This is a genomic window from Actinoplanes sp. URMC 104, from assembly GCF_051386375.1.
GTDB lineage: Bacteria > Actinomycetota > Actinomycetes > Mycobacteriales > Micromonosporaceae > Actinoplanes.
The window spans coordinates 1-52,828 of record NZ_JBPQTO010000010.1; the positions used below are offsets into that span (position 1 = coordinate 1).

Sequence of the window (52,828 nt, forward strand, 5' to 3'; positions counted from 1 at the left end):
GCTTGTGGTGGCCGTGAGTATTCACGCCCGGGCTGAGTGCCTCTTCGGTGTGTTGAAGTCGGCGCCTGCTCGGGGCGCGCCGAGTGTCGCACCAGGTGCCGATGATCGGGGCTGCGACGTCAACGACGATGGGCCTGCCTTGGTCGAAGAGGTTGCCGGGGATTGACCGACGGCCATCGTTGCCAATGGTCATCTCGACCAGGTGGAGGCCGGACACACGAACGCCTCTGCCTAAGCGTCTCGGGTTCCTGCGAAAGTCGGGGAGCGGTTGAGTGGAATGCGCGATGACGAGTCTTCGGCGGGGGACCGACATCCGATAGGAGACCCAGACGGCGGCGGTGCCGACGACGATGCTGACAAGCAGAGCGATGATCGACACCCAGAAACTGCCGATGTCCCACCAGTCGGCGGACGCATCCTGTGGCATATGCCCTCCTGGCCGACGGGTGGAATCAGTCCATCGGACCACGTGAATCTAGCCTGAGTCGCCACAGCCCGCGCGTGTCGTCCCCGATGCGCAGAGAGGCGGCTGGAGTCTGTGCTGACGTCTATGAGGTTGCCGCAGGGAGGCTCGGGCAGGTCCGCGCGTGGCGATGTGTCGAGGCCTATAACTGACGCGAACTTGATTCGCGTCGAGCGGGTCTTCGCGGCGTTGACGGTGGCGGCAAGACTGAAGTTATGGGCACAGCATCGTCGGACAGTTACGGACTGCATGCATCGCCGGCCGACTGGCGGACCCGGTGGAGCGGGACGGTGCTGACCGCCGTAGCGGGCGGTCTGGTGATCAACGTGTTGTCGAACGATTACCAGTGGACAGTCGTGGGTGCGGCGGCGATCGCTGGTTCTGTCGGTCGGCTAGCGGCGTGGCTACATCGGCTTCCGGAGGAGGCTCCGATTGTTCAGCCAGCTATGTTGACGATGATGACGGCGTCGTTGTCCGTGGCCCCCGGCGCTCTGGTCCTGACCGACCCGTTAAGCACGTGGGCCGCCTACGTGTCTGCCGTGCTGCTTGCTGGAGCTCTTCTCATACCTAAGGACACGCATTTTGCAGCGCGGATCCTCGCCGGCGTCATGCTGGTCGGCGCCGGTGTCGTTCTGCTTGTCATCGGGTGGGCCGTCACGTCCGACGACCCGCCCGTAGGGATCTGCATGTTCGGCGCCGGTGCGGCGATGGTGGCGACGTCCACAGGGGCGGTGACCAGCAGGCCGGTCTTCATGACAGCCGCGTGTGCGACGCTGTCGGGAGCGTGCCTGGTCTACCTCTGTTCGGTGCTGCTGGGTAGCGGCTGGGCGGTGCTGATTGGCGGCGCGGCGGTGTATGCCGTGCTGTGCGTGGCTGCAGCGCTTGGGATCCGCAGCCGCTCGAACGTGACATCAACGGTGGTGGTCATAGCAGCTGCTGCGTCAATCGGCGTTGTTCCGTTGCTGTTCGACGCCGTGTTCGAACCTGCTGCCGGAATTTTGGTGGCTGCCTTCGTTGTGATTTCTCTGACCGCCGAGATCACGTTGGCCGAACCGGGCCTGCTAGGCAGCTCCGCGTTGGCCGTCATCGGGCTCGCGTTGATCGCTGCCGCGGTCGTGCTTGCTATCCAGGCGCACGTGGTGATCTCGTTCGATGTGCCGTTGGCAGTGTTCGGTGTTGTCTGTTTGCTCTACGCCGTAGCCACCTTCGCGGGCACGCCCGCACACCGTGCCGCCGCGTCGTGGTGGATGCGGATGACGAGTGCTTCACCCGCCGTTGGGCGCGCGCGCTGACCCATGGCGCGACCCGTTCCTGCATCTGCCCGATACCCGGCTGAAGCCTCTTGATCGCGGGAAGCTTGGCGCGGGCGGACTATCTTCGCCAGCGAGGCGTTCTCCGCCGAATCCAATGATCTGCAGCGACATATGCAGACGGCAATTCTGCGCCGCCCGACGACATCCACGGAAGCTGAAAGTGCGCTGCTCAAGGCCATGATGTTCGCCGCATCTGAGGAGTTTGCGTGGGCCGCACTCGGCGCCAAGCACGGCTAACGGGCGTCGGAGTTGACCGACCAGAACGTCCACGCAGAAGTCGTCGCCCAGATTAATCTTGATTGGTCACCGAAGTGACCATGGCGTCATCCAAGCCCAACGCCGTGCATATAAGCCCATGGCCCAGGCGAGCGTGCCCGGCACGCCCGGTTCGCCGCTGGCCGGCTCAGCCGTGACTAGGAGTGGTTTCGGTCCAGCCCGGTCCTTCTCGCTTCATGCAGCAGGCGTTGAATTCCGAAGGGTGAAGCGCTGGGGGACTGACCTCTGACCCAGCCCCGGGGAGCGATACGCCATTGTCGTCCCCGGTTGAGGTTAAGAGAGCTGTGCTGCGGGTGCCTCACCGTGTCTGGGCCATGCTTGGCCTGAATCGTTCGTCGTCGACGGTGCCGGTCACGTATCCAGTCGCCAGCTAGCTCGCTAGCCGGGGAAGCCCGGGCGCATTCGAAACGGTGACGCTGTGGTTCGTGTATCCAGTCGCTCCGCCGGTCGTGGCTGTGACGCGCCGGTTCAGCGCGCGAACGTTCCGTTAATCGCCCAGATGGTTGACTGCTGCCGCTGGAAATCGCCGCCGAGTTTAAGGTTGGCCTTCGACACCTCTACGGCTACTTCGCTGGTCACCGAGAAGTCGTCCTGGTAGGTCACGTGCAGCTCGAACGACCGGAGCCCATGCTCGATGCGCTGCCGGGCGATCTCCTGCCAGGCGTCCTCATGCGGGTACCAGACCAGGTCTGGCGGGACGACCGGCTCTGTGGTCCCATCAAGCTCCGCGGAGTACAAAAACTCACGATTACCGGATTCATCCGAGCTCACTTTGGCGCCGACGCCTCCCGTAGTCGGCAGATCCACCCGCAGGCCGGCCGAGAACTCCTGGCCCCAGCCCTGCACTGCGGAAACCTTGATGGTTGTCGCGCCGAGGCCGGTCACCAGCCGTAAGGCCTCACTGAACTTGTGCTCGAAGGCACGCCGGTGGAAGTCGGCGAGCGGATAGTACGCGGCCGGTCGGGCCGGATGCCCGACGTAAACCGTGTCGAACAGTGGATGCCCCAGCGGCAGTTGGAGACCGGTCATCTCCGCGTTGCGGAGCCGAAGGAGACGATCTGCAGCTGACCCAGCCGACGACGATTGTTTCCACACCACCGCTGCGCCGGTAGCCACCGCTACGCCAACAGCGGCCAAAGGCACCACCGGAAGTGCAAGGAGGAGAGGGGAGAGCTTGGCGGCCTTCTTCAAACCGTTGCCGACGGTCGAGGCGAGACTTTGATCCGCGGCGGAAGTGGCGTCGCGCCGGCGACGGTGCACCGAGATCTCCTCGTCGCGCTGCACGACGATCAACTGCCGCTCGGCGTACTCGAGCGCAAGTACATCCATGACTTCCTCAGCCACCGGGTCACCCATCTCTGACGGTTGCCGCCACTATCCTGGGCCGCAGCCACTCCCAACATCACCTGAATGATCAGAATCAACGACACCTTCCACCTGCGAACCAACGGGTCAAGCGATCACTACCGGTTGACCGGGGCCGGCGAGAAGTGGCTGTCCGAGAAGGCAGGAGTGGAGTGAAGGGAATGAAGGCCGCTGACCTTCCCAAGGGCAGCGTGGTTGCGATCGACACCCGCGTCCTCGTCAAGCAGTCGATGACGCACGGCTGGGACCGAGACAACTGGGTGAGCGCGGGACAGCCCACCCCGTACCGGGATGTGGAAGTCGACGACCTGCTGGACGACGGTGCTGTGGTGCTGCGGCATGGCTACGGCGTTGAGCAGCCGGCGCCGCGCGACGCGATCGACGACGAGGAGTTCGCCGCGTTCAATGCGGTGCTCCGCTCGGCGCGGGACGTACCCTGACGATCATGACCGTCGGATCTGTCCTGGACGCCATCGAAACACTCATCCGCGCAGCCCAGCACCCGGACATCGCCGACGTGTACCGGTACACGTTCGCCGGCGAACAGGCCGTCGGCATCGTCTACCAATCCGGGGCGAAAGCGTTCATCTGGCCCGTCAAAGAACGCACCGCGGCGCAACCGGCCGACCTGCCCGACGCCCTCGGCGACTACAAGCCCCGAGTTCGGTACGTGCTGCGGATGCTCACCGACCTGCTTGAGCTCACTAAGCCGGAGGGCTGGCAGTGGCGGGTCGTCGCCATCGAGGGCGTCGGGTCGGGGCCGTGCGCCCTCGAGCTGCGCGTGGCTGGGCAGACCGTGTTGCTGCGGGTCACCTCCGGTGGGGCGCCGGCCGCGGACTCGGACCCGGCCGATTGGGCGGGCTGGACCTACCCGGACGGTGTCGCCGCCGCCTTGGGCTGACCGAATAGCCGGCCCGGGACGTGATAGCTCGGGTGCCTGCCGGGGGGTGAGGCATCTGCGACCGGCTACGGCGCCGAACCGGGCATCTCTTGGCGAGTAGACGTGACCGCGTCAGCGCACCGTCCAGTAGTAGACCGAGCCGTCGTTCATCTCGAGCGGGTTGTCGTCGTCGGCGAACGCATCCACGACGTATGACGCCTCTTTCGGTTTCTGCTTCCTCGGCGTGACGAACACGATCGATCCCTTAACGCAACGGCCGGCCGCCAGCGAGTGGTCACCCAATGGGAACTCGGGCTTCGGGAACGAGTCGTAGGTGTGGCTCGCTGACTCGATTTCTGTGTCGTCGGCGTACACCAGGCGAAACGGTGTCGTGTTGACGGTCTGGGTGTGGTCATCGGCATTGCAGACCTTGACCATCAGCGACCCGTACTCGTAGCCGTTCTGCTCAGGTCGTGGGGCGCTCGTCGCGACGGGCTGGCGGTAGCCGAGCACGGTGACCCGTAGGTCGCCGTCCCAGTCCGTCAGCGGCTGCTCGGTGCTGAGTTTCATGTCGACGCCGGCAGCTGTCGTCTCGGCGGGCGCGCTGCTGGGCGGCGGCGCGGCGCTTGACGGCAGAAAGGGCGCGGCGGGCGGGGTCGTTGCGGCGGCTGTGGTGGCCGCGGCCGTGTCGGCGCCGTTGTCAGGTTGCTCCTCGCCGCATCCGGCAAGGAGAAGCGTGCTGAATAGGGCCGCGGCGGTCAATGTGGTACGCAGGCGACCCATCGTGCCGTTTCCGACAGCGCAATGAGGGCAGCAACGCGGCTGGTGCTGGTTGGCCGATCGGTCAGGCCGCGCCCGGCCCGGCGAGCGGCTGCCACGGTTCGGTCAGTTCGAGCTCGGCCATGTCGACGCCGGCGTGCCGCAGGATGTGTTCGACGGTGCCGATCGCCATGTACTCGTGCTCGAGTTCACCGTCGCGCAGCAGCCGGTAGCCGACTTTCGCGCCGCGCTGCACGACTTCGACCCGCCAACTGCCGTCGGGGTTTTGCATCGCGCCGAGGATCTTCACGGGTTCGACGGTACGGCGGAATGCTCAGGCTGTTCACCGGTCGCCGGAGATGCACCCGTGTCACTTACAGCGCGCTTTGGGAGCTGCTTTGAGGCCGCCGACAGGGTGGTGCCCGGCCCGAAGCGCCGCTTCCGGTGCCGCGGCAGCGCGGTCTCGAGGCCGGTCCAGGCGTCTGTCGGCGGGTCGTTGGGGGTGATGTGCTGCCACAGCGGCGACTTCAGCCCGCCCGGGCGGTTGGGGTAGAGGCCGGGCGGTGGGGGAGGAATCCGCAACGGCGCGAGTTCGCCGAAGGTGACGGTGGCGGTGCGGGGCCGGGCCGCCTTGCCTCGACCGCCGGCGGTGAGCTGGACGGTGAGCTGTTTGAGCCGACCCCGGCCGGCCCCGAGGCCGGCCCAGCGGCGCCGGGTGGCGGTGATGACCACATCACTGCCGGGCCACGGGTGGGTGAGGATCAGGACGCTGCCGCGCTGCCGGGCGCGGGCCTGCAGCAACCGCACCGTCTTCTCCGCCGCCTCCGGCATCGCCACCACGACCAGGCCGACGCCGTCGATGAGCGCGGCAACGGCGGTAAACCAGTCCGGGCCCGGGTCAGCGACCAGCGCGAGCCGGTCGACAGGCACGCCGAGCTCGTACGCGGCCAAAGCGTTGAAGGCGGGCATCCCGACGACCGCCGCCCACGCCCCGTCCTTCATGCCCGCGGCGAGCGTACGCATCAGCGTCGAGGTGGTGCCGGTGACGGCGATCGTGGCGCCGCGCCGCAGGCCGGGCCAGGGCAGCAGCGACGCCAGGTCGGGCGGGGCCGGCAGCAGCCGGGACGCGTCCGGGGCGAGCTCGACCTCTTCCGCCGGCTGGACGGCGTGGGCGAGCGCGGTGGTGTTGGCCTTCTCGAGACCTTCGGCGTTGACGTCGGCGAGGATGCGGCGCACGTCGGCGGGGGACCGGATGGCGCCGGCCCAGGCGCGGCGTGCGGCCATGGTCTTCCTCCCCACGGTGCGCGGCCACGGGGGAAGGGCGCGGCGGTGCCTGCAGGCGAGCGTCTTCGCGGGAACGCCAGCTGTTCGAACGCATGTTCTCATTCCGACGATAGCGGCAGATCGGTTGAGGTGCACGAAGGGCGGCAGCTCTTGTTGGAGCGCTTGCGAACCGACGAGCGAGGGTTGCCGGTCAGGGCCGCGCAGCCGTTACCACTTGACGGCCTCGGACGCACCGCCTACGGTTCGCTTTTATGCGAACTAGCGAAGGGGCGGCGGGGGCTGTGCCGGCGTTGAAGGCGCTCGCCAGTCCGATCCGGCTGCAGGTGCTGGCGTGGCTGAAGGACCCGGTCGCGCATTTTCCCGCCCAGGTCGACGGTGATCTCGTCGAGGACGGTGTGTGCGCCGACTTCCTACGCGACAAGCTCGACCTGGCGGCGTCAACGACGTCCCGGCACCTCAGCGTCCTGGCCGACGCGGGATTCCTGGTGGCGACCCGCAAGAAGGGGTGGACCTTCTACCGGCGCGACGAGGCCCGGATCGCCGCGTTCGTCGAGGATCTGCGGGGCGTGCTGTGACGCTGCTGGACTACACCCACGTGGATGTCTTCGCCACCGAGCCGTTCCAGGGCAACAGCCTGCCGGTGTTCTGCACAACCGACGGCCTGACCGCCCGGCAGATGTTGCGGGTGACGCAGGAGCTGCGGCACTTCGAGGCGATCTTCCTGCAGCCCACGTCACAGGAGCAGACGTGGCGGGCGCGGGTGTTCGACCTGTCCACCGAGCTGCCCTTCGCCGGTCACCCGCTGCTCGGCGCGGCCGCTGTCCTGCACCGCGCCGCGGCCGCGGGGCGATCCTGCGACACGAGCGTGCGGACCTGGCACATCGAGTTGCCCGACAGGACGGTACAGCTCACCACCCGGCGGACCGGGCGGGGCTGGCGCGCCGTGCTCGACCAGGGCAGGCCCCAGTTCCTCGGCACCGTCGCCGACCGGGGAGCCGTGGCGCACGCCTTCGGCCTCGACGAGGGTGACCTAAACCAGAGCCTGCCGGTGGAAGTGGTGAGTACCGGCCTGCGGTATCTGATCGTGCCGGTACGCCCTCACGTGCTCGCCAAGGCCCGCATTGCCTACGACATCACCCCGCTTGTGCGTGCTGCCGGCGCCGACTTCGCGGTTCTGTTCGACGAGAGCCGGCTCGAAATCCGGCACTGGACCAACGATGGTGTCGTTGAGGACATCGCTACCGGCAGCGCGGCCGGCACCATCGGCGCCTACCGGCAGCGGCATGGCTTAGATGCCACCGGCCGGCAGTTCGACCTGCGGCAGGGGCGGTTCACCGGGCGCCCCAGCATCCTGACGATCCAGGCGCGGGGCGCCGCGGACGGCGCGGAGACGGTGCTGGTCGGCGGCCCGGTCGCTTTCGTCGGCTCGGGAAGCCTGCACGTACCACCGTGACAGGGAAGGTGCAGAGCAACCGACGCCCCGCCGCCAACCAGCCAGCAGGAGGTAGACACCGGTGAACGCCGCCACCATGGTGACCGCAGCGCAGCTGCGCGCCGCCGTGCATTTCCCCGACCTGATCGAACCCGTCGCCCGAGTCTTCCAGGCCGCCAGCGCCGGACACGCCGACAGCGGGCTGATCGTGATGTTCCCCGCCGGACGGCCCGAGGCCGGCGACGTCTACGTCAAGAGCGGCACGGTGCGCGGATGCCCGATCTACATCATCAAGGTGTCGCCGTGGTTCGCCGCCAACGTCGCTGAGCAACGCCCGCAAGGCGGGTTCGTCGCCGTGTTCGACAGCCGCACCGGGCACACCCTGGCCTTGCTCGAGGACGAGCACTACCTCTCCGACATTCGCACCGCCGCGGCCGGCGCCGTGGTCGCCCGGGCGTTGGCTCCCAACCGGGTGGACACCGCCCTGGTGGCCGGCTCCGGTGTCCAGGCCTACTGGCAGCCACTGGCACTGCACCGGGAACGGCCCTACCGCAAACTGCTGGTCTGGGCACGTGACCCGGACAAGGCCGCCACCTTGACGGCCCGGCTCGCGCCGGTCCTACCCCATGTCGACATCGAAGTGGTGCCCGACCTCGGGCCCGCCGCACGCCGCGCTGACGTCATCCTGACCACCACCCAGGCTCGCGAACCGCTCATCCACGGCGACTGGCTACGCCCCGGGCAGCACATCACCGCGATCGGCGCCGACGACGCCACCAAATGCGAACTCGACGCCACCGTCCTGCGGCGCGCCCGCGTTTACGTCGACGCCCGGGACACCGCCCGCGACACCGGCGAAGTCCACCGTGCCATTCGTGCCGGCCGATACGCCCTCGACGACATCGCCGGGGAACTCGGAGACGTCCTGGCGGGCACCACACCCGCCCGCACCAGCGCCGGCGACATCACCGTCGCGACCCTCGCCGGGCTGGGCGCGCAAGACCTGGCAGCCGCCGAGGTAGCCCTGCAGAAACTCGGCATCCGGCCCGTGTGACCCATCCGGTCGGAGTAGTCACCCGCCTACCACGCGGCGGCCGGCCGACAATATGGACCACTCGAGCGGCGCGAGTTCAGCGGGTCATTGCGGCAGCTACAGGTCGATCATCGCTCGTAACGGAAGATCATCGTGCGCGGCGCTGTTCCTGACCGCTGACCATCCAGGTCACAGCACACTCGAGCTGCCGCAGGTCGCAATCATCCGAACCCGGGTGACCCGGTGTAGGCGGGCCTAGGCGCGTGTCGTCTACCGCTTCGTCATACGGTTCGGAGGTGAGCTACCACCGTGTAACTAGCTGCGGATCAGCGCCCACCTGCTGACCGTGGTCACGTCGGGCGGGGTGTCGGCGGGCAGGTCCAGGACGGTCAGGACGCGGTGGGCGATGTTGTCGTAGTCGTCACTGGCCCGGACGGTGCTCGTCTGGTCGTCCCAGCCGCAAATCAAAGTCAGCGACCATGTCGCGGACGGTGCAGGGCTGGCTGGGGTCGTCGGAGTTGTACACGGAAGCCTCCACTCGGTTTCGTCGAGGCTCCCAGCTCGTTGTCGCACTTATGTCGCAGCCATGCGGCGGCGTTTGCCCGGCCGCGGCAGCGCGGTTTCGAGGCCGGTCCAGGCGTCTTCCGGCGGGTCGTTGGGTTGCACGTGCTGCCACAGCGGCGCATCATGCCGAAGCGGCTCGTCGTACAGGCCGGGCGGCGGGGGAGGGATCCGCAGCGGCTTGCCGGGCTCGCCCAGCTGCAGCGTGGTCGTGCGTGGCCGGGCCGCCCTGCCCCGCCCGGTGGCCTGCAGCTGAAGGGTTTGCCGTTTCAGCCGGCCGTTGCCGTCGCCGAGCCCGTCCCAGGTGCGCCCGCCGGCGGTGATAGCGACGTCCACGCCGGGCCACACGCTGGTGGGAATGAGCACAGTGCCGCGCTGCCGGGCCCGGGCCTGCAACGACCGCACGACACCCTCGACCGGTACAGGGCAGGCGACGACGACCAGGTCGACGCCGTCGATCAGCGCCCCGACGATGGTGGGCCAGTCCGGGCCCGGCTCGGGGATGAGGGCGAGCCGGTCGAGGGGTACACCGAGTTCGTGCGCGGCGAGCGGGCTGAATGCCGGCATCCCGACCACGGCCGCCCACGCGCCGTCGCGCATCGCGGCGGCGAGGGTGTGCATCAGCACGCTGGTGGAGCCGGTGACGGTGATGGTGGCGCCGCGGCGCAGACCCGGCCACGGCAGCAGTGGCGCCAGCCCGGGTGGGCAGGGCAGAAGCTTCGACGCGTCCGGGGCGAGCTCGAACTCCTCCGCCGGTTGCACGGCGTGGGCCAGGGCGGTGGTGTTCGCGCGTTCGAGCCCGGCGGCGTTGACGCCGGCGAGGATGCGGCGCACGTCGGCGGGGGACTGGATGGCACCGGCCCAGGCGCGGCGTGCCGCCACGGCGTCCTCCCCTCGGTGGTGCACGCGGGGGAGGACGCGGCCGTTCGCTGGACGGGCTGGTGCCTTCGCGGGGACACCAGCTGGCTCGAACATCTGTTCTACTGAGGGACGATATCAGTCGGCGGTGTTTGCTGCTTGGTTGCTTGCCGGCGAGTCGGGAACCGGCTTGTCAGCACTCGGCGACGTTAACCCTGACGGTGCGCGGTGTGACCTTACGTCCGGTTTCGTAGTCCTTGCCGGTGACCTTGAGGCGCTTGGACCGGGCGATGACCTTGTAGCCGGCCTTGGACACGCACGCCGAGTACCACGCCTCACCACCGTCGTGGTTAACCTCAAGGTCGTCGAAGGTGACGGTGCCACGGCCGGGTACGGCGACCGTGAACACCATCGATCGAGCCACGTTCGGCAAGGCGGCCAGCGAGATGACGTAACTCAGAGTTCCGTTCTTGCAGGGAGAGTCGCCGATACCGCGGGGCGTCAGGATCAGCTCCCGTGCGATCGCGGCGGCCCGGACCTCAGTGTCCCCGCCGTGCACCGTGCCCGTACCGGACGCGGCCGGAGCGGGTGCGGCCGATTGGGCTTGTGCCGGGACAGCGGCACCGACGAACCCCACACTGGCCACGGCCGCCGTCGCGACAGCGACGAGAACGTTCTTCATGCGATCCCCTCAAGCCCCGATAGGTGCTGCGCACTGACCCACGACTGATCGGTGAAACCCGGTCCCACTTGAGGTCCGTTCGGGGAGGAAGGAACGGATGCAGGATGCGCTGATCGGCGTGACTGTGTCGGTGGGAGTGAGCGCCGGTTGTTACACAGCTTCAGCGCCGCCTGGTTCGGCTTTGGGCTCGGGTCGGTGAGTGTCGGCGCCAGCGGTCGCCATCGAAGGGCGACTGCGTATCGGCTTGGCGACCTTGTCGCCCACCGCCGTTCGAACGCCTCCACAGTCTCTCGACCGGATCCTTGCACTACTGAGCGTCGGCTGCGGCGTCGGTGAATGCGGTGGCCAGGAAGTCGGCCGCCGCGGCGAAGGACCGCGTGTCGGCGACCTCGTCGTAAGCGACGCCCGGGGTTTCGCCCGGCCGAGCGTGTGTGTGGGTGAAGCCATGCTGGGCACCGCCATACATGATCAGCTGCCAATCGGCCCCAGCCGCCTCCATCTCGTCCGAGAAGCCTTCGACCTGCGCGAACGGTACGTGAGGGTCGGCGGCGCCGTGACAGACCAGCAGCCGGGCCGAGACCGAGCCGGGGGTGGCCGGTGACACCGTGGCCAGACCGCCGTGGATGCTGACCGCTGCCACGATCGGGGCGGCCTGCCGGGCCATGGTCAGCGCGGCCAGGCCGCCGAAGCAGTATCCGACCGCGGCCACGGGGGCATCCGGTCCGGCGTGGCTGCGAAGCACGTCGAGCCCGGCCGACGCGCGCCGGTTCAGCCGGGCGGGATCGTCGCGTAAGGCGGCGACCTTGGCCATCACTCGTTCACGGTCGCCGGCGACACCGGGGGCCGTACATGTCGCAGGCATGTACCGCGTGGCCCAGCGGGCTGCCTGCGCACGGGCGTGGTCGTCGAGGCCGGCGCCGCCGTGGATAACCAGGATGCCGGCCGGTGCGGGCGAGGGCCCCGAGACGGAGGACGTCATGGAGCCAGGCTACGTCGTAATGTAAACACCATATCGGCACGAGTTTTCTTCCGCGACCACCGCAAGCTATCGGTTCCGCAACGCCTGGCGCACATGGGTCATCTTGGCGAACGTGACTCAGGTGGCGCTCATACTCAGCGACATCAATCGTCGCCGGATCGCGCACGCGGCGCAGAAAACCCACAGACATCGGGCGCTCACGTTCGCTGACGGAATGAGGTGCCCTCGACGCTGGCCGGTGAAGTCGCTTGGGGTCGCAGTTCGTCGCCGACAGCCCGCCGACGACGCTGTCGCCGTGGATCAGCCGGAGGAAGTCCTCGTCGCCGCGGCGCACGACCTCGACCCGCCACGCGGCATCCGGTGTCTGCATCGCACCCACGACGGTGCCCTGCGCCGGCGGGAGGAGCGGCTCAGGGGCCTGTCGTACCGAGGCGGGGACCGGTCACGGCGCAAACTGCGCCAGGCGGCGTGCCGCAGGCGGTGATCGGCCGTCCAGCTGCGGAAGACCACCTCACCGACCAGCACAGGCTCGACCCAATGCGCGTGCCGGGCATGCTCGCGCGGCGCATCGGCTACCGGCGGGGTGGCGCGGGCCAGCGTGCCGAGTTCGTCGCGCAGCCGGCGCGGCGCCAGGTCGGTGAAGCCCGTGCCGACGTGACCGGCGTACATCAGCCGGTCACGCTCGTCGAAGACGGCCAGCAGCAACGAGCCGATCGTCCCGGCCCGGCGGCCCTCGCCGGCGGTCCAGCCGACGACGATGACTTCCTGCGTCTTGGTCAGCGGCACTTTCGTCCAGTCGAGCGCCGGCCCGGCCGGTAGGGCGCGTCCAACCGTTTGGCGACCACACCTTCCAGCCCGGCGATCTTCGCGGCCTGCAGCACCGTGCGCCCGTTGACGTCGACGAAATGAGCCGGCACCGTCACGTGCTCGCCGACAGGCGCAGACCGGCGAGCAGATCCCGGCGCTGTGCGTACGGCCGCGCCGTGAGGTCCTGGCCATCAAGGCCGAGCAGGTCGAACACGTAGTACCGCACCGGCACGGCGGCGACCAGGGACGGTGCCGGCGCCGAGACGTGCATCCGCTGCTGCAGGCGGGCGAAGGTAAGGCGGTCGTGCTCGAGCGCGACGATCTCGCCGTCCAGCACCGCGCAGCGCCCGACCAGCCGGGTGGCGCACTCGGCCAGCTCCGGATACGTGCGGGTGATGTCGTTGCCGTTGCGGGAGAACACCCGCACGCCCGCGCCGGCGTAGGTCAGCGCCCGCACACCGTCGTACTTGAACTCGTACACCCATCCGGGCCCGGCCGGCAGGTCACCGCCGGCGGCGAGCATCGAAGCGATCCCCTCGGCAACCGGCCGGGCCGCGGCAGTGGCCATCACTCGCACCCGTCGTCGATGGTGTCGACCTCGCGCAGCGCGCCGGGAGACAGACCGTGTTCGCGCAGCAGCCGGTCGCGGTCCGCGACCGTCGGCACGTGCCAGCTGGTATCGCCGTGCCGCACCTCGATTCATTCGCGAAGACCGGTTCCCCGGTCGAGCAGCACCGTCTCGACCTGCCACTGCTGGTACGTGAGGACAGGCAGCACCCCTCCAGTGTGCGCTCTCAATGGATCTGATCTAGGACGGCGGCGGTGAGCTGGGAAGATCAGTTTGAGTGAGAAGGGCAGTGGCGCTGGTGTTTCTCAGTCGACCAGATCCGGCGAGAGTCTTGCTCTCGCGGCCCGGGGAATCTGGGGGAGGTGGCCGGCGAGCATCGCGGCGTGGATCGAGCGGTCCGGCTCGTGCGACTGGGCCGTTGCCACGGGGCGAGGCCAAGCATCCCGGTCCATTGCAATTGGCGGAGCCGGCCGGGCAGCATGCCCGCCACCGTTTCCGCCCGCGCGTCCGGCGCCGCCGCCCCGGCCGGCGTCGGCGAGGAGGACGTGCCGCACGCCGAACCTGTACCTCCGCCACCCGACACGATCCCCTAGCGGTCCTGCCGGATCGTGAGCAGGGTGCCGAGCTGCGGCGTCGACAGGTACGCCGACACTCGGTGGAAGTCGAGCCCGGGCAGGTGCACCTCGTCGTCCCGGTCGATGCCGTCAAACAGCCTGCTCAGGTTCCGCGGGACCGCGATGACGTCACCGGCTTCGGCGAGATTCGCCCAGCTGCGGACCCCGGGCGGTCGCGCGCCCCGGCCGTCGACCGGTGCCGGGTCGAGCGCGGACATCACACTGCTCAACCCCAGCGGTGACCCGAGCGTGACAAACAGCTCGACCGGGACGTCCGAGGCCTCCCAGAGCGCCTCGTACGCCATCACCGTGCCGATCGAGTGGGCGATCACCACGTTCGGCCGGTACCGGCGCAGTTCGTCGGTGAGACGCCGGCGCACCGCGCGGCGGACGTCCGGGCGGCTCAGGTAGCGAGTAAGTTCCGTGAGCATCGAGGAGATCGCGCGCGAGGTGACGGTGCCGAAGCGTTCGGCGAGGAACGAGGTCATCCGGCGCAGCGGTTCGGTGACCGAGCTGGGCTGCCGCATCGCCGTCGCGATCTCCTCGGCCATGTCGGCCAGCGGCTGCGAAGCGCCGATCGTCACCGGCCGCTGCGCCGGCTCCGGCTCGTCGGCCGCTCCGCGGAGAAGATCGCCCAGATACGGGACCAGCAGCTCGGCGGTCAGGCCCGGGTGGGCTGCACGCAAGGCAGACGACCAGCGCTCGGTCAGGACGGTCGAGGACTGGTTGGCGTTCCATGCCCCGTGGACGCCCAGGATGCGGAGGCCCGTGTTCGTCTCCGATCGCGGCGACGCGGCAAAGGTTGCGGACAGGCGGCCGGTGTTCAGGTCCCAGAGCTTGGCCGTCCAGTCCGCGGCCACGGTCAGCGCGCTGGGCACGCCACCGATCTCGGCCGCGGCAACGACCTCGATCGGTTCGGTCCCTGTACGGATCGTGAGCAGCTGGCGAATGGAGCCGGTGTCCCAGGCGCGCAGGGTGCCGTCATGGTCCACGGTCACGACCATTCGGGCCGTGGCGGCCAGGTGGGCCGGCTGATCTAGCGGCGTGACGGTGAAGTCGACGTCGCCGTCCGGCGAGTGCAGCCGCAGCCGGCCGTCGGTACGGATCGACACGGTCGCCGACGGCCCGCCTCGTACCGAGACTGCCTGGGTGACCGCGCCGGCCGGGGCGAGGGTGACCGCCGGGTTCACGCTGGGCCCGAGTTCGGGCGCGACGGCCAGCCGGTGCAGTTGCCGGCTGACGCCGGAGTCCTCGAGCGTCGTCCCCAGCGCCACGCGCAGAGCCTCGGCCCTTTGCGTCACGCTCAGATGACTCCAATCGTCGACCGACCGGCAGGCGATCGCGATGGCTCGCGCGTCGGCCGACCGCAGCTGCGCCGGATCACCCGCGGTCACCGCGCGGCGATCTGCGCGCACCACGAAGTCAAGGTCCAGCCACAGCTCGTCGGCACGGCCGGCATCGAGGGCGTGGTCCATTGCGTACCTGAGTAGGTACGGCTCGGCAATATCCCACCGCACCGGGCCGGTGGAGAGCCCACCGGTGCGAGGCAGGAGAGCGGAGAAGAGATTCGCGGCGGTGATGTCACGTCGCAGATGGTCGGTCAACGCCTGGTGCGACGGCAGGTAGTTGCCGTCCGGGGAGATCTGCACATACGAGTCGGTAAGGGGGTCGGTGAACGGGGAGCCAGGTTCCAGGACGGACAACGCGCGGCGCAGAGTGGCGCGGGGCATACCGTCGCCTCTTGCATTCGCGAGGATCGCCAGCAGGGTGCGCCCAGACGCGGCACGGCTGGTCAGGCTCAGCTCGAGCATGTCCGCAAGGGTCACCGGCGGCCGGTACGACGCTGGCGGCAGCACACCACCGAGCGATTCGACGAACCAGCGGGCGAGCAGGAACTCGTCACCCCGGAAGGGAAGGGTCCGGATCCACTCGGAGATCTCGGGTTCCTCGTAGCCCGTCATCAGCTCGGCGGCCAGAAGATTAAGGTACGCGTGGAGATCCGCCGGTGTGGCGGCGGTCAGATCGACAAGGCGATCGACGGCCCGCCGCAGCGGATCAAAGCTGGCCGAGGGGCGGGTAGAGATCAGGACGCGACAGGCCGGTCGGCCGTCGGCGAGATGGATCGACATCAGCGACAGCAGGAACTCCTGCAGCTCGACCGGGTGATCGGCCTCGTCCAGCGCGTCCAGGATGACGGCCGCCGGCGCGATCCGCGCGGCGAGCGCGTCGAGCAGCGGCCGGGGCCCGTCGACCGGATGCCCGAGTTGACGGCCGAGCCGGACGGCGATCTCCGAGACGGTGCGTCCGCGGGCGTGCACCATCGCCGGCCCGGTGCCCGGCGCCGGTGTCCGCGCGGCTCCGGTCGCCGCGTCGCGCAGCGTCGGGAAGTTCGCCCGGACCACCTGCACCAGCAACGCCGATTTGCCGCTGCCTAGTGGACCGTTGACCAGGACCGAGCCGATCGGTTCCTGCCCGTTCAGCCAGTCGTCGAGCTGCTCGAGCTCGGCTCGGCGGCCTATGAAGAAGCCCGGCTCTCGCCACCCCGAGGCCGACCGGACGAAGTGGTTCGCGTCGAGTGCCGGGTCCGGTGCCGGATGCGCGCCGCCCGGCTGCCGGGACGGGCGCCGATTGGGGAAGAACGGCGCTTCGACTCGGGTATCCGTCATGACCGAGTAGATTTCTAACCCCCATTGCCGAAGCATTCGAGCAACCGTGGTCAGCGGTACGTAAGGCATGGCCGGATCGAGATCAAGGTCTCCGTCGGCGATCCGGTGCAGTATGCCGGCCACCGCTCTGCTGAATCTGCCGTCGAAGGCGTCCTCGCCATAGGCCGAGGCGAGTTCCGGGATCCCGCTGATGAAGGAAGATCGCAAGGGCAACCGGGACGGTCCGGCGAGGCACAGATCGCTGAGGAAGAGGGTGTGCGGTGAACGCGACTCGTCGGCGATCAGCTTCCGCCATCTTGGCGAGGCGGCCGACATGTGGTCCGAACCGTCCGCACCAATCAGCCGGAGCGAGCCATCGCCGGCGATGCGGGCATGACCCAAAAGGTGGACGATCAACGAGTCACCCGGGCCGAGCCGGTCGACCGCCTGGGTGATTACGTGGTCGATGCCGGCCGCCGTCATCAGCTCCGATCGCTCCGGGATGAAGCAGGTGTACCCGAGCCGCCGGAGCGCCGCCGCGACCGCACGGATCCGCTCCCCGGCGAACGGCAGATCCGGCAGATCCGCGCCTTCCTCGTAGTGGCCGATGCCGATGAGCAGGGCGTGCCGCTGGACGCCCGGTGAATCCGGCAATGGGTACTCGCGCAGTCCCCCGTCCACCCCCACCGCGAGCACCCGGTTCGTCGACAGATGCAGCGTCCGCGCCGGCTCGGCCACCGCCACCGTCTGCGGCGGGTCTTCGGGGCTGTCGAGGGCCGACACCTGCAACAAGCCGGCGGGATCGGAAGTGACGGCCACCGCGCGCCCTCGATGCGAACCGAGCACGGCGGCCGTCACCGGCCTGCGCAGGCTGGGCGGGGGCGTGAGTCGCGCGCCGGTAGGGAGATCCCAGACCTGTAGGACGCCGTCCGACCACACCGCGGCCCACACATCCCGTTCGCCGAGGGTCAGCGCCGCCACGGCAACAGCGGGCACCTGCGGCCGCAGCGAGAGGGCGCGCACCGTGACGGCACCGGTCGGGTCGAAGACACGCAGTCCGCCGTCGCGGTAGCCCACTAGCACCTGGCCGGTAACGGAAAGCGCGGCCACGACCGGTCGTCCGCTGACCGGCGCGGCCGATCGACCGCGGGCCGGCTCGGAGGGTGCGGCAGCGATGTCGTCGGCGAGGTCCTGGTACCCGCCGCCGAGTCCGTTCAGCACCGCCACCACGACCTCGGCGAACGGCCGGCTCTCCGGTGGCGCCGTCGGCCCGCCGGCCCGGTCCGGCAACAGGCTGCGGAAGTCCAGGCTGCCGCCGAAGGTCTCGGCCTCGCCGCCGGTGCTGTGCGAGAGCAGGTCGAGCACCCGGAAGGCGTCGGCGCGCGGAAGGTTCGCCAGCAATTCCTCCCGGACGGTCGGCTCGCCAGGAGCGCCGACGGCCAGGTCGTACACGATCCGGTCCGGGTCGTCGCCGACGCTGCCTGGCGCCGCTACGAGCAGGCCGGAGAGGAACACCTCGGCGAGATCTGCGGGACCCGAGCGGGGCACCAGGTTGCGCTGCACCAGCCGCATCACCGGGACGGTCAGCGGCGCGGCGGCGAGGAAGGTGGCTAGCTCGAAGGCCGCCGGCGCGGCGGTTAGCCGGAATCGTTTCACCAGCTCCACCGCCGACGTAGCGGGCGGCTCCACCGGGCCGGGCGCAGGTCTGCCCGGCAGCGCCGCCGCAGCGAGCCGGCCGGGGCCGGAGCGGGTACCGGCCACCGTGGCGGCCCAGCGGCCGATCGCGGCGGCGTCCAGTTCGACCACGGGCACGAGGCGCTGCCCGGGCGTCCCGCCCGGCCGCCCGGGGCGTAGCGGGCGGATAGCCAGCATGCCGCTGAGCGGCGGCGCCGGGTAGGCGGCGACCGGCACGGCGGGCAGCGCCGAGCGGTGCCACAGGCGTTCGGGAAGCACGTTGACGAACGCAAGCGGGCTGCGGGCGGCCCAGTCCAGCACCGCAGCCGCGGCGGCCTCGGTACGCCACAGCCGGCCGGTGCCGTCGGTGACGACGAGGATCAGGCGACGCCCGGTCGGGTCGGTGAGCTCGGCGCTGCTGCGGTCGCCACCGGTCTGCCCACCCTGCAGCCCGGTGCGCAGCCGCGGACGAGTGCTGTCCCCGTCGACGCTCCAGATCCGGACGTCCCGGAACGCCGGATGACCGCGCAACGTCCGGACCAGCTCGGTCAGCGTGGGCTTCCACAGTGCCATCGAGACGCCGGTGTCAACGACCACGGCCAGTTCCAGCCAGTCCTCGTCGGCCGGGACGGAAACCGGGACAAGCGTGCCCGCCTCAGCCGAGCGGTGCGCGGTGGTCCGCTCGTCGAGCCGGCCCGGTCCGGGCGCCCGGACCGGGCGGCGCAGTGGGCGCAGGGCTCGGCCGATGGCGGTGGCACCGACCAGGGCCGGGCGGGCGGCCGGGCGGTGCTGCAGCCGGCCGGTCTCGGACGTGGCGGGCCGGACCGCGACACCGGGCCGCGGTTCCGGCGGCGGTGCCACCGGCGGGGGCGGGACAACCCGTGGCGACAGCGGCGGCGGATCAGCCGATACGTCGTCGCCGGCCGGCACCGGCGGCACCGGCGACGCTGGGCCGGGATCCGGGCGCCCGGTGGGCTCGGCACCGCCCGCCGACGCCGGGAAAAGCCGGTCGATCAGCCAGACCGCCTCGGCGACCGCCCGCGGGGTAAGGGTGCCGTCGGCGTATGCGGCGGCCAGCAGTTCGGCGACCGGATCCGGGCCGGGGCCGGTCATCCGGAGCTGCTGTCGTTCAGCGGCCGCAGCAGCGCGTCCAGCACATCGCTCCAGCCGTCGTCCGTCCCGTGGTCGGTGTCGCCCTCCATCCGAATCGCGTTGAGAAGTTGGTCCACGGCGAGTTGCGCGTCCGGGCGCTGCCGGCGGATCTCCAGCACCCGGTTGATCAGCGCTCGGGCGCCCGGTGACACGGTGCGCAGGTGCGCCTGCACGATGCGCTCCAGTTTGGGGCCGTCCGGCGGTTCCAGTTCGAGCCGGATGCAGCGGCGGACGAACGCGGGCGGGAAGTCGCGCTCACCGTTACTGGTCAGCACGACGATGGGGAACTCGCGGCAGGTGACCGTGCCGCCGACGACCGGTACCCGGCCGGTGGCGTCGTCGGTGAGCACTCGTACCGGCCGCTCGGGATTCGGCAGGCGCAGCAGCTCCGGGATGCGGAAGCTGCCCTCCTCGAACGCGTTGAGCAGGTCGTTGGGCAGATCGACGTCACCCTTGTCGATCTCGTCGATTAGCAGTACGCGCGGCTGCGCGGCCGGCAGCAGCGCGGTGCCCAGCGGGCCGAGCCGCAGGTAGCTGCCGATGTCGACGGTCGGCGCGGTACGCCGGGACCGGCCAGCCTGGTGCAAGTTTACCTCCTGCAGCCGCCCGACCGCGTCGTACTGGTAGAGCCCGTCGTCAAGGGTGGACCGGCTGGTGATCGACCAGTGCAGCACCCGGCCTAGGCCCAGCTCGCGGGCGATGCTGTGTGCCAGCATCGACTTGCCGGTGCCCGGGCGGCCGGTCACCAGCAGCGGCCGGCGCAGGTGGATCGCGGCGTTCACCAGCCTGACCTCGCGGACCCCGGCCCGGTAGGCGGCGGCCAGCTCGGTCAGCCGCGCCGGACCGGCCGGGATCGCGACGACCGGGCCGGGCGGCACGACGCCGTCGAACGTGCGCCACGGCGGGGTCGCCAGGGTCTCCCACGTCCGTTCCCGTCCGTCGCCGTGGTAGACCCACCACGCCGGGGCGGATTCTTCGCTCGTGACAGTCATGCGACCTTGCTTCCTGATACGGCCGGAGCGGCCAGCGGGGTGTTCAGTTCGCGGTTGCGGTCCGGGTCGTCCCACAGCACGGTCAGGTCGGCGCCGCCCGCCCGCCGCTCCTGGAACACCCGGTCCGGCAGACGACCCAGGTCGCCGGTCTTCTGCAGGTCCTCGACGACGACCTTGAGCGCGTTGGAGTCGTCGCCGGCGCACCACACCGCCGCCGGCAGTCCGGCGGCAACGGCGATCAGCAGCCCGTCGACCGGTGTCGCCGCGTACGGGTAGGAGAGCACCAGGCAGACCGCGTCGTCGGCGACGGCGAACCGGTCGGCCAGAAGGCCGGCGTCGTGCCGGTCGATGACCAGATGGGTGTCGTCGGCCGAGTCGTAGTACGCCGGCAGCGTCGTGCTGCGGTGCAGAAAGAGGACCCGGCCGTCGGCGCCGACCCGGGCCCAGCGGTCGCGCCAGTCGCGCAGGGCGAGGCCGCCGAACCGGAGCCGGTCCAGAGAGCGGATCACAACCTTGCCGCGCAGCCCGAGGCGGGCCCCGGTCACGCCGTCGGCGGCCGGGCGCCAGTGATGCACCGCCGCGTCGAGCAGCGGCCAGGGCAGCAAGAACTCAAAGGTCAGCGCCTCCCGGCCGACCCGGGGCAGGAACCGGCCGACGTCCGACACCAACCGTTCGCACCGCTGCTGGATATCGGCCTCCGGGCACGGCTCCGGGTCGTCGTGCCGGAGGGTCAGCGAGGCGCCGTCGCGTTCCAGCGTCGCGGTCAATCGGTACGCGCCGGCGTCGGCGGGCTCCACCCGTACGGTGACGAAGGTGGCTGTCTCGACCACCGGGGCGGAGGCGGCGGCGCGCACCCGGCCAATTGCCTCCGGCGCCACCTGTGAGTCGGCGGCGAGGGAATCGATCAGCGCTTGCACCGGTGCCGGGTCCGGCAGGCAGGCAGCCAGGTGCTCGGCGAACGACAGCGCCGGCGGGATGCCACCCCGCCGGCTGGGCAACTGGTCCAACCGGCCCAGGACGGACGGCAGGGTGAGCGCGTCGGTCACCGGTATCGGCGCGACGGCGTCCACCGCCCGCCACAACGCGTCAACGATCTCGTCCGGGCCGGCCGGTCCGAGCAAGGCGGCCAGCTCCGCCCGTATGGCATCGTCCAGCGTGGTGGCCGGCGGGTGCGGCATGATGAGCGTCTCGCTCCGGCTGCCGTCCTCGTCCTGGTGGATCAGCTGAATCGGGCGGTGGGCGCCAGGGCTGTCCGGTGCAATCAGCTCGGCGTGCTCGCGTATCCGGACGGGCAGTAGGCCGACATCCGGCGGCCACTCCCCGGCCGGCACCTCGTCCAGCGCCTCGAGCAGCGCGGCCGTGAAGACCCCGCCACCGGCTTCGGCCCGGTGGATCGCACGCTTGCCGTATGGCGAGGCGAACAGGATCTCCTGTCGTACATCCACCGTGGGCGGGCCGTGCTGTGGTACGGGCAGCCCCGCAGGCAGTTCCCCGGTCCGGCGGTCCGGGAAGGTCTGACAGGCGTCGATGGTGAAGATCTGCCGCCAGAGCGGATGGGCCCGTGCCGATCGGAACAGGTTTAGATGCTCGTCTAGATCAAGGTTGAGCAGGTCGTCGTGAGTCGCGTCGGCGAGCATCAGGCGCCGACGGCCGGCCCGGTCGACGGCACCGTGCCCGGCCCAGTGCAGCCAGAGCAGGTCGCCGTCGAGCTCCAGCACCTGCCGGTGCAGCACGGCTTTCAGGGTGGCGAAGTCGGCGAGCCGGTTGTCGAACCCGTCGGCGTCGGCCAGCAGCGGCGAGGTCAGCAGCACGACATTTGCCCTGGGCACGCCACGGCCGTGCAGCCACCGGGCGAATCGCAGGGCCTGGGCGGCCAGACCGAACCGGTTCTCGTGGACGCCGTTGCGGTCGATGCCGACCGCCACGGCGTGGGTCCGCGCCGGGGTCACCGGGGAAACCGATCCCACAGCTCCGTGTAGAACTCGTCCAGCGAGAAGTACGCGCTGTGCGCCCGCGGGAACGGCGCCCCGCTGCGGACCGGGAGGTCCTCGACGGCCGCGCCGAACACCGGAGCCGCCAGATAGGCCAGCAGGTCCCGCGGGTCGTACACGTTGACCCAGGCGGGCAGCGGCGCCGCGTCGGCCGACTCGCTTGGCAGGGCGCCTAGGCTGCCCAGGTATGAGCCCTGTGAGCCGACCGTGACCAGGAGGTCGACCTCGGCCAGGCCGAAGCGCAAGAGGTCGAGGCTGGCGATGCCGCCAAGACTGTGGCTGACCAGCACCACCGGCCCGGTCACCGACTGCACGGTCTTGGCGATGTACCGCCGCACCGGCTCGCCGTGGGCGAGGTAACGCAGCACGTCGCCGCCGAACGGGGTGGCCCGGTCCATGATCAGGCCGCGCCGGCGTTCGACCGCCTTCGCCACCCCCATCCGGAGCACCAGCTCGGCGCTGATCCGCAGCAGCGTCTGCCCGGCACCGAGGTCGCCGCCATCCAGCCCGTCGATCACCGCCGAGGTGAGCATGTCCCGGCCGATCGCATCGGCCGGGAACGAGCCCGGCAGGCCGGCGTCGGCGGCCACCAGCAGCGCGGCGACGACCGCCCGGGCTAGCGCCTCGCGCAGTTCGCCCTCGCCGTCGCTGCTGGCGATCAGCTCGATCGCCTCCCGGGCGACCGGCGCGTCGAACACCGTCCGGACCGCGGCGGTCAGGACCGGTGGCGTCAGGTCGAGCCCGGTCAGCATCTCGACGACGCGCGGCCGCCGGTCCAGCGCCGCCGCCCAGCCCAGGTATGTGTCCAGCCGGTCGCGCGCGGTCAGCCCGGCGCCGGGCAGCCCGTTGTCGCCAGTGTCTTCGTATGCGGCGGTCAGCAGGCGCAGCTCGTACAGCGGGTCGGCCTCGAGGAGGATCCACCGCTCATCGCGCCACTCGTCCACCGGGAGCGCGCCGCCGCGTGCGATGTCGTAATCCGGGACCGTCGCTGCGGCCGCGTCGAGCGGCACGCCCAGCACGTCACCCCAGAAACACGGCAGGACGGTGACGCCAGGCCAGTGCTTGGCCGCCTTGCGCCGGACCAGCCGGAACAGATCCGCGTACCGCTTCTCGCGTACCCCGGTGCCATGCACGAAGATCACTGTGGTCACTACGCTTGCCCTGCCCTGCCTGCGGCTCGAAAAAGGACGACCAGACAGATATACGGCACCGGGTGCCGGGGCCGGAAGACCCGAAGCGGGCAGCATCGATGGCCGGACGGGCCGATGATCACCCGAGCGGTCCACCTCGTCCGGCGGCATCGTCGGCGTGGAGATGGGGTGATCGAGCCGGTGGTTGCAGCGACGGGATGATGCCCTCGGCGGGGAATCAGGGTGGCGATCACGACAAGTTCGACGCCGTCGGTCAGCGCGGCGAACGATAGTGGGTCAGTTCGGGCCGGGGTCGAGGATGAGGGCGAGCCCGTTGTGCGAATGCCGGGTTCTTGGGCGGGGAGCGCGCTTAACGCGGCATGCCAACCCCGGTTGTCTTCACCATCGATTGTCTCGGTGCAGCTCAGAGTAGGCGTCGTTCTCAGGTACGCGCCGACGGCGTCAAGCGCTTACAGATCTCTGACCATGGACGCGACCAGAGCGCGGGCAGCGGCGACCCTGCTCAGGTCTTACCCGTCGCGGGTCAGCGAACGGTGATGGCCGGTCGATGGGTCGGCCGCCCCAAGTCATGTCGCCAGGAGAATCAACCTGATCGACGCGTGCGCATGGTTACCGGACAACGACCGGAACGGCGATACCGTCGGAAACCGCGGTAGGCCACGATGGGCTGTGCCGACGAAAGGTATTCAGGTGCACAAGTGGACGGCGGCAGTCGCAGGGGGGTTGCTGGTTGCTGGCCTGGGAATCTTCTTGATCATCCAAGGTCTGGACAGGGCCGATAAGTGGGCCAGCGTGCTCGGGTTGTTCGTTGGTTTGGTCGGTCTCGGTCTCGCGGTGGCCGGTACAGCCAGCACCCGGCGGCCTACTAGCGGGCAGACGGTTACCGAATCGATGGTCGGCGGCGGTGTGACGCAGGTCCGGGGTGTGCGTGGCAGCGTCCGGATCGGCCCAGCAGCCACAGCGCCGTCACCTGCTGCAACTCCGGCGCCGCCTCCGTCGGGCGACGCCGCTACAGATGGACAGTCCGTGATGCGTTCATCCACAGCGGGCCCGATTCGGCAGGTCGACGACGTCGGCGGAGATGTGGAGCTCGAGCGATGACTCGTTGGTGGGCGCCGCGACGGGCCACGGGTCAGATAGTCACCGGCAGTGTGGTCTTTGGCGACGTCGTCCAAGTCACCGGTGTTGACGGGGATGTAACGGTCTCCCTTGACCGGCCGCCGTACCAGGTTGTGCAGGCTGACGGCAAAGCCGTACCGGTGAGTGTGGAAGAGGCGCGGGCGCAGCCGAGCCGGCTGTTGCTGGCCCGGCATCAGATCGTGCCGTTCACACCTCGTGATCGTACCGGCGGCGCCCTTGACGCATGGGTTGCTGGAGCCGAGCCGGTCGCTGCGCTCCTCGTCCACGGGGCAGGCGGAGAGGGTAAGACGCGGCTTGCCACGGCAGTCGGCGCTCAATGTGCGGCCGCAAAATGGGCGGTGTGGCATGTGAAGCACGCCGCCACTGCCGCGACGTCGCGGGTCGAATTGCCCGGCGGCAAGGTCCTCGCCGTTGTGGACTACGCCGACAGGTGGCCGTCTTCGGCACTACTCGCCCTGCTCACCCAGCTCCGCGTCCTCCACGTCCGGGCGGGAACCCGCGTGCGGGTGCTGATGCTGGCCCGTTCGGCGGGCTCTTGGTGGCCCGCACTGGCCGATCGGGCCGACAGCGACCTAGGAATCCGGGTCGACCGATGGCCCTTGCCTGAGCTAGCCGCAGACAGTACCGACACCCGCCATACCTTATTCAATGCCGCGGCCGAAGGCTTCGCCGCAGCCTTAGGTCTAGCACCGGCCGCCTGGCCGGTGCCGGATCTGGCCGGCGACGGGTTCAGGCCAATTCTGGCAGTGCACATGGCAGCGCTGGCCGGGGTGGACGCCATCGGGCGCGGCCAAACCCCGCCGATCCAACCGGGTGCCGTGTCGGCGTACCTGCTGCGCCGGGAACAGACGTATTGGCGAGAGCTATACGCCCGTGCTGAGACGCCGATCCAAACCTCGCCGGAAAAGATGCACCGGATAGTCATCGCCGCAACTCTCACCGGGAGCCAGCCCCGGTCCGTCGCCCATCAAGCCCTCGCCAGCGCCGGGTTCGCCGACACCATTACGGCTTCAGATCAGATCATCGACGACCACATCACCTGCTACCCGCCAGTTGACCCACGGACCGTATTCGAGCCATTGCATCCCGACCGGTTCAGCGAGGACCTCATCGCCATGTCCACCCCTGGCCACGGCGGAGACGGTGTCAACGACCTGGAACGTGACTGGGTGACGGAAGCGATCAGCGCCCTCTTAACTGTCAGCGAGGGGAAGCCGCCGGCATGGACTGCGAACGTTGTAACTGTGCTGGTCGAAACAGCGTTGCGCTGGCCCCACTTCGCCAACGAGGCGCTCTTTCCCGTCCTCCGGCAGCAACCCGAGTTGGCGTTGGCCGCCGGCGGCGCAACCCTTTCCCGTCTTGCCAGCATCCGCCACGTCGATTCTGCCGCAGCGGAGTCAGCCGAAGAATCAGCGCAGGCGCACTATCGTCTCGTCGATGTACTCGAGGCCGTGTACGACGTTCTTCCAAGCACTCAACATGTGGACTTCGACCTGGCTGCGGCCGACATTGCATCCGTCATCTTCGAAGAACGGATGAGAAGCAGTCAGGAACCGGGCGTCCGTGCGTCAGTCCACGAACTCTACGCGCGCCGGTTATATCAAGCGGGTCGATTCTCGCAGGCTGTCGGCATTTACGAACAGGCCGTGCGTCTTCGCCGCGAGTTAGCGCGGGACGGCTCGCGCGTCGAACTGGGTAGGCTGGGCAGCGTTCTCAGCGACCTTGGCGGGTGTCGAAGGAATCTGGGCCAAATCACCGAGGGCCTGGCGGCGGCTAAGGAGGGTCATGCTCTACTCCTGAGCCTGAACGCAGTTGAGCCCGAAACGTATGCTGCCAGGCTGGCGCACAGTCTGAACATGCTCGGCACTTGTTTCGGAGATTTCGGTGATCGGCGTAACGCCTTTGACTGTTTCGTGAAGTCGTCTCAAATCTATACGCAGCTAGCGAAGAGCGAGCGCCAGTTCGACATGGAACTCGCCATCTCGCTCCATAATTTGAGCACTCACCTTCGAAATTTCGGCGATCTTGAGCAGGCACTGTCCGTCGCCAAGAGGTCGGAAGCCGTGTGGTCGGCGCTGACGCGGTCGGCTCCGAGCCAGTATCGTCACGGGTTGGCATCGGCGCTTAACGCCATGGGTAACATTTACACCGCCATGAATGATTACGACCAAGCCGTGCAGTGCGTTTCTGCCGCGACGTCTCACTATCGGGTTCTGGCCGAGAAGAACGAAGATTTTTACCTTCCGCGGCTCGCCGAAACGCTCGACAATCAAGTCAGCCCTTTGCTAAGGCTGGGGCGCTACCGCGAAGCGTTGGAACGTGTTGAAGAAGGGTTAAAATTCCGACGCGAGCTCGTGGCTTCCAACGCGGCGGTTTATCTGCCCGATCTTGCCCTCTCGCTAAACAACAAAGCGGCCGTGGTCGCGGAAAGCGGAAATCTCGCCGAAGCCGAGAAGGTCTGCTCAGAAGCAATAGGGATGTATCGCCGCCTTGTCGATCGGAACCCGAAGGCGCATAGCGAGGACCTTGCCCAGTCTCTTCACAATTTGGGAACCGTCCGATATTTGCGGCATCGAGCCGGATCGGGCTCGTTGGATGAAGCTTTGTTTTCGGTAGAGGAGGCGGTGGAAATCCGGCAAAGACTTGCGGAAGCTGGAATCCTGGAGGACTGGGACAAGCTTGCGGAGTCCGAACAGCTCATCGACGGAATCCGGCGCCAGATGCCACGGTAGACGAGGGTGTCTTGGCGTGGGCGGCGGTGATGAGCCAGGTGGATTTCGATGAAGGCGGTTGCTCATTGCGTGCCAGATCGCCTCGGCCACGGCGCGCTGCTGGCGGTCCGTCGGTAGACTCCGGGGGGGGGTGTCCCTATGGGTTTCGTCAAGCGGCAAGTGCGTGGTCGCTGGGCCTTGCTTGGTAGGGGTTTTGGACGCGCAGCATGGCGAACAGGACGTCGACACGGCGGCGGGCGAGGCAGATGAGGGCGGCGTTGTGGCGTTTGCCTTGGGCGCGTTTGCGGTCGTAGTAGGCCCGCGATAGTGGGTGAGCGAGGCTGGCGAACGCGGCGAGGAAGAATGCGCGTTTGAGCTGTTTGTTGCCACCTCGGGGTGGGTGTTCGCCGCGGATGGAGGTGCCGGAGCGGCGGGTGATTGGGGCCAGGCCGGCATAGGCAGCCAGGTGTCCGGGTGTCTTGAAGGCGGTCCCATCGCCGACTTCGAGCAGGATGCGAGCTGCGGTCCTGACACCGATGCCGGGCATCGAGGTCAGGACCTCGGCAAGAGGGTGAGCATCAAGCATCCCCTCGACCTCGGCGCCGACCTGGTCGCGCTGCAGGAGAACCTCGCGGAGGCTGTCGGCCAGCCGCGGGAGGATTTTCTCCGCGGCGGTGGCGCCGGGAACGGTCACCGTCTGCTCTTCGAGCTCGGTCATGATCTGCTCGACGAGGCTCTCACCCATGCGAGGGGCGTTCTTGGCGGCAATCTCGAGCAGCTTGCGGCGTCCGGCCTTGCGTAGTCCGGTCGGACCGCCGCAACGCGACAGCAGCTGCAGTACCGCCTTGTGCTGCACCCGAGGTCCAAGGACACGTTCCAGGGCGGGGTGGATCTGGGTGAGCAGGCCGCGGATGCGATTAGCCAGGCGGGTCGCTTCGCCGGCGAGGTCGTCGTCGAAGCCGACCAGGACTTCCAGCTCGGCCAGTGCCTCGTCGCCGACGTCGACACGGCGAAGCGTGTGCGGCAGCGTGCGTGCGGCGTCGGCGATCACGTAGGCGTCACGGGCGTCGGTCTTGGCCGCGCCCGGGTGCAGGTCCGCGATGCGACGCATCGCCAGCCCTGGCAGGTAAGCGACGTCATGACCGCAGGATCGAGCGACCGCGACCGGCAAAGCTCCGATCGAGGCCGGTTGGTCGACCACCACAAGAATCCGGCCGTGACGGGCGAGTCTATGGAAGACCTGCCGCAGCTTGGCCTCGGTGTTGACCAGCGCGGCATCGTGCAATCGCTGCCCATCGCGATCCAAGGCAACGGCATGATGGCCGTCCTTGCCCACGTCGAGGCCAATAAAGACCTGGTAGTCGCCGTGCACATCGCCTCCCCACGACAGCCGCCGCCTCGATCGCCAGTCTGGCGTCGACTGCCGGCAGCCACGTTACGAAGAGACCTACCCCAGCACCGTGGGTGGCCGTGTCCCTATCAGCGGTCCATCGACGCCACCCGGCCCTGCGACAACACCCCCGGATCATCCGTACGACAGGGGCAGTAAGTCATACCGAGCCGGGCGACCGAGCAGTCCCCGGCTGGGGACGACCAAAAAGGTAACGGTGGGGTGCCTTCGGCTGGATGAGCCCGCCGTCGTGGCGCCCTGGGCCCCGCTTCTGGTGACCCGCTCAGCCGCTGCGGTACGGGGTGTGCACGCCGCCATTCCGGTCACGTCGGGTTTGATTGGGCTTGTGCTGTTCGTTGAGTCCGCGGCGTTTTCCGTTCCAGTGGTTCAGGTACTCGCCACGGCTGCCCTCGTCATGGTGGCTCTGTGCTGGCGTCCGTCTCACCTTGGACGCCGAGATGAGCGGACTGGTTGGTAGCCGGTGCCGGCGCGCTCGGGGTGCCGTACTGCCTGGGCTAGCTGTCGTGTGAGCGCGGCGGCCAGCCCTCACGATGATGCGCCAAGGTACGACGCAGGGCTTGGCTCGCCGCGGCTCGCGTGACCTACCTCGGCCGTTGGTCCTCTCGCCCGCAGACCATCGCGAGGCGGCGACGTTATCGACCGCAACTGCTGGGATACGAACGGTCTCTGGGTTACGACCTCACCGACGATGCGCTTTAGCCTGCGGTGCGACATCGTCGCTCAATGCGAGCTGGGCGTCATAGGTGCCGTCCAGCAGGCGGGTGCGGCACCGGTCCAGGATGGCCTGGGCGGTGGGTGCGGCGCCGGCGAAGGTGGCCTTCTCGGGCGTGTCGATCGACACCATCCGGACCGGCATGAAAATGTTCGGGGTGTCGCCGTCGGAGACGCTCAGCAGTTGGTGATCGGATGCTTCACGGATCACGCGGGGGAAATCGAAGGCGACCACGGCAGGTGCTCCCCTCGGCGGAGGCGCATGTCGCTGCCAGTCGACCACGCAGCGTGGTGGTCGTGCAGTCCGCCATCGGACATGACGCCATCCGACCGGTGGCGGACCGATTTCGGCTTATTGGGACGCCTGGGCTACATCTTGGCCAATGAACCTACGACAAGTTCGGGGGTGGGCCACGTGAGCCCATCAGCGCCACCGACTTTGCCAACCTGCCCTAGATGCAAGGCCCGCCCCGCGCAGGGACAACTCGCTGGGTCGTGGATGCGCTGCCGTGATCTGGATTGCATGCGTCGTTCCCGGACCGGTATTTAGCCACGACTGCCATCAACCGGCCGCCGATGCTGCTGTGCGAAGGATGGACGCCCCAGGCATCTCCCTCATCACTCAGGTCGGTGCGTCCATCGGGGACCGTCGGTTTGAGCTCCCGGCGCAGGGAGATCCCGTCCGTCCGACGGTGGCGGCGGCATGTGCACGCGGTCGTAGGCGAGTTTGGAGAACATTACGTACCAGTAGTCGGGGTGTGGCGTCACCAGTCCGGTTCGCGGCAGGTCGACGAGCTCCAGCGTTATCATTTTGCCGTCGCAATCGGACATCCGCACGCCATTGAACCACCAGTCGTGCCAGGTGCTGCCCGTATTAATGCTCCAACGCCGGTTCGTGAGATAGATAGTGCCCGACTCGACGTGTTGCCATTGACCTTGAGCGTCTCTCGCCGCCTGCGCCCGCCGTCTGGCGTTGCCCACGGCGTTCGAGGTGACGTTCACCGCGCTGATCATGGCGCCGAACACCCCTCCGCCCATGGTCCAGCCGCCAGAGCGCTTCATGTACGACCCGTCGCCCTCGAGAAATTGGTAGACGTGTGCGGGGATCTCGCCGTAGCAGTGTTCACCTCTCTGCAGCGCCACCCTAGAGTTGATGGGCTGCGGCTCGGCGCCCCCGTTGAAGGCGCCCGCAAGTTGCCGCCCGCTACGGCGGGACTCATCGATCATCTCTGCTTCTGATTTGCGCTGAGCCGTCACCTGAACCTCCAAAGACTTTGTTATGTGACGTTTCCGAGGATCATCGACTGCACGCCGAAGTCACCTGTGAGGATGAAGGACGTATCCGCCACAAAGGCCGCCGCGGCTACATGCGTTGCAGCAGTGGCCGACGCTCGCGTGCCCGGCCGGTCGAGATCGATGACCTCGACTTTGCCGTTGAGCCCGACCGCCCCGAGCAAACGGCCTCCGGGACTCAGCCGCCACCGCACGTGCTCGTCGCCTGCCAGAGTGCTTCGAACGTTGAGGGGGGTTGATTCGGGCAGCAATAATTGAATGGAGCCGTCCCGGCCCACCAGCACCCTCCGCGATCCGGTCGCGTTGACTAGCACGGTCGCTACCCCAGCCGGGACAGTTGCGATCCCCTCGACGGCGCCGTCCGGCAGACGGATGACGCGCACGTGACCGCCATCCCAGACGAACAGGCCGCGGCCAGTTGGGTCAGCGGCCATTCCAGACGCGTTCTTGACGGCGTGCTGGAGACGGCCATCGGCGAGGCTCCACACGGAGGCGGTCCCGTCCTTGTCCAGAGTCGCGAGCCACGTCCCGGACACATCGCCGGCCAACTTATCGGCGGGCGGTAGAGCTACTACCCGCCGTCGGGTCCGTACATCCCACATCACCAGGTCACCGCGGTAGTATCGGCGGAACACGGCGGGACCCGAGCGGGTCGCCGCCGCATGTACTAACGTTCCGTCCTGCGGTCCGAGGCGGTCGAGTTGCCGTCCGGTACTCGGATCCCAAATGATGATGCTGTGGTCCCAGTCCTCAACAGCGATCCACCGCCCGTCCGGGCTGAAGGCTGGAAACTGCGGTGCACTCTCGAACTGAAGGTCCGCGGAGCCGTGGCAGGCGTACTGCGGCAAGCCCATGAGCGGATCCCACACGTCGAGGTAACGCTGGTCTGTGACGGTCGCGAACCAACGGCCCGCAGGGTCGGCGAGCACTGTGACAGGGCGCCCGATTAAACCGCGCGCGGACTGCTGCCGATCCTTGCTCCGGTCGCCGTCGAGGCGGGTGAATAGAACGTCATTGGAACTGGTGACCGCCGCCGTTCGGCGATCACCGCTGACTGCGGCCGAGATTGCCCGCGCGCCGGCTGCGGTCTGAATCCGCCCCACATCGTCCGCAGCAAGGTCCCACGTCTCAAACTCGCCGTGGTTTGTGGCGATCAGGAGCTGACCTGGCGTCGCGCCGGCGACAGCTAGCAGCACCGAGCCTTCGCCCCAACCGGTCGCCAGGCAGCGACCGCTGTCCGGCTCGAAGAAGTCAACTCGGTGTTCCTCGGCCACCGCGTCGCCTCCATTTGTGGACTGGCGGTTCATGACGGTCGCAAGCATCCGATCTGACAGCGGTATCAGAGTCGCGCGGCCGTAGTCGTCGGCGTCGGCAGGCAGTTCGGCGACTGGGCCGCGGGCCCGGAAAGTGCCGCCCGACCGCACGTCGGTGACAACGAGCTCGCCGGGCCGGCTGAGCCAGCGCAGGATGCCGGTGCTGGCGTCTACCTGTGGCTGATCGAATACGCCGCGGAACCGACCGATCCTGCGTCCTCGGGGCCAGTCCCACAGCGCAGCGAAACCCTCGTCGTCGACCACGAAGAGCAGATTGCCGTCGAGGGCCAGGCCGTCGAGGTATCGGTCATCCGTGTAACCGGTATCGATCCGTCCGGCGAGCCGCCGTTCGGCAAGATCCCAGATCTCGATGAGGCCGGGTTGGGCCTCGACCGCTACGCGATCGTTCGCGCCGTTGAATGCGGACCTCGCTGTCCCGCCGTCGACCGGCATCGTCAGCAGCACCGTGCCGGATTCCCACGAGTGCAGTCGCAGGACGTCGTCGGAACGAGACATGAAGGTTTCACGGTCGACGGCGAAGACGAACCTGGCCGAGCCGTACCCGTCGCGTGCGGTGTCGGACACGTACAGCGGCACAATTTCGTCGGCCAGCGACCAGACTGTGAGCACCCCCTCCGAAGTGACAAGGGCGAGCTGATCGCGGCCGCCGACGAGCGTGTACGTCTGCTCGAATCCATATTGCATGCGCATAACATCCGGGTGTCGGGCCGCAGGGAAGGCGCTCCGCCGAGCGTCCGCCCAAGCCTCCCGCGAGTCGAGGACCGCCACGCTCGCCCCGCTGGCGACGTCCCAAAGAATTACCACGCCGCCGCGGTCGACGCTGACAAGGTAACGGTCGTCGGCGCTGAAGCGGCAGCTGACGACCCTCTCGCCATGGCGCTGCAGCGTGTGCGACCGCGACCCGGTCGACGGCTGGACCGCCCAGGCCAAGCGAAGATTCACCCGGCCGAGCTCCCGCATGCACCGCTCGGCGACTGAGCGTGTGCGGGGGTCGGCGCAGAGACTGGCGAGCGCGGTGTCCACCCGGTGCGGCCGGGAGCTCGTATCGCGCAATAGATGGGCGCAACGCTCCACGCCCTGTGCCAGTAGAGCCAGGTCCGGATCCGGCTGCAAGGTGAGATCAGCCACGATCTCGCCCACGGGCCGGATCGCAAGACTCCTCAAGATCCATCGCGGGTCGAGGCACACCGCCCTCAAATCACCGCCAGCCTGGTATGTGAGTCTCGCTTGCTGCCGGAACAGAAAGTTGGCAGCGTCTGAGCCTGCGCTCGGCGACCTGGTCACCAAGGTGGGTCCCCATCGTTCGGCAGAGTCAGCTCGGTGTCCTCCGACAGCCTGAGTATGTCCTGGCTGATCTCGGCGATGAGTCGGTTGCCGGCGCGGTGTCGCAAGTATTCGCGTACAACGTCATGCAGCCGGACGGCGGGCGGATTCAACTGGAAGTGTTGGATGAGTGAGTGGCTGGCGAACTCGAGTAGCAGCGACTCACTGGTGGCGAAGTCCAGTCCGGCACGCCGCCGCCACAACTTGGCGATGACCTCGCGCGGCACATCGGAGTCGTCCTGGAACGCGCACAGCTCGAGGTAGCGTTCGTCCGCGCCGGGGTGAAGTTCGCCGAGGAACGTCAGGCTGGTCTCCATCGTCGTGCGGACGGTCCGGTTGCGGGGGCTGGTCGGACCGGTTTCGCGATCTCGGTCGAACGCGGTCGGCCCGTGCTCCCGCCGACGGTGAAGAACATGTCCGACGGCGTCTCCGACGGAGCCGCCTTGATCTACGACCCATTGCAGCTGGCCGCCGACGAGCGCGAGGTTGATCGGCCAATCGTCGCACAGCTTGCGTAACGGCTCGAGATCGTCGTCGCTGATGTCGAGCTGTCCCCGTAGCAGTTGTATGGATTCGGCTGGCTGCATGGCGTCGACGCGCAGTCGCGGAACCTGCGAGGGTGCCGCGCGTTGGTTGCGAGACGTGATCACCCGGAAACACGTCGGCGGGAGGCTGTCGACGAAGGGCTCGACGTGGCCTTCCGTCCAGGCGTCGTCGATGATCATAAGGGTGGGAATTCCGTCGGTCAGCTCGCCGACCCATCGGGCCAGGCGCTGTGCTTCGCTGGGGCGGCTGCCCCGATCCTCTAGGGGACGTCCGACGTCAGCCAGTTCAGCGGCGACCCTTTCGAGTTCCGATTCGACCCGTACTAGGGAGCGATCCTCGCTGAGCTGGATCCAGAGCACGCCTCCTTCGAAGTGATCCATTGCCTGCTGGCTGAGGCAGAGGTTCTGTGCCAGCCAAGTCTTACCGAAGCCGCCGGTCCCCCAGACCTGGAGTAAGGGAACGGGGTCGTGGCTAGCGAAGATCGCGTTAGCGATCTCGGTTTCCACCTGGGGTCGGGATACGTACCGGCCCCAGCGCACCGGGCTCATGAATGGCCGCTGGTTTCGCGACGCCGTGCTGTTTCGCACTGCGGTCAAGGCGGTGAGCTGCGCTTCGATCTTGTTGAGCTTACCGAGCAGTGCGCCGAATCGAAGTTCCCCTGCAATCGACTCGAGCGAACCACCCCGACGCGCATTTTCGGCGATGCCGCGAACCACCTCCGTGGCCAGAGCATCCATCACCAGCTCACCGTCCACGCCGACGTTCTCCCAGTAACTGATGCCACCGACGATCGGCTCGCCCAAGGGGGCGAGCCAACGGCGTACGGAGGCGGCCGGGTCTCGCAGATCACCGGGGGAGATATCGAGACGAGCCACGAGACGCTCGGTCAACGCGTCAGAAAGGGAGCTCTGGGCGACGGGGTCCGACGTGGCTGCTGCCGTCGCGGGCTCGACGGCCTTCCGGATCACCTTGTCGAGGTCGCGTACCTGAGGTTCCCGGGATATCGCAGTGCGGGTCTTGTTCAGGGTCTCGCCGACGATCCATTCCAGGACCGCGCCCCCGATGGTTTCGAGCACTACGACTCCCGTGCACCGATGTGGAGCCTCGGTGTGTGGCTAGGCGGTCGACGGATAGTTGACCTCGGGAAAGCTTCTCGCCGACCTGCACGACCACAAATACTGCGTTCGGTAGCCCTTCGGCGACGATCATCCAGGATCCACCTGGATGATCGTCGCCCGGCGGGCCATGAGATGTATGTTGGGGCGCTGATTCGTTGTTTACCCTGCGTGAAGGGCTCTGGGGTCTGTCCGTCACCCGCTGCGCTGGTTCTGTGGGAGTTGCGGCATACCGGACGCGCCCTGCGTGAGGGTGGCTGCAAGCGGCCGTGCCCCAGCCCGAACGCTTCAAGCGGCGTGTCCGGACGGAGTGAGTGGTCGGCTCACTGGGCGGTGACCGATCCAGTGCGCCGGCGCTGACGCGTCTCATCACTCATCAGCGCTCCGACGCCCTGGTCACCATCTCAAACCAGATCCCGGGGCGTGCCCGGCCAGCACCCAACCCCGGTCGGCAGGCGGAAGCTGAAGAAGGTGGCCCTGTACCACCTGCCGTGGTCGGAAGTTCTCACGGTCGCTGTCATGCCGAAGGAGTACCGCGGGGTGGCCGATACGGACCAGGCGGGGATTCTCGGCGAGCTGATCCGCTACCTCGAGCACCCCCGCTCCGGTGTCCTGGAGTTCTCCGACATGGGATCGCCGTGGGTCGGTGTCCGCGAAGCGGTCCCCGCCGGGACGTTGCACGCCTCGAACCCGGGCGCCTCCGCGGTGGCTGGCCGGTTCGACGCTCTGGTCCGGTTCGACGGGCTGAAACTCGGTCGGCAGCTCGGCACGGAGTTCCTGCCGACGCTGACCCGCAAGGAGGTGGCGCCGCCGACTTGCGGGCGTCCCGGATCACTTGCCACGTCGACGTGGACGCGCCGAAGGAGGGCCGGCGACCATGCGGGTCAACTGGCTCGTCCGGCAGCTCAAGGACGCCCCCCGAGTCACTGCGGATCGAATCGGTGACGGCGTACTCGCGCGGCCCCGGCAACGCAGAGCTGCTCAAGAGCGTGCGGGAGAACCCAGGCCTGCTGATCCCCGACCCGGCCAAGGACCTCAAGTCGTTCCGGGTCGCCGCGACCGTGGCGGCGGGCACCAAACGCGGCACCGGCCGCGGCTCGTTCATTGACTCGGTCCGCACCGCGATCGACGACTTCTACGCGCACGTGCTGCAGAACTTTCAAGCCGTGGCTGGCGACGCCGCCCAAGATGCGCGCGACCGAGGATGTCGAGGTGGAGCCGGTCGCGTCGGCACTGGTGTCGACGGCATTCTCGTCGCAGGACGGGCCGGAGCCGGTGCCCGCGCGCTCCCACGCCGAGCCGGTCGCATCGGAGGCGGTCGTAGCGGCCGAGGACTGATCGGCTGCCAGCCTCGCACAGACGTCGAGAAGGCGCCTGGAGAGGGGGATGGATCAGCGTCGAGGCACATGATCGCCCCTATCGTGCCGCTGGCCAAGTGGCGGGCTGCGGTGGCTGGAGCGACCGCACCCCGCCGCGTCTCATGCCTGCCTCTTGACTACCGGCGAGGGGTGGAAGAAGACGCCCGCCGCGCTGATCATGTGCGCCCGATGCTTCGAGGCGGAGCTGTGAAGGACGGCAGCACACAGGGCCACGCTGGCCACGATTCCGACCACGGGTAGTCCCACGATGATGAGGGCAGTCTGCGGCGACAGGTTCTCAATTGATCCGAGTTTCACAGCATCCTCCTAGCTCTGGCCGAGCCGGCGCCCATGCAGAACTCAGCTCGGCCGCAAATGGGCTGATGCCGGAATCTGCGACGAAGCTATCCGTCAGACCGACCATTGTTCTCACGGCCGGCGTACTACCGGGCGAACGGGGGCGTCAGCGTCGGCGGGCATGCTGGCACCAGCAGGCCAGGCAACGCCTGAGGCTCACAACGCCGGTGGCGCCAGGTCGCAAGGAAGTGGCCGAGTCGGAGCGCCGACTGGCACGGCGGGCGCGCTGAGGACACGGGCGGAATCGCGGTCGAACTGTGCGGGTCGCGGTCGTAGCGACGCGTCGCGCGCGGATCTGCGTAACCCGTGGCGTCCTGCACGTCCTGCAAGGGCACGCCGGCCTCGCGGGTGCCGGTGGCAAACGCGTGCCGCAACGAATGCGGTGACAGCCGGTCCGCCGAGGCGATGCACCCGGCGGCCATGCAGCGGCTGGTCGTGATGACGTTCGGCTCGGCGAGCCAGCCGGGCGTCGCGGTGACGTTGGTGGCGAACAAGGGCCGTTTACCGCGTCGACGGTGACGCCGGGGGCGGCTGCTCGGGCGGTAGGCGCCGAGGACTACGACCTACAGGACGGTGGCAGCACTACTGCTCCGAAGTAAGGGGCCGTCTCCATCAAGACCTTCTGACCGAAATCCAGCCCCGCCCGCCAACAGCGGGCGGGCCCAGCGTGAAGCGGTCAGACTCCGCATGTCGATCTCGACCTGAGCGCACTCGACTGAGCCACCGCCTGCGCACTGCTACTCGACCGCACCCTGCCGTTTCTCGCCATCAGCTGCGAATGCTGTCGTGAGGCCGCGATGAAACGCCTCCTGGCCCGCTTTCTCAGTAGATGGCACCCAAGCGCGCAACCACGTCAGGACGCAAGCTGCTGACGATCTCGTCGGCCTCGCCGCCTTCGACTGGGTGCAAGACCATCGGCAACGCGCCAAGTACGGCCTCGATCAGCAGGCCATCGACCTCCAACTTGCCCCTCAGGTTCGCAATTAGCGAGGCCACCATGTCGATCGCTGTCATGCGTCGGTTTCGCCAGGCCCAGGCCACCATGTCCCCGAAGGCGTCCGACAAATCAACCGGGAGGTCCACGCTGTACTGCCGCAACACGTGTTCGGCCTCCCACTGGCTCGCGCGGAGAGCGAAGAGGCCGAAGGTGTAGCTGTCGATGTTGACCGAATCCATAGGCGAGATCTTGCCTTAAACGGCGAAGGTGGCCCTTTCGGCGTGTCTCGGCGGTTCGGGCACTGTTTCGAGCCCTGAGGTTGGTCTCGAGCAACCGCTCGTTGTGACAGTGCAGACGGCATGCCGCGCTAGTGCAGCGTCAGCGACTCGACTACTCAACGCCGACCAAGGCCGGCTGGGTAGTTGAGCGTTCCGTAGCCCTTATGTGCCAGCACCCGCAGCGTCGGGCGAGTGGCCTGACCGACGTGCGCCGTCCGGTTGGCACTGACCCCGGCAATCTGCAGCGCCCGCTTCTGTGCGTCGGCGAGCGGGCGAGGTGAGCGCCTTGACGGGTGGTAGGGCACCTGCCTGTTTCACCGTCTGGAACGGTCTCGAGGATCTGCTTGACCGCGGCCAGAACGGGCTCGGCCCGCTTGGCGGCGATGACGTCCTCGACCGGCACGCCCTGGTGGGCGGCGAGGGCAACGCGGCGGCAGTCAACCCACGCGCCGTGGGCGTTGTCGTAGGTGACTCCAGCTCGTCGAGCCAGACGATGCCACCGGACCGGGCGAGTTCAGATCCTCCCCGGTTTTGTCTTCCCGGTCCCGCTGCCCGCAGTCTTCGGCGATCCGCAGCATCTCCCGCGCCTCCTCGAGCGCCTTGCGTCGGTGCTTCTTCTCGCCAGGCAGCGGGATGAACCCCCAGCCGGCCACCTTCAGATACGACTCGTCGCTCACTGCCTGCTCCCGGCGCCGACCCGCAGCACCTGGGCGGATCCGTCATCAAGCATGAGCTGCACCGCCTCGTCGGAGAGCTCCTCACCGAAACCGCCGGTCGAGCAGAACCAGGGGAACTCCGGCGGCGACTTCGGGTGCTTCCACAGGTCACCCAGCATCCCGGCCCTGATATGCGTCTTGAGCGGCAGGTCCGCTGCCCGAGGCGCGGTCACCAAGACCACTCCGCCTCGTAGTCGACGCCGGCCACGGTCGTCTCGGTGACGTGCACCCCCAGGTCCGCCCATGCCGCGCTTCTCTTCCTTCTGGTAGGCGAGCCGGGCCACCACGTCATATAGCTCCTGCTCGGTCATCGGCGGCATCAGCGAAGCGGACACCTCAACCACGAACCGCTGCGTGCGAATCTCGGTCACCGGCCTGCCGCCTTCATGATGGCGGTGAACTCGGCAACCGCTTCCAGGTCCAGGCCGACGACCTGCGCGCCGTCGTCGAGCATGCGGTCCATGGCGCGGTCCGCAGCGAGCCCGTTCTCCGACTGCCAGCGGATCTTCTGCCCGCCGATCTCCCGCTCGGGGTAGGCGATCCAGTCGTCGCCGTCGTAGCGCACGATGGTGCCGTCGGGCAGCTCGCGGGCGTTGGTGACGGTGGTCCAGTCCTCGCTCATCGTTTCCTCCAGTTCGGCGACGGTTGTCCCGTCGCAGTCCTCGTGCAGGTGGTCGCCGCAGCGGCAGCCGCACGCATACATTTCGGGTTGGCAGCCGCACGCCAGGTCAACCACCACGAGCACGTAGTGGCGGCGAGACCCACACGGCCGACACATGGTCAGGACTTGAGGTCCCGCTCGGCGCGGGCCAACCACTCGAAACCGCGCGGCGTTAACGTCCAGTAGTCCAGCCGCAGCCGGGTTGGCGGCATGTACAACAGAGCCAACCCGGCGTTGATGAGGTCGGTCATGGCCGGCCCGCACGTGGCGTAGGCGTTCTCGTCGTGTTCGACCGTCCACTCCCGGCTCGCCGCCCGTCTTGCTGCCGCGATGCGCTCGGGTGTCGGCTCCAGCTCGCCCATCAGGCTTCTCCTCGGTGCTTCTCGAGCTCGGCCAGCAACGCCCGCGCCATGTCCGCCAACGCGTCCGTGCGGCCCTCAGAGGCCAGCACAGCGATGTGCGCGCGGACCTCGTCAGGGGTTTCGTAGTGGATCGGCTGGTCGGGGCGGACGGTCAGCACGGTTACGGATTCCAGTTCTCGAGAGCTGCGTTCAGCGCCTGGTACGCAAGCGAGGTGCTCGCACCCAAAACGGCAGACTCGGCGACCTTCGGGTTGTCGAGGGCGTACGCCATTAGCCGGGCGCCGGAAGCGAGAAAACCGACGAGGTTCATGCATTCGTCGAAGCGCCTCCCGCGCGGCGGCGCCGGTGAGCCGGCGCAGCGACTCGCGGATGTCATCCCAGTAGCCGCGGAATGTGTCGTCGGCGAGCATCGCCTGCAGGTTCGCGGCGTCCTGCGACTCCGGCAGCGGCGCCATGCGAGGCAGGGAAGTGGCGTCATGCTGTGGCCTCGGGTCGCGCGCTGTACGAGACGACACCGTCGCGCTGCATTCCGTCCAGAATCTCGGCAATCTGGACCCGGCCGCGGATGTCGTCGTCGGCCAGCCCGAATCGGGTGAACAGGTCGGCGAGGGTGATGCCTTCACCGACGGCTGCCTCGACCTGCTCGCGGGTAGGGGCAGTCACGGGTTCACCCCGACCGTGTGCGACCACATGGCGTTGGCGTGCCGCTCCTCGACCCGGTCGACCAAGGCGTCGAGGTCGTCGGCAAGTTTCGACATCAGGACCCGACGAGACGCATCCTCGAACCTGCCACCGACGATGCCTTCGACTACCCGGCGGATGGCTGCAGCAGCGTCGCGGACGGTGGTGGAGTCCGAGTCACCGTCGGGAGGCCAGGGCTGGCCATAGCTATCCATAACTGCGTTGATCTCGACGCGGGGAATCGTCACGGCCATGTCAGTGCTCCTTGTCCAGGTCGAACTCGGCGACGATCAGCTCGGCCAAGTGACCGGCGCCGACGCGCTTGTCCGGGTTGGTGCGGGCGACGAACGGTGCCACCTCCGGCTTGCGGTGACGTTCCAGTCCGTAGGCGGGCAGGTGGTGGGAGAGCAGCTCGCCCAGCTCGACGGCGGACAAGCCGTCTTCAGGGTCGTCGAGCTCACGGATCGTCGCGGCGATGTCATCGAGGATGCGGGCGGCGGTGGTCATCGGCGCGCTCCGCTTGCAAACCAGTCACGAACCGCCGGGTGCGCATCCTCGCCCGGGTCGTACTCGGGGTTCAAGGCGTCGACGACCGCGCCGTGCAGCGTTTCCTGCGCATCGTTGACGGCGCCCTCGCCCTCCATCGCCTTCCAGAGCAGGAACTTCAAGTGGAGCGTGCGGAGGTCGTCAGCGGGGAACTGTGCCCGGAGGGCGGCGACGAGCGAGGTGTAGGACGGTTGGTAGGTCATCTAGTCCTCCAGGTCTTCGAGTAGGTCATGCGCATGCAGGTAGCCGTGAGCCTCCACCACCCGCTCCTGCGCCTTCAGCACGTCGATCACGTCCTCGAGTTGGTGCCAGGCCGGCAACACACCCAGCCGGTCCGCCAAATCCAGACGGGTGCGGCAGCCCTGCTGGATCAGGTGCAGCACCCGGTCGGCGGTGACGTTGGCGAGAGTCACGCCGGGGCCCGGTAGTGAGCTAGAGCCGCCTCGAACGCCGGGTCGTCGTCCTCGAAGGTGTGGTCGGGGAAGTCGACGTCGGGATGCGCATCGGCGACCGGGTGGCACTCCTCGCCGATCTGCATCGCAGCGGCCAGCTCCACCGAGGCGGGGGAGGCAACCCGGGCCACGGGCAAGTCGTACACGAACCGGCCGTCATTGGTGTGCGACTGCGCGACGGATACCAAAGCCCAACCCCGGTCCTCCGACCAGGCCAGGTTCACCTCGTCGTTCTCCCAGATCGGGCCGGCATCTCTCGCTTCGCCGTTGATCGCGACGTGCAGGCCGATGAATCCATCCCGAGGGTCGTTGGGCTCAGCCGACCAGTCGTCGACATGGAACCCGGCGAACGGGAGGAGGTCAGCGACCGCACGGATGTACGCCTCGTGTGCCTGGTGGTAGCCCTGCCCTTCCGGGTACAGCTCTTCCATCGTGGTCGTCAGTCCCCCAGGGAGTAGTAGTCGTCGTAGCCGCAGTCGGAGCAGCGCCAGCCGTAGCCCCAGTTGGTCTGGTAGTGCGCGTAGTCGAACGACCGGCACTCCGGGCACAGCGGCTTCGGCTCGACCTTGTGGCTGGCCGGTTCACCGTCGTGGTCCCACAAGGCCAGACCGGAGCGGGTCTCTCCCACCTTCACGATCGGGTCATGACACCTTTCGCAGACGACGCTCATCGACCGCTCCGAGCGAGAAGGTCGGTGACGGTCAGGCCGTTGCAGGTCACCAGCGGCGCCTGTTCTTCGGCCAGCCGCAGCGCGGTCTGCTCGTCGAAGCGGTGGTCGTCCACCCAGTCGTCGTCCCGCTCGGACGGGCGCATCTCGTAATCCCACTGCCCGTCGGCACTGAGGCAGTGCGACATGTGGGTTACCGCCCAGCGTCCGTCGCCGCGGTAGGCAACGGTGATCGCGTAGTGCCGGTAGTTGACGTTGTTCTCGGGCAAGGCGCAGATCGTGTACTCGGTGATCACTGCACATCGTCCTGGACGGCGTCGGTCACTAGGTGCTCGATCACGTCGGCCAGGCCGGCAATCTTGTGCTGCTTGAGAGGCAGCATCATTTCCCCGCCCTCGAGGTTGAGGTACAGGTCCAGCAGGGCGTGGATGCGGTCGGTGAGTTCCTCGCGGGTCACGGCGCCGCCTCGGTGGTCTCGAGGATGCGAAAGTAGCCGCCCTGCTCCTCGACGAGCGCGAGCACCGCAACGGTGTTGACGATGTTCGCCGGGTACGGGGTCGCCTCGCGAGGTGTGTCGGCGAGGTGCGGGCGGGCGTGAGCCGACCCGGCGATGCTCAGCCACTCGCCGTGGTTGGTGATGCCCCACGCCCAGCCTCTGCGGACACTCACGACGCGTCCTCCGGCTCGTCGATGAGCTTGATGTGAATGCCCCGGCGTGGGGCGTCATCGGCGTCGGCGTCACACAGCCACCACTGTGCGGTGGTGGTGAGCGAGCGGTACAGGTGGATGTCGCCGCCGTGCTCGCCCGGCACGTAGCCGGGGGCGTGTGAGACGGCGCAGACGGTGGGGGGAGCCGGTGGCGGTCATCGCGGCGCGAGCTCTATCGCGCAGTTGCCGTCGTGGTTGTGCGCGGCATCGCAGGAGATCCAACGGATGGTGCCGTCGCGGTGCAGGTGCGCGAGGGCCACGCCGACCCAGCGGGGGTCGGTGGGGCCGCCGTAGCGCTTGACAAGCGTGTCGAGGCTGAGCGCGCCTTCGGTGGTGAGGTCTGCACTGATGGCGGCCTCAAGGTCTGTGGTTTGGCTGGGCATGGGTGCTCCTTGCGTTGTCGAGCTGCTGAGTGGCGTCGAGGAGTGCTTGTTCGGTGTCGCGGTAGTCGCCGGGCCTGCCACACCGGCGCCGGTCATGTCGGCGAGGCCGCTGCGGCGGATCGTGCCCGAGGGTCAGCCGGCCGTAAACCGGGTGCAGGGATGCGGCGACGGTGTGGCGGCTGCTGCCGGTGCCGGTTCCCCGTGCGGCGGCTAAACCCGGTGAGCTGAACGGTGGACATCAGCGCTTCTCGGGGTTGTTGGGTGGTCATCAGCTGTGCCCGGCCGCGCCGGGCGTGGCGGACAGGTCGTCGGTGTGGTTTATGGGGTTCCGTGTCGGCATCACCGCAGCGACCGCGCGATCTCTGCGAGGGTGGTGTGCGGCCGCAGGCATCGGGGGCAGCACAGCACGCCGTCGATTGCGGTCAGGGGCAGATCGTCGAGCGGGCACACCGGTGTCCACTCCCGGCCCGTCCACTGCAGAGCCAGTGGCGCTCCGCCGGGGCGCAGGCGTTGTCCGACGGTGGGCATCAGCGGCGGTAGCCGTCGCCTGCGCCGGGGCACAGCCGGTCCGCGACGACCGCCTGATCCTCTCGCGGGGCGCCGGACTGCAGGAGGAGATTGACGGCGGGGGTGCCGTCGCGCAGGGCTCGGGCGCGCACCGTCAGCAGCAGGCGCACCTGTTCGGCGGTCAGGCCGGCCAGGTCGCGGTGCCTCATCGCCCACCGGCCCGGCCGAGGCGGCCCTGTGACGGGTAGGCGGGCTGCATCGCCTGCTGCAGCTGCTCGGTCGTCAGCGGCGCGGGTCGCCACGGCCGCGGCCGGTTGAGGTTGGCGTGCTGTACGTTCATGGTGTTCCCTCCCGGGGGTTCGTGGGCCGCGCTCGTCTTCCAGGACTCCAGCGCGGCCCTTCTCCTTGTCGGTCATCGCCCGTAGGCCGGGTTGTCGCGGGCCTCGGCGTCGTGCGGGGTGCAGAACCGGTAGTGCGAGGCCGGGTCGGACGGATCGCCGCAGTACGGTTCGGACTCCACCGGCCACGCCCGGATGCAGCGGCCCTGCGCGGCCATCAGCCATTCCTCATCGAGGTAGTTCTCGCGGGCCAGCAGCGGCTGCAGATCGCTCACGTCGCCTCCCGCGCCCAGGCGATGCACTGCTCCGGCTGCCGCCGCCAGGAGCCGGCCAGCCCGAGGTGGTCGGGCAGCCGCCGCTCGTGGGTGGACCCGGCCGCGTACACCGCCCAGCCCTCACCGGACAGCCGCGGCAGCACGATCCGGCTGGTGCCGTCGGCGCGGTGTACCCGCCAGCCGCGGCCCATCGGTTCGGTGTCCGGGCCCAGGTTCGTCGTGGCGGTCACCGCGGGTCGCCGATCAGCGACCGGATTGCCTCGTCGGCGGAGGCGAACTGCGGCGGGTTCGGGTCGGCGCCGTCGACGATCGCGACGAACACGCCGCCGCAGCGGCGCTGCACACACCCGGTCGGCACGCCGCCGGGACGGTGGCTGACCTCGTAGTGGCCGTGCCCGTGGTCGGTGACCCGCGGGTCGCCGGTGTAGGCGTTCACCGGGCCGCCTCCGCGAGGATCCGGTCGGCCCGCTGATAGCAGTCGGCCCTGTCGCGTGCCGTCACCTGCCGGCTGTCCCACTCCCGTGCGCCGGCGGCCTGCTCCGCCGCCGTCAGCCCCACCTCGGGGCCGTGCGGTTCGACGACGTACAGGTGCCGGGCGAGCGCGTCTCGGCCGGTCGGGTAGCTGCTCATGGCGTCACCTGCGTCACCTGCGTCCGCCAGTACGTCACCGTCTGCACCGTCATGGGGATTTCGGCGTTCGGGTTGCTGGCGCTCTTCGCCGCGCGCATGATCCGCGCGTACAGCTGCTCGTCGGTCTCGTGCGGGTAGGTGGCGGTGAACGCCTCCACGATCGTCTTAGCGACCGGGTCGCGGCTCATCGCAGAAACTCCGCGCCGGCATCCTCGCCGCCCAGCAGCTCCGCCACAGCGGCCTTGTCCGCGGCGAGGGCGTCCGTCTGCCGCAGGAACACGGTGATGTCTTCAGCCTGTTCGGCTTTGTCGCACAGCCGCTGCTGCGCCACGGTCAGGTTCGCGTAATGCATGCCTTCTCCTTCGGTCTCGGCCTGAACTGGCCTCCGAGACACCCAGCCCAGGGGAAGTCAGGGCGGCAGGCTGGGTGCCCGGGGAGCCGGTCAGACGTGCACCGGCAGGTAGGCGCGCCGCACCACAGCAGCGCACCACCGCATCCGCCCGGCAGCCCACATCTCGTCGTCGCCGTACGCCTGCGCCAGCCGCGCCGCACACTCGCCTACGCCGAGTTCGGCCAGCACAGCGTCGACCGTGCCGCGGACCAGCAAACCGTCCGGCAGATCAATTGGGCTCAGGTCCGAGCAGAACAGTGCCTCAGCCCTGACAATGTCGACCGCGCCCATCAGAACGGCTCCTCGTCCGGGTAGTTCACAACCGGCAGGGACTGCGGCTCGTCCATGTCGGCGACATCAGCCGGATCAAAGTCGAGCTCGTTTGGGTCGCACACGGGGCAGCCAACGCCGATGCAGTCACTCACCACGACCACCCACACGTCGGGCAGGTACGAGCACCGTCGTGGACGTCGCTGCCGCACGACGAACAGTGCTGACACACGAGGGCGCTCACGACGCCACCCCCGCCCGGTGCTCGTGCACGAGTTTCTCAACGGTGACCGCGTCCACGTTGCAGTCGGCGCAGACCAGATGCCCGCAGCTGTCGTACACCAGACGGCCGGTCGGGCAGTCGATGAACGGGCACGCGTCACCCGGCACGGCGGCGAGCGCGGTTACGGGCACCAGATTCAGATCGAGGGTGCGTTTCACGAGCACCACGACCCGTCGTTGCAGCGGCCGTTGAGGTCGCGCCGGTCGTGTCCGCACAGCAGCGAGCCTGGCGACGCCTTCAACATCTGCGTCCAGCCGTTGTTCTCAGCCTGCAGCTCGAGGCGATACTGCGGCGACCAGTAGACGAGTTGGGTGCCGAACCATGCGAGGGCTTCGAGGTCGTCGTCGGTGTGCTGGCCCCAGAAGCCGGTCTGCGATACCTGCTCGTCGGTGCCGTCGCGGTAGACGCGCAGGAGGTAATTCGCGCCCCACATCAGACGGCCCTCCGCGTACGCCACGCCACACCCAGCGCGGCGAGGAACCCGCGCAGGGTGCGCGCCGACGGCAGGTGTTCCTCGTGCCGCCAGCCGACCATGCCCGGCGCGTACGGCAGGTACGCGATCGTCTCGGCGACGCTGGCGTCGCGCAGCAGACCGCACAGTTCCTCGAGCATGCAGGCCCGGGCGGTCAGGTCGGGTTCGGCGGCGAACCGGTCGAAGAACCCGCCCACCTCGGCCTCGAACACCGAATCGGTGTAGTGCCGGCGCGACAGCCGCCCGGTGGCGGCCAGGTCCGCGTCGGCGATCACCCGCAGCAGGACCGCGATCTGCTCGTCCGCGTGCGGGTCGGCGAGCCGGGATGCGGCCAGGTCTGCGAAGCGGTCGGCCTGGTCGAACAGCAGCGCCACCCGGTTGCCGTCGTCGGCGGCGGCCAGCTGGTCCCAGCCGTAGCCGAGGGCGCGGTAGTGGTCGTTGAGGTTCATCCGATCGTCCTGCGGCGGCGGCCGGTGAGGAAGTGCAGTTCGACGCCGGCCGGTTTCGGCAGGCAGGCGGTCACCCGGGTGGGCGGGGTGCGGCGGGTGCGGGCTTTCGCGAGGCGGGTCACAGCGCCACCTCCAGGTGCACGGAGGTGACGTCGCGGTAGGTGGCGGTGAAGTCGCGGCCGTGCCCGGCGGTCAGGGTGAATGCGGTGTCGGGGTCGTGGCTGGCCAGGCAGGTGAGGAAGTCGGCGGCGGCCAGCAGGCCTTCCGGGTGCTCGCCGCTGGTTTCGTTCCAGCCGCCGTGGGTGAGGACGGTCAGTTTGTAGTCCACGGCTCAGCCCTCCCGCTGCGACAGGTCGATGGCGCGGGCCCGGGCGGCGCGACGCGCCGGGCGGTGCGCGCGGCGCGGGCCGCGCAGCAGTTCGGTCAGGTCGTAGGCGGCGGCCGCCGGGACGGTGGCCAGGAACGCGGCCAGGGTGTGGTCGTCGTGCCCGCCGGCGGTGGGGGCGTAGGTGGCGTGGGACATGTCAGGCTCCTTCCGGAACATCACGAGTAGGGGCAAGGGGGCACTGCAGGCTGCCGAGGTCGGGACGCTCGGCGCGGCGGCGACCTGCGCGACGGTGTTGTCGTGGCGCTGCCGCCCCGGGTTCGAGCGGGCCGCGGTCGGTGCTCATCGGGCGCTGTCCAGGGCGGGCAGATCTGTGGGGTTGGCGGGCAGGTGCCGGCCGGAGGGCAGCAGCTCATCGCCGTACCGGTCGAGGTAGCCGTGCCAGATCAGCGCGTTGATCAGCCGGTGGCCGGGGTCGGGCACCGAGATGCCGTTGCAGAAGTAGACACCGCCCCGGTAGGTGAGCCGCCGCGCGTCGGCGGCGGCGAGGAACGCGGCAGTGGCCCGCACGACGGTCGGGGCGCTCATCGCAGCGCCTGCCGGCCGGCGGCGGTGAGCACTAGGAGGTGGCCCTGGTGGGCGAGCAGCCCGGCGGCCACCAAATCGTGTGCCTGCTGGGCGGCAGCACGGACCAGCGCGACACCGTTGATGGCGAACCAGCCGTCCAGGTAGACGATGTCCTCGCGCTGCGCGGCGGCCAGCAGATCCCGCACGGCGGGCGACAGAGCAGGGCCGCTCATCGGGCACCCCGCAGCCCGGCGCGCTCGAGGAGCGCCTCGCCGATGCTGCAGACCCGCACCCGGGCGATGAGCACCGGGGTCCCGTTGACCCGCTCGCCGCGGCCGGCGCCGTCGCTGCCGGGGTCCATCGCCTGCCCGTACGGGCACACCGTGGCTTGGATCTGCCGGTCGTCGGTAGTCATCGCAGCGCCGCCGGGTCGTCGTACTGGGCGTCCAACCAGGTGCCGGCGTAGCCGTTGACAGCCCACCGGTCCATGCGCTCGGCGACCGCGTCCCAGCCAGCCTCCTCGATGCGCGGGTTGAAGTGGTCACCGCAGACGGTGTCGCGGCAGGCGCCGCAACCATCGGCGCGGGCACGATCGAGGGCGGCAGCGGCCAGGGTGTCGTGGCGTGTCTGCGCGCTCACCGGGTCACCCCGAACAGGGCGCGTACTTGATCGGCGACCGGGTTGTCGGCGCTGGCACCGAACGCGGTGACCGGGTCACCGCCGTGCCGGGCGATGCGGGCGTCGGCCAGCCTCTGCTGCTCGGCGGTTAAGGGCTGGGACAGCTCGGCCAGGCGGTGCGGGCTGAGCCGCTCGAGCAGCCAGGTTTGGTCGGTGTCAGTGTTGGTGGTCGCCGTCATGGCGTGCCTCCGGGAGGGGTGTACCGGCCGGCGCTGGGGGATCTCAGCCGCGCCAGCACCGGCCGGGAGTTCAGTGGCGGATGCCTACCCGAAGTTTCCTAAGATACTTCTCGAACGTCAAGGCTAACGCGTGAAGTAATCGCGAAGTAACCTACTCCGGTGAAGCGCCCATACCGCCCGGAAGCCACTAATAAGGACAGGCCGCACGAGAAGCAGCGCGCAGCAGGCGTGCAATCCGCTGGCCCCGAATGGGAGCATGTGTGAAGCACGGCGGAATGCGCCCTGCTCGCGGCATGGTCGACGACAAGGGGGCACCGGTGAAGAACAGGCAGATGCAAGCACTACTCACCGGACCCGACGGGCTAGGCACCGCCCTGCGCACCGCCCGCGGTGGACTGTCTATGCAGCAACTCGCCGACCGGATCACCGCAGTAGCAGAGAACGACCCCGGCGTCGGCCGCTGGGGCACCTCGCGAGTCAGCAAAATTGAGATGGGCCAGCAGCTGCCCAGCGAGCTCGACATCGAGCTATGGGCGAAAGCCACGGGTGCGACCGCGGCGACACGGACCCGTTGGCAGAAACTGCGGATCGATGCCGAAGCCAAGCGGTCCCTCTACCGGCGCCGCACCGCAAGCCACGACGGATCAGCCAGCGCCCCAGGCGACCTCGAACGGGTTGCCGCGCTCACCCGCACCGTGGAGCTCACAGTCATCCCGGAACTCCTTCAGATCGAGGGCTACACCCGCGCCGTGCTGACGCCAACCCTGGATCCGGATGCCATCGACGAGGCCGTCGCCAACCTGCGCACACGACAGAAGGCGCTGCATTCGGAGAAAAGGTTCCAGTTCCTCATCGGCGAGGCAGCCCTGCGCACGGTCCGCGGCGACGCCGCCGTCATGGCCGGCCAGCTCGACCGGCTCGCCACCGTCGCGAGTCTCGCCAACGTGACCATCGGCATCATCCCGCTGGGCGTTCCGCTGAAGGGTCCAGCCCTGTCGGCCGGGTTCACGCTCTACGACCTGGACGAGGCCGTGATCAGCGATGGGCTCGAGGAACACAAGTACGTCGGCAACTCCGCTGCGGTCCTACGCGAACGGCTGGACGCGGCCTGGGAGGACGCGGTCCAGGGCCGAGCGGCACGCAAGCTCATCATCGAGGCCGGCGACGCGCTGAACGTCGACTGACGTCACGCCTCGGCTAGTCCGACCTGGACGAGGCGGAGCATCGATACGGCATAGTCCTCGGCTACGGCCGACACCAGCGGCGTTGCCATGTCCACCAGTACGCCGTCGAGCGATACCTGCAGGACGATCCGCGGAACCCCCGGGCCATCGTTGCTGTCTTCGCGCTCGAGGGCCAGGCCGAACACCGGGCCGTTGCTGGGGTTGCCCCACACGCCGGGAAGGTCGCGGGCGTGGACGGGGCTGCCGTCAGTGTGGCCGTCGCACCAGGAAGGGCACGGAGCCGTTGAGCGGATGACTCTGCTCGCCGAGGTGGTGGCGGTCATCGGGGCCTCCCGTGCGGACGTTTTGACCTAGCGCCTAGGGACATCGTGACGACCATGCCCTATGGTGTCAATATCTTAGGATAATCCGCGAGAGGGGAACGAATGACGCAGGGCTCCAAGTACCCAGACATTGCTGCAGCGATCAGGGAACGGATCGAGGCAGGCGAGTGGGAGCCCGGTGCACCCCTGCCAACCCTCGACACCCTCGCCGGCGAATTCGGGGTCAACCGCAACACCGTCCACCGCGCGATCGGCGCCCTTGAAACGCTCGGCTACGTCAACGCGACCCGCGGCGGCCGGGCCATCGTCCGGTTCGGCGCCGAACGCACCCGCCGACCCCGCGGCCACTACGTCAAGCGGAACCTATTCCTGCGCGGCTACTCGTTCCCGTCCGCCAGCGCCGGCGAACAGTGGATGAAGCACGGCGAAGCCGACAAGAACCCGACCGCGCTGACCGACCCGCGCATCGCAAAGCTCCTCGGCGTCGAGCCGGGCACGGTCGTACCCCGACGATTCCGGGTGACCGGGCCGATCAGCGAAGCCCCATTCCAGATCAACATCTCGTGGATCCACCCGCGGGTTGCGGACATCGTCGCCGACGTCGACAAGAACCCCGCCGCCGGTGAGTGGCTGTACCGCATCGAGAAGGCCGGACACTGGCCGCTCTCCTGGGTGGAGTTCCACCGCGCCCGCATGCCCAGCAAGGACGAGGCGAAGCTGCTGCACATCCCGACCAGCCTGCCCGTCCTCGAGATTGTCCGGCAGGGCACCTCCGGCGGCGACGACAAGCCGGTCGAGGTCACCGAGTACATCATCGCCAGCGACCGCGTCGAGACCGTCATGACCCTCGAGCGCGACGCCAGCGCCGTCGACCCTTGGCCCGACGAAGAAGACGGGGAGTAGCCATGCCAGCGATCGCGATCGGCACCCATGTCGGCTACCGCAAGAAGCGCAACGAGGACAGCTACTACGTCGGCGATTACCTCCTGGCCATCGCGGACGGCATGGGCGGGCACGTGGCCGGCGACGTGGCTAGCTCGACCGTCATCGACGCCGTCCGGGAGTTCGACCGGGCCTGCCCGCCGGGGCTGCTGGCCGCCGAGCTGGGCCAAGCGGTGCACGCGGCCAGCCACGCCATGCAGCGGCGGATCGCCGACCAGCCGGAGGTGGCCGGCATGGGCACCACCCTGGTCGCGGTGATGTGGTCACAGGGCCGGTACGCGCTCGCCAACATCGGCGACTCGCGCGCCTATCTGCTGCGCGCCGGGCGGTTGCGGCGCCTTACCGACGATCACGTCTACGGGCGGTTGTTGGCCGCGGCGGGCACCGTGCCCCTGCTGCCCGAGCGGCTGTCACGGTTCCTCGACGGCCGCCTGGACGGCCGGTCGCCGGACCTGTCACCCCTCGACGTGCGGGCGGGGGACCGGCTGCTGCTGTGCTCGGACGGGCTCAGCTCGTACGTCGATCAAGATGTCATCCGGCACGAGCTCGTGACGAACCCGCGGGAACAGGCAGTAGAACGGCTCATCGAGCTCACCCTTGATGCGGGCGCCCCAGACAACGTCACGGTGGCGGTCCTAGATACCTAGCCCGCCAAGCACGAAACGGCCCGCACCCCGAGGAAGGGTGCGGGCCGTTCCCGTTTGGTCTACTTCAGCGGCACCCGGACACCGGCGGTGAACGTCGACTCGTGCAACACGATCGACGTCAGCTTCGTCCCGGCCGGCACATCGAACACCAGCTTGCCATTCACCGCGTTCCCCGGGTTGATCGACTCGAGGAACGTCGAGTGGTCCTTGTTCGCCCACGTCCCCGCACCTGAGTCCACCGAGTACTCGGTGCCCTTCGCGTCGTACGCCTGCTGCGACATGTCGGAGAACACCTCCGCCGACGTGCCGACGTTCTTCACCGTGACGTCGACGAGGCAGAACTGGCCTTGCGCCTTCTCCCCGTACTCGGCCGGCCCGACCGACGTGGCACCGCACGCCATGTTGGTGACGGTGAACTGGAACTTCCCGTCGGTGGCCGCCTTGCCCATCTGCCCGGCCGCGGCGTTCTTGCCCTTGACGTTGTCGTCCAGGTCGCCGGCCACCTTCGCTGTGCCGCCGAGCACCAGGGTGAACAGGCCGACGCAGCCCAGGACGCCGAGCAGCACGATCCCGCCGACGATCCACGGCCATTTGCGCTTCTTCTTCGGCGGCGGCTGCGCGCCGGCCCAGCCGGGCGGGGGAGCGCCGTAGGGCTGCCCGGAGGTGGGCTGCTGGTGCGGGTTGAACTGGGGCGGCTGGTAGGTCACGAATGGCTCCGAGCGGACCGGGATCGGTGGACTGGTGTGCGGCCGGGCCCCAGTCCACGAAACCCGACCGCACCTGTTCAACGGCGTGCCGGTGCGTGGGGATGTGGCCCGCTCAGCAGGAGTGACGTTGGTCGATCGGACGATCGCTGATGGCAAACGAGCGATGCCCGAGGTGTTTCTGCATGCAAGGCCGTTGGCGGCTACGAGTTCCAGTGCGGGATGTCCTCCCACGGCCTGTCTGCTCGGCCGCCGGCAACCGCGAGACGCTCTTGGTCGGGCATCAGCATGGTGAGGTCTCTGCGGCAGTGGTCGATCACCTCATCGATCAGGTAGGCGACCAGTTCTGGCGCCTCATCAGGAATTTGGTGCCCGGCGTCAGCCGCGACGATGAGCGGCGTGTCGAGGCTCCAGGCCAGGCGTCGCTGATGTGCCAGCCATAACGGGTCGAGCGCCTCCGCCGGCCAGGGTGGTTCCCACCGGCCTGGGGTCCGG

74 protein-coding genes and 1 pseudogene (1 of these 75 cut by a window edge) are annotated in these 52,828 nt (G+C 68.7%); 12 read left to right on the plus strand and 63 right to left on the minus strand.

Annotated elements, in window-relative coordinates; genetic code table 11:
• Nucleotides 1–427, minus strand: a 427-nt coding sequence (locus ACSNN8_RS25335) for a hypothetical protein (protein WP_436652044.1), incomplete at its 3' end; no start/stop codon positions are given.
• Between the two features lie 326 nt (nucleotides 428–753).
• On the opposite strand from ACSNN8_RS25335, the gene ACSNN8_RS25340 reads away from it, so the two are divergent.
• Nucleotides 754–1,755, plus strand: coding sequence for a hypothetical protein (locus ACSNN8_RS25340; protein WP_436652045.1), 1,002 nt, complete (start codon nucleotides 754–756; stop codon nucleotides 1,753–1,755).
• Between the two features lie 765 nt (nucleotides 1,756–2,520).
• Here the strand turns inward: ACSNN8_RS25340 and ACSNN8_RS25345 are convergent.
• Nucleotides 2,521–3,396: a hypothetical protein gene (locus tag ACSNN8_RS25345; protein WP_436652046.1), complete on the minus strand. Its 876-nt coding sequence runs from the start codon at nucleotides 3,394–3,396 to the stop codon at nucleotides 2,521–2,523.
• A 182-nt stretch (nucleotides 3,397–3,578) separates the two neighbouring features.
• Between ACSNN8_RS25345 and ACSNN8_RS25350 the strand changes: the two genes are divergently transcribed.
• On the plus strand, nucleotides 3,579–3,857 hold the full coding sequence (locus ACSNN8_RS25350; protein ID WP_436652047.1) for a hypothetical protein: 279 nt from the start codon (nucleotides 3,579–3,581) through the stop codon (nucleotides 3,855–3,857).
• Nucleotides 3,858–3,862: 5 nt separating this feature from the next.
• Nucleotides 3,863–4,318, plus strand: a complete 456-nt coding sequence (locus ACSNN8_RS25355; RefSeq protein ID WP_436652048.1) for a hypothetical protein — start codon at nucleotides 3,863–3,865, stop codon at nucleotides 4,316–4,318.
• 111 nt (nucleotides 4,319–4,429) lie between these two features.
• Here ACSNN8_RS25355 and ACSNN8_RS25360 read toward each other — a convergent pair whose 3' ends face one another.
• The 3 genes from ACSNN8_RS25360 to ACSNN8_RS25370 form a co-directional block, all read right to left on the minus strand.
• Complete coding sequence (locus tag ACSNN8_RS25360; RefSeq protein ID WP_436652049.1) at nucleotides 4,430–5,080, minus strand: DUF4352 domain-containing protein; 651 nt, start codon at nucleotides 5,078–5,080, stop codon at nucleotides 4,430–4,432.
• A gap of 61 nt (nucleotides 5,081–5,141) precedes the next feature.
• Complete coding sequence (locus tag ACSNN8_RS25365; protein ID WP_436652050.1) at nucleotides 5,142–5,366, minus strand: hypothetical protein; 225 nt, start codon at nucleotides 5,364–5,366, stop codon at nucleotides 5,142–5,144.
• Nucleotides 5,363–6,340 (minus strand): hypothetical protein, encoded by a 978-nt coding sequence (locus ACSNN8_RS25370; RefSeq protein WP_436652051.1) that lies wholly within the window; start codon nucleotides 6,338–6,340, stop codon nucleotides 5,363–5,365. Before ACSNN8_RS25370 ends, ACSNN8_RS25365 begins: the two co-directional genes overlap by 4 nt.
• Before the next feature lie 251 nt (nucleotides 6,341–6,591).
• Here ACSNN8_RS25370 and ACSNN8_RS25375 point away from each other — a divergent pair, with 251 nt between their 5' ends.
• From ACSNN8_RS25375 to ACSNN8_RS25385, 3 genes are all read left to right on the plus strand, one after another.
• Nucleotides 6,592–6,915 (plus strand): ArsR/SmtB family transcription factor, encoded by a 324-nt coding sequence (locus ACSNN8_RS25375; protein WP_436652052.1) that lies wholly within the window; start codon nucleotides 6,592–6,594, stop codon nucleotides 6,913–6,915.
• Nucleotides 6,912–7,793 carry a PhzF family phenazine biosynthesis protein gene (locus tag ACSNN8_RS25380; RefSeq protein WP_436652053.1) on the plus strand — a complete coding sequence of 294 codons (882 nt, stop codon included), beginning with the start codon at nucleotides 6,912–6,914 and terminating at the stop codon, nucleotides 7,791–7,793. Before ACSNN8_RS25375 ends, ACSNN8_RS25380 begins: the two co-directional genes overlap by 4 nt.
• 61 nt (nucleotides 7,794–7,854) lie before the next feature.
• Nucleotides 7,855–8,826, plus strand: a complete 972-nt coding sequence (locus ACSNN8_RS25385) for an ornithine cyclodeaminase family protein (protein ID WP_436652054.1) — start codon at nucleotides 7,855–7,857, stop codon at nucleotides 8,824–8,826.
• A gap of 294 nt (nucleotides 8,827–9,120) precedes the next feature.
• Here ACSNN8_RS25385 and ACSNN8_RS25390 read toward each other — a convergent pair whose 3' ends face one another.
• From ACSNN8_RS25390 to ACSNN8_RS25435, 10 genes are all read right to left on the minus strand, one after another.
• Nucleotides 9,121–9,273: a hypothetical protein gene (locus tag ACSNN8_RS25390; RefSeq protein ID WP_436652055.1), complete on the minus strand. Its 153-nt coding sequence runs from the start codon at nucleotides 9,271–9,273 to the stop codon at nucleotides 9,121–9,123.
• A 105-nt stretch (nucleotides 9,274–9,378) separates the two neighbouring features.
• Nucleotides 9,379–10,248: a hypothetical protein gene (locus tag ACSNN8_RS25395; protein WP_436652056.1), complete on the minus strand. Its 870-nt coding sequence runs from the start codon at nucleotides 10,246–10,248 to the stop codon at nucleotides 9,379–9,381.
• 169 nt (nucleotides 10,249–10,417) lie between these two features.
• A complete protein-coding gene (locus ACSNN8_RS25400; protein WP_436652057.1) occupies nucleotides 10,418–10,906 on the minus strand; it encodes a hypothetical protein in 489 nt (162 codons plus the stop codon).
• A 307-nt stretch (nucleotides 10,907–11,213) separates the two neighbouring features.
• The gene (locus ACSNN8_RS25405) at nucleotides 11,214–11,885 is read right to left on the minus strand and encodes a dienelactone hydrolase family protein (RefSeq protein WP_436652058.1); all 672 of its coding nucleotides are present in this window, start codon (nucleotides 11,883–11,885) and stop codon (nucleotides 11,214–11,216) included.
• A gap of 300 nt (nucleotides 11,886–12,185) precedes the next feature.
• Entirely contained in the window at nucleotides 12,186–12,671 is a 486-nt protein-coding gene (locus ACSNN8_RS25410; protein ID WP_436652059.1) for a hypothetical protein, read from the minus strand.
• A gap of 133 nt (nucleotides 12,672–12,804) precedes the next feature.
• Nucleotides 12,805–13,260, minus strand: a complete 456-nt coding sequence (locus ACSNN8_RS25415) for an ATP-dependent DNA ligase (RefSeq protein ID WP_436652060.1) — start codon at nucleotides 13,258–13,260, stop codon at nucleotides 12,805–12,807.
• 589 nt (nucleotides 13,261–13,849) lie between these two features.
• Nucleotides 13,850–19,306, minus strand: a complete 5,457-nt coding sequence (locus tag ACSNN8_RS25420) for an SAV_2336 N-terminal domain-related protein (RefSeq protein ID WP_436652061.1) — start codon at nucleotides 19,304–19,306, stop codon at nucleotides 13,850–13,852.
• On the minus strand, nucleotides 19,303–20,337 hold the full coding sequence (locus ACSNN8_RS25425; protein WP_436652062.1) for an AAA family ATPase: 1,035 nt from the start codon (nucleotides 20,335–20,337) through the stop codon (nucleotides 19,303–19,305). The genes ACSNN8_RS25420 and ACSNN8_RS25425 overlap by 4 nt, the downstream gene beginning before the upstream one ends.
• Complete coding sequence (locus ACSNN8_RS25430) at nucleotides 20,334–22,286, minus strand: hypothetical protein (RefSeq protein WP_436652063.1); 1,953 nt, start codon at nucleotides 22,284–22,286, stop codon at nucleotides 20,334–20,336. The genes ACSNN8_RS25425 and ACSNN8_RS25430 overlap by 4 nt, the downstream gene beginning before the upstream one ends.
• Nucleotides 22,283–23,461 carry a hypothetical protein gene (locus ACSNN8_RS25435; RefSeq protein WP_436652064.1) on the minus strand — a complete coding sequence of 393 codons (1,179 nt, stop codon included), beginning with the start codon at nucleotides 23,459–23,461 and terminating at the stop codon, nucleotides 22,283–22,285. Before ACSNN8_RS25435 ends, ACSNN8_RS25430 begins: the two co-directional genes overlap by 4 nt.
• A 1,115-nt stretch (nucleotides 23,462–24,576) precedes the next feature.
• Between ACSNN8_RS25435 and ACSNN8_RS25440 the strand changes: the two genes are divergently transcribed.
• Complete coding sequence (locus ACSNN8_RS25440) at nucleotides 24,577–27,351, plus strand: tetratricopeptide repeat protein (protein WP_436652065.1); 2,775 nt, start codon at nucleotides 24,577–24,579, stop codon at nucleotides 27,349–27,351.
• 148 nt (nucleotides 27,352–27,499) lie between these two features.
• Here the strand turns inward: ACSNN8_RS25440 and ACSNN8_RS25445 are convergent, their stop codons facing one another.
• The 5 genes from ACSNN8_RS25445 to ACSNN8_RS25465 form a co-directional block, all read right to left on the minus strand.
• Entirely contained in the window at nucleotides 27,500–28,702 is a 1,203-nt protein-coding gene (locus ACSNN8_RS25445) for an IS110 family transposase (protein ID WP_436652066.1), read from the minus strand.
• A gap of 718 nt (nucleotides 28,703–29,420) precedes the next feature.
• Nucleotides 29,421–29,687, minus strand: coding sequence for a hypothetical protein (locus tag ACSNN8_RS25450; RefSeq protein WP_436652067.1), 267 nt, complete (start codon nucleotides 29,685–29,687; stop codon nucleotides 29,421–29,423).
• A 383-nt stretch (nucleotides 29,688–30,070) separates the two neighbouring features.
• Entirely contained in the window at nucleotides 30,071–30,709 is a 639-nt protein-coding gene (locus ACSNN8_RS25455; protein WP_436652068.1) for a hypothetical protein, read from the minus strand.
• 20 nt (nucleotides 30,710–30,729) lie between these two features.
• Nucleotides 30,730–33,219, minus strand: coding sequence for a WD40 repeat domain-containing protein (locus ACSNN8_RS25460; protein WP_436652069.1), 2,490 nt, complete (start codon nucleotides 33,217–33,219; stop codon nucleotides 30,730–30,732).
• A 140-nt stretch (nucleotides 33,220–33,359) separates the two neighbouring features.
• Nucleotides 33,360–35,024, minus strand: coding sequence for an NB-ARC domain-containing protein (locus ACSNN8_RS25465; RefSeq protein WP_436652070.1), 1,665 nt, complete (start codon nucleotides 35,022–35,024; stop codon nucleotides 33,360–33,362).
• A 510-nt stretch (nucleotides 35,025–35,534) separates the two neighbouring features.
• Here ACSNN8_RS25465 and ACSNN8_RS25470 point away from each other — a divergent pair.
• Entirely contained in the window at nucleotides 35,535–36,008 is a 474-nt protein-coding gene (locus ACSNN8_RS25470; RefSeq protein WP_436652071.1) for a hypothetical protein, read from the plus strand.
• A gap of 243 nt (nucleotides 36,009–36,251) precedes the next feature.
• Nucleotides 36,252–36,401, plus strand: coding sequence for a hypothetical protein (locus ACSNN8_RS25475; protein ID WP_436652072.1), 150 nt, complete (start codon nucleotides 36,252–36,254; stop codon nucleotides 36,399–36,401).
• Nucleotides 36,402–36,934: 533 nt separating this feature from the next.
• Here ACSNN8_RS25475 and ACSNN8_RS25480 read toward each other — a convergent pair.
• From ACSNN8_RS25480 to ACSNN8_RS25675, 40 genes and pseudogenes are all read right to left on the minus strand, one after another.
• Nucleotides 36,935–37,176: pseudogene (locus tag ACSNN8_RS25480) on the minus strand (tyrosine-type recombinase/integrase); the annotation flags it as partial.
• A gap of 424 nt (nucleotides 37,177–37,600) precedes the next feature.
• Nucleotides 37,601–37,954: a hypothetical protein gene (locus ACSNN8_RS25485; protein WP_436652073.1), complete on the minus strand. Its 354-nt coding sequence runs from the start codon at nucleotides 37,952–37,954 to the stop codon at nucleotides 37,601–37,603.
• Between the two features lie 476 nt (nucleotides 37,955–38,430).
• A complete protein-coding gene (locus tag ACSNN8_RS25490; protein WP_436652074.1) occupies nucleotides 38,431–38,670 on the minus strand; it encodes a hypothetical protein in 240 nt (79 codons plus the stop codon).
• Nucleotides 38,667–39,080 carry a hypothetical protein gene (locus ACSNN8_RS25495; RefSeq protein ID WP_436652075.1) on the minus strand — a complete coding sequence of 138 codons (414 nt, stop codon included), beginning with the start codon at nucleotides 39,078–39,080 and terminating at the stop codon, nucleotides 38,667–38,669. Before ACSNN8_RS25495 ends, ACSNN8_RS25490 begins: the two co-directional genes overlap by 4 nt.
• Entirely contained in the window at nucleotides 39,077–39,448 is a 372-nt protein-coding gene (locus ACSNN8_RS25500; RefSeq protein ID WP_436652076.1) for a hypothetical protein, read from the minus strand. The genes ACSNN8_RS25495 and ACSNN8_RS25500 overlap by 4 nt, the downstream gene beginning before the upstream one ends.
• A 41-nt stretch (nucleotides 39,449–39,489) precedes the next feature.
• Nucleotides 39,490–39,732 carry a hypothetical protein gene (locus ACSNN8_RS25505; RefSeq protein ID WP_436652077.1) on the minus strand — a complete coding sequence of 81 codons (243 nt, stop codon included), beginning with the start codon at nucleotides 39,730–39,732 and terminating at the stop codon, nucleotides 39,490–39,492.
• On the minus strand, nucleotides 39,732–40,187 hold the full coding sequence (locus tag ACSNN8_RS25510; RefSeq protein ID WP_436652078.1) for a hypothetical protein: 456 nt from the start codon (nucleotides 40,185–40,187) through the stop codon (nucleotides 39,732–39,734). The genes ACSNN8_RS25505 and ACSNN8_RS25510 overlap by 1 nt, the downstream gene beginning before the upstream one ends.
• A gap of 19 nt (nucleotides 40,188–40,206) precedes the next feature.
• Nucleotides 40,207–40,395, minus strand: a complete 189-nt coding sequence (locus ACSNN8_RS25515) for a hypothetical protein (RefSeq protein WP_436652079.1) — start codon at nucleotides 40,393–40,395, stop codon at nucleotides 40,207–40,209.
• Nucleotides 40,392–40,667 carry a hypothetical protein gene (locus ACSNN8_RS25520; RefSeq protein ID WP_436652080.1) on the minus strand — a complete coding sequence of 92 codons (276 nt, stop codon included), beginning with the start codon at nucleotides 40,665–40,667 and terminating at the stop codon, nucleotides 40,392–40,394. The genes ACSNN8_RS25515 and ACSNN8_RS25520 overlap by 4 nt, the downstream gene beginning before the upstream one ends.
• Nucleotide 40,668: 1 nt before the next feature.
• Nucleotides 40,669–40,920, minus strand: a complete 252-nt coding sequence (locus tag ACSNN8_RS25525; protein WP_436652081.1) for a hypothetical protein — start codon at nucleotides 40,918–40,920, stop codon at nucleotides 40,669–40,671.
• A complete protein-coding gene (locus tag ACSNN8_RS25530; RefSeq protein ID WP_436652082.1) occupies nucleotides 40,917–41,162 on the minus strand; it encodes a hypothetical protein in 246 nt (81 codons plus the stop codon). The genes ACSNN8_RS25525 and ACSNN8_RS25530 overlap by 4 nt, the downstream gene beginning before the upstream one ends.
• The gene (locus ACSNN8_RS25535) at nucleotides 41,163–41,372 is read right to left on the minus strand and encodes a hypothetical protein (protein ID WP_436652083.1); all 210 of its coding nucleotides are present in this window, start codon (nucleotides 41,370–41,372) and stop codon (nucleotides 41,163–41,165) included. It abuts the gene before it with no gap.
• Entirely contained in the window at nucleotides 41,369–41,842 is a 474-nt protein-coding gene (locus ACSNN8_RS25540; RefSeq protein WP_436652084.1) for a DUF6292 family protein, read from the minus strand. Before ACSNN8_RS25540 ends, ACSNN8_RS25535 begins: the two co-directional genes overlap by 4 nt.
• Before the next feature lie 8 nt (nucleotides 41,843–41,850).
• Nucleotides 41,851–42,045, minus strand: a complete 195-nt coding sequence (locus ACSNN8_RS25545; protein ID WP_436652085.1) for a hypothetical protein — start codon at nucleotides 42,043–42,045, stop codon at nucleotides 41,851–41,853.
• Nucleotides 42,046–42,077: 32 nt separating this feature from the next.
• A complete protein-coding gene (locus ACSNN8_RS25550) occupies nucleotides 42,078–42,374 on the minus strand; it encodes a hypothetical protein (RefSeq protein ID WP_436652086.1) in 297 nt (98 codons plus the stop codon).
• Complete coding sequence (locus ACSNN8_RS25555) at nucleotides 42,371–42,535, minus strand: hypothetical protein (RefSeq protein ID WP_436652087.1); 165 nt, start codon at nucleotides 42,533–42,535, stop codon at nucleotides 42,371–42,373. The genes ACSNN8_RS25550 and ACSNN8_RS25555 overlap by 4 nt, the downstream gene beginning before the upstream one ends.
• A complete protein-coding gene (locus ACSNN8_RS25560; protein ID WP_436652088.1) occupies nucleotides 42,532–42,747 on the minus strand; it encodes a hypothetical protein in 216 nt (71 codons plus the stop codon). The genes ACSNN8_RS25555 and ACSNN8_RS25560 overlap by 4 nt, the downstream gene beginning before the upstream one ends.
• On the minus strand, nucleotides 42,744–42,890 hold the full coding sequence (locus ACSNN8_RS25565; protein ID WP_436652089.1) for a hypothetical protein: 147 nt from the start codon (nucleotides 42,888–42,890) through the stop codon (nucleotides 42,744–42,746). Before ACSNN8_RS25565 ends, ACSNN8_RS25560 begins: the two co-directional genes overlap by 4 nt.
• Before the next feature lie 51 nt (nucleotides 42,891–42,941).
• Nucleotides 42,942–43,169 (minus strand): hypothetical protein, encoded by a 228-nt coding sequence (locus ACSNN8_RS25570; RefSeq protein ID WP_436652090.1) that lies wholly within the window; start codon nucleotides 43,167–43,169, stop codon nucleotides 42,942–42,944.
• 527 nt (nucleotides 43,170–43,696) lie between these two features.
• Nucleotides 43,697–43,885, minus strand: a complete 189-nt coding sequence (locus tag ACSNN8_RS25575) for a hypothetical protein (protein WP_436652091.1) — start codon at nucleotides 43,883–43,885, stop codon at nucleotides 43,697–43,699.
• Nucleotides 43,882–44,016, minus strand: coding sequence for a hypothetical protein (locus tag ACSNN8_RS25580; protein WP_436652092.1), 135 nt, complete (start codon nucleotides 44,014–44,016; stop codon nucleotides 43,882–43,884). Before ACSNN8_RS25580 ends, ACSNN8_RS25575 begins: the two co-directional genes overlap by 4 nt.
• A gap of 72 nt (nucleotides 44,017–44,088) precedes the next feature.
• The gene (locus tag ACSNN8_RS25585) at nucleotides 44,089–44,289 is read right to left on the minus strand and encodes a hypothetical protein (RefSeq protein WP_436652093.1); all 201 of its coding nucleotides are present in this window, start codon (nucleotides 44,287–44,289) and stop codon (nucleotides 44,089–44,091) included.
• Entirely contained in the window at nucleotides 44,286–44,519 is a 234-nt protein-coding gene (locus ACSNN8_RS25590; protein WP_436652094.1) for a hypothetical protein, read from the minus strand. The genes ACSNN8_RS25585 and ACSNN8_RS25590 overlap by 4 nt, the downstream gene beginning before the upstream one ends.
• Entirely contained in the window at nucleotides 44,516–44,725 is a 210-nt protein-coding gene (locus ACSNN8_RS25595; protein ID WP_436652095.1) for a hypothetical protein, read from the minus strand. The genes ACSNN8_RS25590 and ACSNN8_RS25595 overlap by 4 nt, the downstream gene beginning before the upstream one ends.
• On the minus strand, nucleotides 44,722–44,919 hold the full coding sequence (locus ACSNN8_RS25600; RefSeq protein ID WP_436652096.1) for a hypothetical protein: 198 nt from the start codon (nucleotides 44,917–44,919) through the stop codon (nucleotides 44,722–44,724). Before ACSNN8_RS25600 ends, ACSNN8_RS25595 begins: the two co-directional genes overlap by 4 nt.
• Nucleotides 44,916–45,107, minus strand: a complete 192-nt coding sequence (locus tag ACSNN8_RS25605; RefSeq protein WP_436652097.1) for a hypothetical protein — start codon at nucleotides 45,105–45,107, stop codon at nucleotides 44,916–44,918. Before ACSNN8_RS25605 ends, ACSNN8_RS25600 begins: the two co-directional genes overlap by 4 nt.
• The gene (locus ACSNN8_RS25610; protein WP_436652098.1) at nucleotides 45,104–45,271 is read right to left on the minus strand and encodes a hypothetical protein; all 168 of its coding nucleotides are present in this window, start codon (nucleotides 45,269–45,271) and stop codon (nucleotides 45,104–45,106) included. Before ACSNN8_RS25610 ends, ACSNN8_RS25605 begins: the two co-directional genes overlap by 4 nt.
• A gap of 90 nt (nucleotides 45,272–45,361) precedes the next feature.
• On the minus strand, nucleotides 45,362–45,601 hold the full coding sequence (locus ACSNN8_RS25615) for a hypothetical protein (protein ID WP_436652099.1): 240 nt from the start codon (nucleotides 45,599–45,601) through the stop codon (nucleotides 45,362–45,364).
• Nucleotides 45,601–45,735 carry a hypothetical protein gene (locus ACSNN8_RS25620; RefSeq protein ID WP_436652100.1) on the minus strand — a complete coding sequence of 45 codons (135 nt, stop codon included), beginning with the start codon at nucleotides 45,733–45,735 and terminating at the stop codon, nucleotides 45,601–45,603. The genes ACSNN8_RS25615 and ACSNN8_RS25620 overlap by 1 nt, the downstream gene beginning before the upstream one ends.
• Before the next feature lie 85 nt (nucleotides 45,736–45,820).
• The gene (locus tag ACSNN8_RS25625) at nucleotides 45,821–46,030 is read right to left on the minus strand and encodes a hypothetical protein (protein ID WP_436652101.1); all 210 of its coding nucleotides are present in this window, start codon (nucleotides 46,028–46,030) and stop codon (nucleotides 45,821–45,823) included.
• Complete coding sequence (locus ACSNN8_RS25630; protein WP_436652102.1) at nucleotides 46,018–46,320, minus strand: hypothetical protein; 303 nt, start codon at nucleotides 46,318–46,320, stop codon at nucleotides 46,018–46,020. The genes ACSNN8_RS25625 and ACSNN8_RS25630 overlap by 13 nt, the downstream gene beginning before the upstream one ends.
• Entirely contained in the window at nucleotides 46,296–46,784 is a 489-nt protein-coding gene (locus ACSNN8_RS25635) for a hypothetical protein (RefSeq protein ID WP_436652103.1), read from the minus strand. Before ACSNN8_RS25635 ends, ACSNN8_RS25630 begins: the two co-directional genes overlap by 25 nt.
• Nucleotides 46,781–46,906 carry a hypothetical protein gene (locus ACSNN8_RS25640; protein WP_436652104.1) on the minus strand — a complete coding sequence of 42 codons (126 nt, stop codon included), beginning with the start codon at nucleotides 46,904–46,906 and terminating at the stop codon, nucleotides 46,781–46,783. The genes ACSNN8_RS25635 and ACSNN8_RS25640 overlap by 4 nt, the downstream gene beginning before the upstream one ends.
• Nucleotides 46,903–47,112, minus strand: a complete 210-nt coding sequence (locus tag ACSNN8_RS25645) for a hypothetical protein (RefSeq protein WP_436652105.1) — start codon at nucleotides 47,110–47,112, stop codon at nucleotides 46,903–46,905. The genes ACSNN8_RS25640 and ACSNN8_RS25645 overlap by 4 nt, the downstream gene beginning before the upstream one ends.
• Before the next feature lie 3 nt (nucleotides 47,113–47,115).
• Entirely contained in the window at nucleotides 47,116–47,307 is a 192-nt protein-coding gene (locus ACSNN8_RS25650; RefSeq protein ID WP_436652106.1) for a hypothetical protein, read from the minus strand.
• Nucleotides 47,308–47,451: 144 nt separating this feature from the next.
• Entirely contained in the window at nucleotides 47,452–47,697 is a 246-nt protein-coding gene (locus tag ACSNN8_RS25655; protein WP_436652107.1) for a hypothetical protein, read from the minus strand.
• Nucleotides 47,694–47,909, minus strand: a complete 216-nt coding sequence (locus ACSNN8_RS25660; RefSeq protein WP_436652108.1) for a hypothetical protein — start codon at nucleotides 47,907–47,909, stop codon at nucleotides 47,694–47,696. The genes ACSNN8_RS25655 and ACSNN8_RS25660 overlap by 4 nt, the downstream gene beginning before the upstream one ends.
• A complete protein-coding gene (locus ACSNN8_RS25665; protein ID WP_436652109.1) occupies nucleotides 47,906–48,091 on the minus strand; it encodes a hypothetical protein in 186 nt (61 codons plus the stop codon). The genes ACSNN8_RS25660 and ACSNN8_RS25665 overlap by 4 nt, the downstream gene beginning before the upstream one ends.
• Nucleotides 48,088–48,315: a hypothetical protein gene (locus ACSNN8_RS25670; RefSeq protein WP_436652110.1), complete on the minus strand. Its 228-nt coding sequence runs from the start codon at nucleotides 48,313–48,315 to the stop codon at nucleotides 48,088–48,090. The genes ACSNN8_RS25665 and ACSNN8_RS25670 overlap by 4 nt, the downstream gene beginning before the upstream one ends.
• Entirely contained in the window at nucleotides 48,312–48,533 is a 222-nt protein-coding gene (locus ACSNN8_RS25675) for a hypothetical protein (protein ID WP_436652111.1), read from the minus strand. Before ACSNN8_RS25675 ends, ACSNN8_RS25670 begins: the two co-directional genes overlap by 4 nt.
• 293 nt (nucleotides 48,534–48,826) lie before the next feature.
• On the opposite strand from ACSNN8_RS25675, the gene ACSNN8_RS25680 reads away from it, so the two are divergent.
• On the plus strand, nucleotides 48,827–49,717 hold the full coding sequence (locus ACSNN8_RS25680) for a DUF5753 domain-containing protein (protein WP_436652112.1): 891 nt from the start codon (nucleotides 48,827–48,829) through the stop codon (nucleotides 49,715–49,717).
• 2 nt (nucleotides 49,718–49,719) lie between these two features.
• On the opposite strand, the gene ACSNN8_RS25685 is transcribed toward ACSNN8_RS25680, so the two are convergent.
• Nucleotides 49,720–50,040, minus strand: coding sequence for a hypothetical protein (locus ACSNN8_RS25685; RefSeq protein ID WP_436652113.1), 321 nt, complete (start codon nucleotides 50,038–50,040; stop codon nucleotides 49,720–49,722).
• Nucleotides 50,041–50,142: 102 nt separating this feature from the next.
• Between ACSNN8_RS25685 and ACSNN8_RS25690 the strand changes: the two genes are divergently transcribed.
• Together ACSNN8_RS25690 and ACSNN8_RS25695 are read left to right on the plus strand one after the other, a co-directional pair.
• Nucleotides 50,143–50,943, plus strand: coding sequence for a GntR family transcriptional regulator (locus tag ACSNN8_RS25690; protein WP_436652114.1), 801 nt, complete (start codon nucleotides 50,143–50,145; stop codon nucleotides 50,941–50,943).
• Nucleotides 50,944–50,945: 2 nt separating this feature from the next.
• Nucleotides 50,946–51,629, plus strand: a complete 684-nt coding sequence (locus ACSNN8_RS25695) for a PP2C family protein-serine/threonine phosphatase (RefSeq protein ID WP_436652115.1) — start codon at nucleotides 50,946–50,948, stop codon at nucleotides 51,627–51,629.
• Between the two features lie 59 nt (nucleotides 51,630–51,688).
• On the opposite strand, the gene ACSNN8_RS25700 is transcribed toward ACSNN8_RS25695, so the two are convergent.
• Together ACSNN8_RS25700 and ACSNN8_RS25705 are read right to left on the minus strand one after the other, a co-directional pair.
• Complete coding sequence (locus tag ACSNN8_RS25700) at nucleotides 51,689–52,336, minus strand: DUF4352 domain-containing protein (RefSeq protein WP_436652116.1); 648 nt, start codon at nucleotides 52,334–52,336, stop codon at nucleotides 51,689–51,691.
• A gap of 200 nt (nucleotides 52,337–52,536) precedes the next feature.
• Nucleotides 52,537–52,828, minus strand: partial view of a hypothetical protein gene (locus ACSNN8_RS25705; RefSeq protein ID WP_436652117.1) — the 3' portion only. 239 nt of this gene lie beyond the right edge of the window; the window shows 292 of its 531 coding nt (coding positions 240–531); its start codon lies off the right edge, out of view; the stop codon is at nucleotides 52,537–52,539.

What these genes read in the sequence shown, in the direction of transcription:
- ACSNN8_RS25350 (WP_436652047.1), top strand. Translation starts at nt 3,579, where the DNA reads ATGAAGGCCGCTGACCTTCCCAAGGGCAGCGTGGTTGCGATCGACACC.
- ACSNN8_RS25355 (WP_436652048.1), top strand. Translation starts at nt 3,863, where the DNA reads ATGACCGTCGGATCTGTCCTGGACGCCATCGAAACACTCATCCGCGCA.
- ACSNN8_RS25360 (WP_436652049.1), bottom strand. Translation starts at nt 5,080, where the DNA reads ATGGGTCGCCTGCGTACCACATTGACCGCCGCGGCCCTATTCAGCACG.
- ACSNN8_RS25370 (WP_436652051.1), bottom strand. Translation starts at nt 6,340, where the DNA reads ATGGCCGCACGCCGCGCCTGGGCCGGCGCCATCCGGTCCCCCGCCGAC.
- ACSNN8_RS25375 (WP_436652052.1), top strand. Translation starts at nt 6,592, where the DNA reads ATGCGAACTAGCGAAGGGGCGGCGGGGGCTGTGCCGGCGTTGAAGGCG.
- ACSNN8_RS25400 (WP_436652057.1), bottom strand. Translation starts at nt 10,906, where the DNA reads ATGAAGAACGTTCTCGTCGCTGTCGCGACGGCGGCCGTGGCCAGTGTG.
- ACSNN8_RS25405 (WP_436652058.1), bottom strand. Translation starts at nt 11,885, where the DNA reads ATGACGTCCTCCGTCTCGGGGCCCTCGCCCGCACCGGCCGGCATCCTG.
- ACSNN8_RS25415 (WP_436652060.1), bottom strand. Translation starts at nt 13,260, where the DNA reads ATGGCCACTGCCGCGGCCCGGCCGGTTGCCGAGGGGATCGCTTCGATG.
- ACSNN8_RS25420 (WP_436652061.1), bottom strand. Translation starts at nt 19,306, where the DNA reads ATGACCGGCCCCGGCCCGGATCCGGTCGCCGAACTGCTGGCCGCCGCA.
- ACSNN8_RS25425 (WP_436652062.1), bottom strand. Translation starts at nt 20,337, where the DNA reads ATGACTGTCACGAGCGAAGAATCCGCCCCGGCGTGGTGGGTCTACCAC.
- ACSNN8_RS25440 (WP_436652065.1), top strand. Translation starts at nt 24,577, where the DNA reads ATGACTCGTTGGTGGGCGCCGCGACGGGCCACGGGTCAGATAGTCACC.
- ACSNN8_RS25475 (WP_436652072.1), top strand. Translation starts at nt 36,252, where the DNA reads ATGCGCGCGACCGAGGATGTCGAGGTGGAGCCGGTCGCGTCGGCACTG.
- ACSNN8_RS25485 (WP_436652073.1), bottom strand. Translation starts at nt 37,954, where the DNA reads ATGGATTCGGTCAACATCGACAGCTACACCTTCGGCCTCTTCGCTCTC.
- ACSNN8_RS25505 (WP_436652077.1), bottom strand. Translation starts at nt 39,732, where the DNA reads ATGGGCGAGCTGGAGCCGACACCCGAGCGCATCGCGGCAGCAAGACGG.
- ACSNN8_RS25510 (WP_436652078.1), bottom strand. Translation starts at nt 40,187, where the DNA reads ATGGCGCCGCTGCCGGAGTCGCAGGACGCCGCGAACCTGCAGGCGATG.
- ACSNN8_RS25520 (WP_436652080.1), bottom strand. Translation starts at nt 40,667, where the DNA reads ATGGCCGTGACGATTCCCCGCGTCGAGATCAACGCAGTTATGGATAGC.
- ACSNN8_RS25525 (WP_436652081.1), bottom strand. Translation starts at nt 40,920, where the DNA reads ATGACCACCGCCGCCCGCATCCTCGATGACATCGCCGCGACGATCCGT.
- ACSNN8_RS25530 (WP_436652082.1), bottom strand. Translation starts at nt 41,162, where the DNA reads ATGACCTACCAACCGTCCTACACCTCGCTCGTCGCCGCCCTCCGGGCA.
- ACSNN8_RS25540 (WP_436652084.1), bottom strand. Translation starts at nt 41,842, where the DNA reads ATGGAAGAGCTGTACCCGGAAGGGCAGGGCTACCACCAGGCACACGAG.
- ACSNN8_RS25570 (WP_436652090.1), bottom strand. Translation starts at nt 43,169, where the DNA reads ATGCCCAGCCAAACCACAGACCTTGAGGCCGCCATCAGTGCAGACCTC.
- ACSNN8_RS25575 (WP_436652091.1), bottom strand. Translation starts at nt 43,885, where the DNA reads ATGAGGCACCGCGACCTGGCCGGCCTGACCGCCGAACAGGTGCGCCTG.
- ACSNN8_RS25580 (WP_436652092.1), bottom strand. Translation starts at nt 44,016, where the DNA reads ATGAACGTACAGCACGCCAACCTCAACCGGCCGCGGCCGTGGCGACCC.
- ACSNN8_RS25600 (WP_436652096.1), bottom strand. Translation starts at nt 44,919, where the DNA reads ATGAGCAGCTACCCGACCGGCCGAGACGCGCTCGCCCGGCACCTGTAC.
- ACSNN8_RS25605 (WP_436652097.1), bottom strand. Translation starts at nt 45,107, where the DNA reads ATGAGCCGCGACCCGGTCGCTAAGACGATCGTGGAGGCGTTCACCGCC.
- ACSNN8_RS25610 (WP_436652098.1), bottom strand. Translation starts at nt 45,271, where the DNA reads ATGCATTACGCGAACCTGACCGTGGCGCAGCAGCGGCTGTGCGACAAA.
- ACSNN8_RS25615 (WP_436652099.1), bottom strand. Translation starts at nt 45,601, where the DNA reads ATGGGCGCGGTCGACATTGTCAGGGCTGAGGCACTGTTCTGCTCGGAC.
- ACSNN8_RS25635 (WP_436652103.1), bottom strand. Translation starts at nt 46,784, where the DNA reads ATGAACCTCAACGACCACTACCGCGCCCTCGGCTACGGCTGGGACCAG.
- ACSNN8_RS25650 (WP_436652106.1), bottom strand. Translation starts at nt 47,307, where the DNA reads ATGTCCCACGCCACCTACGCCCCCACCGCCGGCGGGCACGACGACCAC.
- ACSNN8_RS25655 (WP_436652107.1), bottom strand. Translation starts at nt 47,697, where the DNA reads ATGAGCGCCCCGACCGTCGTGCGGGCCACTGCCGCGTTCCTCGCCGCC.
- ACSNN8_RS25660 (WP_436652108.1), bottom strand. Translation starts at nt 47,909, where the DNA reads ATGAGCGGCCCTGCTCTGTCGCCCGCCGTGCGGGATCTGCTGGCCGCC.
- ACSNN8_RS25665 (WP_436652109.1), bottom strand. Translation starts at nt 48,091, where the DNA reads ATGACTACCGACGACCGGCAGATCCAAGCCACGGTGTGCCCGTACGGG.
- ACSNN8_RS25675 (WP_436652111.1), bottom strand. Translation starts at nt 48,533, where the DNA reads ATGACGGCGACCACCAACACTGACACCGACCAAACCTGGCTGCTCGAG.
- ACSNN8_RS25680 (WP_436652112.1), top strand. Translation starts at nt 48,827, where the DNA reads ATGGTCGACGACAAGGGGGCACCGGTGAAGAACAGGCAGATGCAAGCA.
- ACSNN8_RS25685 (WP_436652113.1), bottom strand. Translation starts at nt 50,040, where the DNA reads ATGACCGCCACCACCTCGGCGAGCAGAGTCATCCGCTCAACGGCTCCG.
- ACSNN8_RS25690 (WP_436652114.1), top strand. Translation starts at nt 50,143, where the DNA reads ATGACGCAGGGCTCCAAGTACCCAGACATTGCTGCAGCGATCAGGGAA.
- ACSNN8_RS25695 (WP_436652115.1), top strand. Translation starts at nt 50,946, where the DNA reads ATGCCAGCGATCGCGATCGGCACCCATGTCGGCTACCGCAAGAAGCGC.